The following is a 49,804-nucleotide window of genomic DNA, read 5'->3' on the forward strand; positions in this document are numbered from 1 at the left end:
ATAAAAAGATAAAACCAATTATCAGTTCACCTAAATTAAACTAAATGATAACATAAATACATAAAAAAACCCTGGTCAATAGGTATTGAAACAGGGTTATTAAAAATGCCGGGTTAATACTAAGTGTACGTTCCAGAGGTCCAATTCAGAGAACAATGCACTTGAATTTCAAACACTTTAATTTATTCAAATCTATGAATATATCTCTATTTTCAAATGGAGTAGTTCGTTATGTATTAATATTAATGAAATTTACCTCGCTCGCCTGCTTCGTTGTTTGTTTAATGTGCTTTACCGCAGTTGCAAACAATTCTTACGGCCAAAAATTTTTAGAGCAACAGGTAACGCTTAAGCTTAAAAACTTAAAGCTTACCGACGCGCTCGATAAAATTGCTGCCGATAAACAAGTAAAATTTGCCTATGCAGATAATTTGCTGAAGCCTTCATTCAAGGTAGATATAAACGTAACTAACAAGAGTATCAAAGCGGTGCTCGACGAGGTTTTAACTCCATATAACCTTGGTTACAAAATAATTGACGATGTTGTTGTTATAAGCGACAGGGTAGAAAATGCAACTACTATCACGGGCAATAATAAGGAAGCTGTAACAGCTGTAAAAATTACCGGTAAGGTATTAGATGATACCAACCAGCCGTTGCCGGGTGTAAGCGTAAAGCTTAAAGGTACCAACCTGGGCACCGTTACCGATGTTGGTGGTAACTTTGTTTTAGATGTACCCAATGCAGAGGGTACACTGGTATTCAGCTTTATTGGTTTTACTACCAAAGAAGTTCCGTTTAGCGGGCAAACTTCTATAGGGAACATACAGCTGGTAGCAGCACAAAGCTCGTTAAGCGAAGTTGTGGTAGTAGGTTACGGCACACAAAAACGTGTAAACGTAATTGGCGCGGTAGATCAGGTAACTTCAAAGGCTATTGAAGGCAAACCGGCGGTTAACCTTACACAAGCCCTACAGGGAACGTCTCCAAACTTAACCATACAGCAAAGAAGCAACGAGCCGGGCGCCATACAAACCATTAACATTCGTGGTGTTGGTACTTTTAACGATACCAATCCGCTGTTGGTTATTGATGGTATTACCAGCGATAACGTAGGCGATTTAAATTTGCTTAACCCAAATGATATAGAAAGCGTTTCGGTTTTAAAAGACGCCGGTAGCGCCGCTATATATGGTTCGCGTTCGGCAAATGGCGTGTTACTTGTTACCACTAAAAAGGGCAGCAAAAACTCTGCTGCTACTTTAAGTTATAACGGCCAGGCGGGCATCCAGGTGCCGCGTGTTGGTTATAAGCCTGTACACTCTTACGAGAATGCGATACTACGTAACGAGGCTGTTGTAAATGCTGGTTTAACACCTATTTATTCTCCGGCCCAGATCCGCCAGTTTCAAAATGAAGGAGACCACAAATGGTTTCTTGACGAGATCCTGCAAAATGCTGTTCAGCAAAACCATAACTTAAGCTTATCTGGTGGTAATGCTACTTCATCATATTTGGTATCGGCCGGTGTGCTCGATCAGCGTAATAACCTGGTTGGCCCTAATTATGGTTTACGCAGGTATAATTACCGTATGAACCTAAGCACCGAGTTTGGTAAAGTGAAATTAACCAGTTTGTTATCATACTCGCGCACCGAGATTAAGGAGCACTCTTTTAATACAGGTACGTTAATAGTTGATGCGGGCCGTACCCCAACTTATTATCCTATTAAAGATGATAAGGGCAACTATCTTACCAATGATGTGTTGGCGGAGTTTAACCCACTTGGTATACTTGAAAAAGGCGGTTACCGCAAACGCGATAACGACAACGTTTTTGGTAATTTAAATGCAGAGTTAAACATTACCAAGGATCTTAAACTGAAAGGTGTGTTTGGTGGTACTTTAACATCTAACCACATGTTTAACAGGGTTATGCAGGTTAATTTTATGCCTAAGGGTTCTTATGGATCTGACCGTAACACGTCTGACGAGAACGAAAAAACGCTGTTTACTAACGCTCAATTCCTGGCGCAATACACCAAAACCTTTGCAAAAAACCACAATGTTGATGTTTTGGTGGGTGTTGCAAATGAGTCTACCACGTTCCAGGGTAACTATTTAAGATTAAAATTTACCGACCCTGAATTGGGTACGCCTGTTACCGGTACCATAATAGAAACATCATCTAACGGTACAAACAGCAACACCAGGGAGAGAAGCTTAAACTCGGTATTTGGCCGCGCTTCTTATAACTTTAAAAACAAATATTATGGTGAGGCTAACTTCAGGATAGATGCTTCATCAAAATTCGCTAAAGTTAACCGCAATGCTTTCTTCCCGTCGTTAACCGCTGGTTATCGTTTAACCGAAGAGAGCTTTATGCAAAATTACCGCGATAGGTTTGGTGATGTAAAGCTGCGTGCATCTTATGGTATATTAGGTAACCAGAGCGTGCCTGATTACCAGTTCCTGGATAACTACCGTGTATCCGGCGATTACTATTCATTTAACGGGTTGCCGGTTAGTATCATTGATATTAAATTCGCTAACCCCGACATCAGGTGGGAGCGTGCTTCTACATTTAACGTAGGTGCCGAGCTTACCTTCCTGAAAAACAGCCTTAACGTAAGCCTGGATTACTTTAACAAAATAACCCGCGATATTTTACTGCCACCGGTAGTGCCTGGAGTTTGGGGAGCTGCCGCGAGTGATTACAACGCCGGCGAAGTACAAAACCGTGGTTGGGAACTTAACATTAACTACCGTTTAAAAACAGGCGCGTTTAACCACAGCTTTGCCTTTAACGTAGGTGATAACAAAAACAAGATCCTGAAGCTTGAGGGTGGTGATCAGCTAAGAAGCTACGATGAAATGCAGCTTTTAAATAAAGTTGGGTTGCCAATTGGTTCTTACGTAGCCTTAAAACGCGATGGCTATTTCCAAAACCTCGATGATGTAAATAACGGCCCGAAACCTGCCGGCCTAAATGTGCAGCCGGGCGATAACCGCTATGTAGATGTAAACAAAGACGGCGTAATTGACGATAACGATAAATTTGTTTATGGTAACGGTTTCCCTCGTTTAACGTTTGGTTTTACCTATAACTTAAATGTTAAGGGCTTTGATTTTAACTTGTTTTTACAAGGCGTAGGCAAACGTAATATGTTTGTAAGGGGCGAACAGGTAGAGCCTTTCCACGTAAACTACTCGCAGGTTATGTACCAGCATCAGTTAGATTACTGGACACCTCAAAACACCGACGCGCGTTACCCTCGCCTTGCGGCAAGTGGCAGCCAGTCTAACGAAAACAACTTCCGCAGAGGTTCTGATATGTACCTTTTTGATGGTAAATATCTTCGTGTTAAAAACGTACAGGTAGGTTATACCTTGCCGGTAGCGGTATCTAAAAAGGTAGGTATGAGGAAAGTAAGGGCATACCTTACCGGCCAAAACATACTCACTTTCTCACCAATGAAGTTTATCGATCCGGAATCTACCGAGTTAAATGGTAACGTAACCGCGGGCGGTGCAAACAGCGCGCGCTCTTATCCATTGCCGGTTTACTATGGTTTTGGTATTGATTTAACCCTTTAATCTGCAACTGAAATGAAAAAAAATATAATCTCCAAAATAGGTTTTGCAGTAATGCTGTTACTTTCGGTTTCGGCATGTAAAAAGTTGGATCTTTCTCCAACTGATGCATTTACCAATGAAACATACTGGACAACTACCGAGAAAGCGAACACGGTACTGAACAGGGCTTACCAGCAGATCTCAAACAGTGGCCTTTTCTTTTCACAAGAAGCACTTTCAGATAATGCTTACAACGGCCGTGGCGACAACAATGGCGCTGCATCAATAGCGGCAGGTACTTACGATCAGTCGTTAGGGCGCTTTAAATCAGAATGGTTTGACCATTACGCAGGTATTAAAACCTGTAACATTTTCTTAGAGAACGTTGATAAGGTTACCGCTATGGATGCCGGCCTTAAAGCGCGCATGAAAGCCGAAGCGAGGTTTTTACGCGCTTGGCACTACTTTTTGCTTGAAACATGGTGGGGCGATGTGCCTTTGGTACAAAAGGACCTGACCATAGATGAAGCCAAGGTGATAGCACGTACGCCAAAAGCCGAAGTGGTTACCTTTATTTTAAAGGAGCTGGATGAAGCGGCTGCCGATCTGCCAGTAAATACAAGCTTAGCCGCGGCCGACCGCGGACGTGTAACCAAAGGTACTGCCATTGCACTAAAGGCAAGGGTGTTGCTATACGATAGCCGTTGGGCCGAGGTGGTTACCGAGTGCGAGAAACTGATAGGTAATACCGCTAATGGTACCTATGCGTTGTTCAACTCATACGAGGGTTTATTTTTACCGCAAAATGAGTACAACAGCGAAGTTATGTTCGATCTGGAGTATTTGCCACCATCAGTGGGTAGCAGGTCATATTCAGATTTTAGGGATATGGCGCCAATATCTGTAGGCGGCAGGCTAAACGCCATTGCACCTACCCAGGAACTGGTAGACAGCTACTTAATGGCAAATGGTAAAAAAATAAGGGACAACGGCTCCGGCTATGACGAGAACAACCCTTACGTTGGCCGCGATCCGCGTTTAACCAACACCATTGTTTACCACTTGTACCAATGGAAAAACCGCGATAACAGCCTTAAAACCATTTATACAAAACCCGGTACCGATCCGGATCCATCTCATTTTGATGAATACTCGCCGGGCGCTACATCATCGCCAACCGGTTACTATACCCGCAAATACTTTGACCCAACATCAAACGTAGCCGATTTTGGCTCGGGCTTAAACCTGATACTGATCCGTTATGCCGATGTATTATTAATGTATGCTGAGGCTAAAAACGAATTGAACCAACTTGATGCCGCTACATGGGATAAAACCATCAGGGCCATTCGTGCGCGTGCAGGCTTTACCGCTGCCGATGCTTTAAACTTCCCGGCAACGGGCCAGGCATCGTTACGTACAACCATCCGCGATGAGCGCCGTGTTGAGTTAGCAATGGAGGGCTTGCGTGTGTTTGATATCCGCCGCTGGAAAATTGCCGAAACCGTATTAAATGGCTGGGCACATGGCGCCAAATTTGGCGCGCCGGGGGTTGATAACGGGTATATCCGTGCCAACCTGCGCACCTTTGATGCAAACAAAAATTACCTGTGGCCAATACCAAGAGACGAGAGGGCTATTAACCCTAACCTTACTCAAAACCCGGGCTGGTAATCAATAAATTTATTTATCGAAAAAATTATAATCAATTAAGATCATGAAAAATATTTTTTATAACCTGCTTGCAGGTATGGTAGCCCTGGTTGTTATAACCGGCTGCAAAAAGGATAAAACAATTGGCAACACAAATGTATCGGCAGTAAGTAACTTGTTTTTACCTGAAGATGGCAAGTATGTTAAAATTGCATCGGGTGCATCAGGTTCGGTAGCATTTGAGTGGGAGCAAGCCCGTGCAGAAGATAATGGTTTGGTTTTATATGAGGTTGCATTTGATAAAGAGGGCGGAGATTTTTCGAAGCCCCTTTATTCGGTGCCTTCTGATGGTAACGGTTTGTACAACAAGCTAACCGTAACCTTTAGCGACCTGAATAAGATTGCTACCCTTGCGGGCGTTAAACCACAGGAGTCTGGCAAAGTTATCTGGACAGTTATGTCGTCAAAAGGTATCAATGTAAAGCAATCTGGCCTTAAACGGGTTATTGAGATAGAGCGCCCTGCAGGTTTTACTGATATCCCAACCGAGTTGTTCCTTACAGGTACTGCTACCGAGGGTGGCGACGATCTGAGCAAAGCGCCAAAATTCAAACAAACCGCGCCGGGTAAATTTGAGATCTTTACTAAATTAAAAGCAGGTAGCTTCCATTTTGCCGACCGTGCAACAGGTACACCTGCAACTTATTCATACGATGGCACCAAATTAACTGAAGCCGGCAATACTGAATTTGCAGGTGCAGATAAAGTGGTAAGAATTGAAGTAGACTTTAACGTTGCTTCTTACAAAACAACCGAAGTTACCAATGTAGGTCTGTGGTTCTCTGCCGATAACAAGATTTGGTTCGACCTGAACTACACCAGCAACGGTACCTGGGAATCTGGCGTAAAACCAATTGTGTTCCACCAGGAATCATGGGGACGTGATGAGCGTTACAAGTTTAGGTTTACCTTTAAAAATGCTGATGGTACATCTACTACACAATGGTACGGCAGCACAAACTCTGATAACAGCGCGGCTAATTCGTCTACCCAGCCTCCGTATTTTTACGTAGTTCCGGTAAACAACTCTCAGTATGATTATACCTTTAAGTTTAATCACGATTTTGATAACAAATCGGCTAATATCAGATTGATGTTTAACGCTACAGTACCTGCTTACACACATACTGTAACAGCTAACTAATACTTATTTAATTGGATAGCGAAGCCAGCCACGGCGGCTTCGCTATCCTTAAATCATCAAACTTTAGTTTATGAACAGCATAACACAAAATATAAAAAGAGTGGCGCTGGCGGGGCTTATCCCTGTTATGCTTACATCTTGCTTAAAGGATAAACCTTTTCCGCTGTATGGCAATAAAGCTTCAGAAGTGATCAACTACACTTTCGCGGCAACTGCCGATACCCTGCAGGATAAAACCTACAGTACCTTCCTGTCATCAAACGGAAACTATTTTATCCAGAATAATGGCGGCAATACCAATTACAACTATTGGCCGCAGGCGCATACTATGGATGTATTTATTGACGCCTTTTTGCGTACTAAAAACGATATATACAAGCAACGTATTAAATCGTTACTAAACGGTACCAAAATAAGCAACGGCAATAAATTGCAGAACGAGTATTACGATGACATGGAGTGGCTGGCACTATCAACCCTGCGGGCTTACGAAGCTACAAACGATGCCGATTACCTTGCAGCGGCAACCACGCTTTGGACCGATATTAAAACCGGCGTTAACAGCAACCAGGGTGGTGGTATAGCCTGGCGGAAATCGCAGCTGGATTATAAGAACACCCCGGCAAATGCCCCGGCAATTATTTTTGCCGCGCGCCTTTACCGTTTACAAAAAAACGCTGCGGATCTTGACCTTGCCAAACAACTGTATACCTGGTTAAAAGGCACCCTGGTTGACCCGGCCACCGGCATTGTTTGGGACGGCATCAACGGCGACCACGACGGCCAGATCAGCAAAAATAAATTCACTTACAACCAGGGCACGTTTATTGGCGCAGCATTAGAGCTTTACAACGTAACCGGGGACGGTAATTATTTAAGTGATGCTGTACGCACTGCTAATGCTACTATCAAAGACCTTGATGTATCGCCTGCAGGCTTGCTTAGAAACGAAGGCCAGGGCGATGGTGGCTTGTTTAAAGGTATCCTGGTTAGGTATTTAACCTTGTTAACGCTTAAAGAAGATGTATCATCAACCGACCGCGATGCTTACGCTAAATTTTTAAAATACAATGCCGAAACCTTATTTGCAAAAGGTATCAGCAGGCCCGATTTTATGGTTAGTCCGGATTGGAAGACCAAACCCTCGGGTACAACAGACTTAACCACGCAAATAAGCGGGGTTACGACGATGGAGGCCGCAGCCACGTTAAAAGCAGCCGGCAAATTTTAAGCACTGAGAATTGGGTCTTCCGGGTTATATTTGGCCCGGAAGATTTTTTTATTTAGCTATTTTAAAACATGAAGAGAAGGCAATTTATTGGCAGCACCGGTGTATTAGGTGCAGGGGTATTAATGAGTAAATTTTCGTTTGCAGACGTTAAACCTGCATTCCCTGTTGTAAGGGTACCGGTATCGGCGCGTAAGTTTAAAAACGCATCGATAGAAAAGGCGATAACCGAATTTAAATCAAAAGTTAAAAATCCTGAACTGGGATGGCTTTTCGAAAACTGTTTCCCAAATACGCTGGATACCACAGTTACTTATAAAGTAGTTAATAACAAACCCGATACCTATGTAATTACAGGTGATATTGATGCCATGTGGCTGCGTGATAGCAGTGCGCAGGTTTGGCCCTATATTGCCTTCATAAATAAAGATGCTGAACTTAAAAAGCTGGTTGCAGGCGTTATAAACAGGCAGGTAACCTGTATTTTGCGCGACCCTTATGCAAATGCTTTTTACGATGATGCCAACAAGGTAGGAGAGTGGAAGGATGATGTTACCGATATGAAGCCTGGTTTACACGAACGCAAATGGGAAATAGATTCGCTTTGTTACCCTGTGCGTTTGGCTTATAAATACTGGAAACTTACCGGCGATACCTCACCCTTTGACGCCCAATGGAAAACAGCCATTCAAAGCATCCTTAAAACGTTTAAAGAACAGCAACGTAAGGATAATGACGGGCCTTACTCGTTTCAGCGTAAAACCGCGTGGGCTACAGATGGTGTGGCCATGAATGGTTACGGCTATCCGGTTAAACCAGTTGGTTTAATTTGCTCTGCCTTCCGCCCAAGCGATGATGCTACAATTTACTCTTACCTCGTACCATCAAACTTTTTCGCGGTTACCAGTTTAAAGCAGGCGTCGGAAATGGTAAAGGCTATTTCTAAAGACGACGCTTTATCTGCCGAATTACTTGCCCTGGCAAATGAAGTTGACGCTGCGCTGCAAAAACACGCCGTAATTGATCACCCGGATTATGGTAAGATCTACGCTTACGAAGTCAACGGTTTTGGTAGCTATAATTTAATGGATGATGCCAATGTGCCAAGCCTGCTGGGCATGCCATACCTGGATGCCGTTAAAAATACCGACCCGGTTTACATAAACACACGTAAAATGCTGTTATCGCTAAACAACCCGTTCTTTTTTAAAGGTACGGCAGGCGAGGGCATTGGCGGCCCGCATATTGGTAAAGATATGATATGGCCTATCAGTATTACAATAAGGGCGCTAACAAGCAACGATGATAACGAGATAAGGGAGTGTATTGAAATGCTGCGCAAAACACATGGAGGTACAGGTTTTATGCACGAATCGTTCCATAAAAACGACCCTACCAAGTTTACACGTAAGTGGTTTGCATGGGCAAATACCTTATTTGGTGAGTTGCTTTGGGAAACATATACACAAAAGCCACAACTATTAAGCTAATTTGTTAAATTGCGGTTCAATTTTAAACTGTCAAATTAACATCTAAACTACCATGAGAAAAACTTTGAGAAGTACTTTTGTGCTGGCGGCTATGTTTGCAAGCGGTTATGCCCATGCGCAGGCTACAAAAGCCCCCGCGTATCCGCTTGTAACGCATAACACCTATTTCAGCATATGGTCTAACACCGACAATCTTAACGAGAGTACCACCCATCACTGGACAGGTAAGAACCAGTCGTTACTGGGTTTAATAAAGGTTGATGGCCAAACCTACAGGTTTATGGGCCAGCAGCCGGTTTCGTACCGTACTGTCTTGGCCGATGGCGACACAAAGCCTTATACCGTTAAATACACCGAAGTGATCCCTGCCGATGGTTGGGAAAAGCCTGGTTTTGACGATAAAGCATGGAAAACCGGTACTGCTCCGTTTAGCGACGATCCATCGCAGGCCAAAACGCTTTGGAAAAGCCGCGATATTTTTGTGCGCCGTACTTTTAACTATACCAAGTCGGCACCTATAAATAAGCTGAAACTGCTGCTTCATCATGATGATGATGCCGAGGTGTTTTTGAATGGCGAACGAATAAATATCAGCCATGGCGCTAACGGCGATCTGTTGCCGGTAGAAATTAACGAAAGTGTTGCAGGCAAACTAAAAGAAGGTGAGAACGTACTGGCCATGCATTGCACAAATACAGGCGGCGGCGCCTGGCTTGATGCCGGCTTTGCAGACGAAGTTAAACCTGTCGACATTAAAAGCGTTAAAACCGCGCGCCAAACAGGTGTACTTATTAATGCCACCCAAACCATCTATTCATTTACCTGCGGCGATGCCGATTTGAAAGTAACTTTCACCTCGCCGCTGTTGATGGATAACCTTAACCTGCTTTCTCGCCCGGTAAGCTATGTAACTTATAGCGTAAAGGCAAATGATGGTAAAAGCCACAATGTAGAGGTGTATCTGGGCGCATCGGCAAATTTAGCCCGTTATAAGTCAAACCAACCGGTTATCGCTCAAAAACTTACATCAGGTAATTTGGCATTGCTAAAAGTTGGCACCAAAGAGCAACCCATCCTGCAAAAGAAGGGTGACGACATGCGGATAGATTGGGGATACTTATATGTAGCCGCGCCTTTAGCATCTAATGCCTCGCAGTACATCACAACTGATGCTGAGGCTATAGCTTCATTCGTTAACAGCAAGAAGATCTCTACCACCACTGGCGGTACATCTGTGTTCTTAAACACAATTATACCTTTTGGTAAGGTTAGCAGCGCTGCGGTAGAGAAATTTGTAGAGCTTGGATATGATGATATTTATTCGGTACAGTACTTTGGTAAAAACTTAAGGCCATGGTGGAACCGTGATGGAAAGAAAACCATCACCGGCGAACTTAAACAGGCTGCTATGGATTATAAAACCATTATGGCAAAGTGTAAAGCGTTTGATAATGCCATAAATGTAAAAACATCCGCTGCGGGTGGGTTAGAGTACGCTAAACTTTGCGCTATTGCCTACCGCCAGGCTATTGCGGCGCATATCCTTGCACGAAGCCCTAAAAACGAAGTGCTTTGGTTATCTAAAGAGAATTTTAGCGGTGGCTTTATTAATACCGTTGATGTTACTTATCCATCGGTGCCATTATTCTTGATCTACAACCCTAAGCTGGCCGAGGGCATGCTGAATGGTATATTTGAGTTTAGCGAAACAGGCAAATTCAAGCATCCGTTTGCCGCACACGACTTGGGTACTTATCCGTTTGCCAACGGCCAAACCTACGGCGAGGGTATGCCGGTAGAGGAGTCGGGCAATATGCTGTTGCTAACCGCCGCCATAGCCAAGGCAGAAGGTAACGCCTTATTTGCTAAAAAGCATTGGGCAACCCTCACCACCTGGACAAACTACCTGATCAAGGAAGGCCTCGACCCGGCAAACCAACTTTGTACAGATGACTTTGCAGGCCACCTGGCGCGCAATGCCAACTTGTCGTTAAAAGCCATTAATGGTATTGCTGCTTACGCCATGCTCGCCGACATGCTTGGCTACAAAGCTACCGCTGTAAAATACCATGCAACAGCAAAAGATTTTGTTGCCAAGTGGATGAAAATGGCGGACGCGGGCGACCACTACTCGTTGGTGTTTGAAAAGCCCGACACCTGGAGCCAGAAGTATAATTTGGTGTGGGATAAATTGCTTGGCTTAAATATTTTCCCGAAAGAGGTTTATACTAAAGAAATTAAATACTACCTCACCAAGCAAAACGAATATGGTTTACCGCTGGATAGCCGTAAAACGTACACAAAATCCGACTGGATCATCTGGACAGCAACCCTGGCCGATAACCCTGCCGATTTTAAAGCTTTAACCGACCCTATTTACAAGTATGCTATAGAAACGCCTTCACGTGTACCTATCAGCGACTGGCACGAAACTACTAATGGCAAGCAGGTGGGTTTCCAGGCGCGTAGCGTTGTAGGTGGTTACTTTATGAAAGCGCTGGAGCAGCAGTGGCTTAAGAAAAAGTAATAAGATCAAAAATCAATAATTAAACCCGGCGCAATAACATGCGGCCGGGCTTTTCAATTCATAAAAACAAAACCAATTTATAAGCCGCGGTGTTAAACCAATAATTAATTATTGGCGCCTATTGATAAGTTCAAAGAACGGAGGGGCATTAACCACGCATGCATGCCGAAATACAACTACCTGCTTAAAATAATTTTCTTCCTGTTTATAGCTTTAACGGCGGGCAAGGCGCAAGCCCAGTTTACCGATAGCACCCATTATCATACGGCGTTCCTTTCGTCAGGCTCCATCAATAAAACAAATGATGGCACTGCCTACCTGCTTAATAACGCGTTAAAGTTTAATGTGAAAAAGAAAGATGTTTCGCTCAACTTTACTAATAACTGGATCTACGGTAAGCAAAATGGGAATGTAAGTAACAACGACTTCTCTACAGCGTTGGATTTTAACCTCTACAAAACATTTCCGCACTTTTTTTACTGGGGCCTGGCAAATTATAATACCAGCTATTCCCTCAAAATAAATAACCAGTTGCTGGCAGGGGCGGGGATAGCCTATAACTTTTTTGATAGCCCCAATACTTATCTGAATATCAGCAATGGCATCTTGTTTGATAAAAGCGACCTGATGCTGGCCAATAACGTGCGCAACCAATATGAAACCTACCGTAACTCCTTAAGGCTGCAGTTCAGGTTCAATATTCGCGACCGGGTGGTTATCGAGGGCTCCAATTTTCTGCAGAACTCTTTGCAAAGCCAAAGCGATTATATTATCAGGTCTACAACCAACCTGTCGTTTAAGCTGCAAAAATGGCTAAGCCTCACCACCTCGCTTAACTACAACAGGGTTAACCGCACCAACAGCGAGAACCTGCTGTTTACTTATGGCCTTACAGTAGAAAAGTGGTTTTAGCATGAATAGATAAAAGAGCATAAAAAAAACCGTTAAGTTATTCAGTTAACAGCTTTAGAACTACACTTAATGGAATTTCCATAGAGTCGAGCTTAACAATGCTGAAAATTGTTGGTGACGTTTCAATTTTAAAGGGTTTGCTTTAGGGTTGACAGTTATACGTTTTATAGTTCGAGATAACAGAAAGTACCTTGTAAAACTATAGATTTGTTTGTGACTTTCAGAAAGACCGTATCAAGCGAAATTTTAAACAATGATATTTACCCTTCGTTGGATGGCTTGCGAGCTTTAGCGATCATTATAGTGGTTATCCGGCACCTTGACATTTTTTTCTATAACGTATTCAATGGTGGTTTAGGTGTTGATATATTTTTTGTACTAAGTGGTTTTCTGATTACGTCGCTTTGCCTCAAGGAAAAATCTAAAACCGGGTCGCTTTCTCTTAAACGTTTTTACTTGAGAAGAATTTTAAGGATATTCCCTATAGCTTACCTCTACTTGATTTTAGTTATAATATTAAACTTTATCTTCCATCTTGATATAGCCTGGTTTCAACTTGCCGGAGCTGCCCTATTTATAACAAATTTCAGTTATTTTAGGGCAAACTCATTTACCCCTTATACCGGACATTTTTGGTCATTGTCTGTTGAAGAACAGTTTTATTTATTATTCCCTTTTTTGTTAAAAAAACGCACAAATTGGTATTTTGCATTTATACTTTTCATCGTTTTTGTACTTCCTGTCATTTGTTTTCTTCAATCAATCATTCCCAATATTAATACAGGCATTTTATATGCCTTTACGCATTATCTTATAAAATTTCAGGGAATTGGGGTAGGTTGCTTTGTTTCTATTTTAGCGTTCAAGGGAATACTTGATACTACAGCTCTATTCAGGTATAAGTGGGCAGGTAATTTAATTGCTATATTTTTAATTTTTTACATCGGCTATGATGATTTCTATTCAGTTAAAGCTATCTATTTTAACCTAATTATATCCCTTTTAATTGGCTACATAATTATAACCAATTTGACTAAATCTAATGATGTTGTATACTGGTCCTTAAATTGCAAGCCAATGAAATTTATTGGTAAATTGTCTTATAGCATCTATATGTGGCAACAACTCTTTGTTTCCGAATATGCTAGAATGCCAAAGTTTATTACAGCCTATCCCTATAACATTATAGGTATTATATTAATACCTATCGCTTCATATTATCTTTATGAGCGATATTTCCTTAAATTAAAGAATCGCTTCAAAGTCCTATCAAAAAATGCATAATTGTACAAAACATACTTTTTAACATCACTGTAAAAAATAATACCCTTAGGGAAAAACAACCATTTAAAGGGGCACAAAAAAAGCCGCTAACTTATTCAGTTAACGGCTTTAAACTTAGTGCGGAAGAAGGGACTCGAACCCCCACGCCTCGCGGCGCCAGATCCTAAGTCTGGTGCGGCTACCAATTACGCCACTTCCGCGTTTGGTTTTTTAGAGAGTGCAAAGATAGTGTAAAATGCCAAACTTTAAAATTCAATTTCACTTTTTTACTTATCTGCCTCATTACATTGCTGTTAATTTTTCAATAAGCTTTGTAAAGTACTTTGGCGAATACAATAGGCGGCTACCGTACCACGAAAACAGCTCGCCATCTGCCAAAATCACCTGGGCATCGGGCAGCATAGTTTTAAATTCATCAATGTGTTTTTGGGCGAATGGGTAAGGTTCTGATGATAATAAAATAGCATCCGGGTTGGCTGCTATCAGTTCATGCGCGCTTACTTCAGGGTAGCGGTTGGCTGTTAGCACATTCTTAAACCCGCACAAGGTAAGCATAGCGTTTATGAATGTATCCTGCCCGGCTGCCATGTAGGGTTTGCGCCAAATAAAGTAGGCAACGCGCGTTGCCTGGGTTATAGGCTTTAAGCTTGCGAATTGTTTAGCAATGCTATCGGCTAAAGCAACCGCTTCAGGTTGTTTGCCGGTTACTTCGCCAAGCATGGTGATCATGTTAAGCGCGCTATGCAGATCGTTTATATCGCTAACCCAAACAGGGTAGTGGTGCATCAGTTTTTCTACCTGGCTTTGTTCGTTCTCTTCCTTGTTGGCTATGATCAGGTCGGGCTGCAGCTGGTGTATGGCCTCCAGGTTTAATTGCTTGGTGCCGCCTATCTTCATTACGTGCTTTACCTTATCTGCCGGGTGGATGCAAAATTTGGTGATGCCCGCTATCTGCTCATCCAGCTCAAGGTTAAACAAAAGTTCGGTTTGCGATGGCACTATAGAAATAATTCGCCGTGGTGTAGCAGGCAAGCTAACGGCATTATTCATCTGGTCGTAAAATACCGGCATCTGGTAATTCGGCTTTGTTATTGTGCTAAGGTAAAGTAAATTTCAGCCATCAAAAATTAGTAGTTTTGTACCGATGAATTATTTTGAATTTTATAACATCCCGGAATCCTTTAAACCGGACGCCGCACAGATAAAAAAGCAGTTTTATGCTTTAAGCAAACAGTTTCATCCCGATTTTCATGCCAACGCCGACGATGAGAAACAACAGGAAATTTTAGAACTATCTACCCTCAATAACAAGGCTTACCAAACCCTAAGCGATCCCAACAAGGTGCTTGAATACGTTTTAAAGCTGCACGACCTGGTCAGCGAAGGCGCGAAACCATCCTTACCGGCAGATTTTTTAATGGAAATGATGGACATTAACGAACGCCTGATGGAAATTGAGAATGCCGAGCAGTTTGGCGAGATAGGCGCGGAAGTTGCTGCAATTGAGGGCGATATGGCCGAAGAGCTGAACCAGCTAACGCGCGATTACGAAACCCTTAACGATACCGCTAAAGAAGACAGGCTAAATAGCATCGCAAATATTTATTATAGACAAAAATATCTGTTGCGAATTAAAGAGAGTTTAGATACATTTGCAGCCCGCTTCTAAGCAAAAGACTTGCTAAGAAACATGCCCAGCTGGCGGAATTGGTAGACGCGCTGGTCTCAAACACCTGTGGGAAACCGTGCCGGTTCGACTCCGGCGCTGGGTACAAAGCCTGATACGAAAGTGTCAGGCTTTGTTGTTTATAACTATTTAAAGGATGATAGAGATACATTGTGCAATACGTTTACAGCCTAATAGTAATAAACTTTAAGTGGGCAGAAGATTACTATTTGCAATTAAACCTAAATGATTTTTTGCTGTCAAATCATTGTATTTGCCGATCCTATATAGCATACTTAAGTAAGCCCCGCACCGCGGGGCTTTTTTGTATATCAGTCCTTCAAACCTCACTTATCATGAAGGATTTTTCAATAACAGATATGATACAGGCGGCAGCTGCCGTAGGCGCCCTAATTGTGGGCATCGTAACATTACGTTTGGTTTTAGTTACTCTCAAAGCACAATTGGATCTTAACCGCGCTCAATACGATCTATTAAAAATAGAATCAAATAGAGCTGCCCGAGAAATCAGGCCGGTTTTTGTTGCTAAACGTATTAATTCTTCAAAGTCAAGCGCATCTTATGCTATACTCTGCGAGAAAAATATCGCAAGGGACATTACAATATATAGTGAAAATGTGAATTTAATTCATGGTGCAGAATTTAATTCAACATTCAAAAGCCATAGTGAAAAACATTTAAATCCTGGAAACCTATTGAGAGAATATTATATCCATAAAAATGGGGCCGAAACCACAGAGGTCTATCTAATAGTATCATACGAAGACGAGGATGGCCGTGCTTATGCTCAAAGAATCACATTAAAATTTGCTGAAGCTTCTTATGATACTTTAGACCTTGTTCCTTCCAAGATAATTCTGACCGGTTACGATGACTAATACAACCCAACAATGTGCTACCAGTTGGAGGTTCAACACTTTAGCCGCAACGAGCATCTACTAATTTCTTATCTTCAAATTTAATCCAAACCTATCATGAAATATATAACAGTTCTTTTTCAAGCAGCGCCAACCGTCACCAGTTCGGATTCATTTAAAATACTTATACCCACTTTGCTTGGCATTGCATCGAACCTCATTTTTTATTTAATGATAAAAAACGGCGTTGACTCTAAATTAGAAAAGCTCAAAATATCATACTCAGGTATCTTTCAGCAACGCATTGAAATTTACAAAGAGATACTTCGGTACATTATAGATATTCAAAAAAACTTGGAGGTCTTTGAGATGACTTGGAAAGAATCATTTATAACCGAAATTATGCAAGATATTAATGGATTTATAAGATATATAGAAATAAATAAACCATTCATTTCGGAAGAACTGCTTAAAAAAATAGAACTGGTTAAAATTGCACATAAAAAGGCTTTTGATAGCCAGTACTTACTGGTAAAAACGCGGCAATACGTTTCATCTGAACAAATGGCAATCAACTTTAGTAATGCTAAACAAGCCTTTAACAAAATATTTGCTGAGGACTTCAATGAACTTAAAGCAGAAATAGTAAATGAAATGCGGGCCTATCTTGTCTCCAACGAAAAATAAAAAACCCACCAACGTGCTACCGAGTGGCGGGTCCAATTATCAGCCGCATAGCGGCACTACGAATGCTGTTTGTCAATAAAGAACGTACCGCTGATTAAGTGTTGGAACCGCTCAAGTTTTTTCACCCCAACTTCTCCCTCAACCACTTCCTTACCGGTTCGTCATACCATTTCAGGGCGGCGTAGGCTAAGGCTATAGCGCCAATCAAAATAAGTAAGGCATAAGGCCATACATCGGCAAGTGTTACGCCTTTATGGTTGCTTATCCAGGCTACGTAAAAGTACACCAGCGGATAGTGCACCATGTAAAGCGGGTAGGAGATCTCGCCTAAGAACTTGCAAATTTTGTTCCCGGTTTGGGTGTGTATGGCGCCGCCGGCACCCAGGTAGACTATCAGCGGGAAAACGATGATGATGCAAATGGTTTCATATACCCCGTTCATCCATAAATGCTCCGCGCCGCCTATGCGCGGCATATAAAGTATTATTGCCAATAAAAGGCTGCACCATAAAAATGCGTTTTTAATTGGAATGGGTTTTATCACGCGTGACAGTAACAACCCCGCGAAGAAGGGAAATATGGTACGGGTAAAGCCGATGCGCATCTGTGGCACGTTCAGTGTCCAGCCGCCGCTAATGTCGCCATTGGTGATGGCCAGGTGGGCGAGTGCGATAGCGGCGATGCCTACCAGGATGCTTAAGGCCATTTTAGAGAACTTACGGATCCATACGGCGTAAAGTATATTGGCAATATATTCAAAAAACAACGACCAGCCCACGCTATTCAGCGGGTGCATTTCTTCCCAGCCGCGTATATCGAGTGATAGCGGTACGGGCAAAATAGTGTAACCCACCAGCATCACCAGCAGCATCTTCCATACAGGAGTGGTGTGGATGAGCGGCCATATGGCAGAATCGGTAAAGTAAAAACCTATGGCGCCGAGGGTCATCCCCAAAACCACCATGGGCTGCAAGCGTATGATACGGCGTTTGAAGAAATTGCCAGCCGTCATTTTAGGCCAGCGGTCGTCATACGCGAAGCCCATCACAAAGCCGGACAGTAAAAAGAAGAAATCGACAGCGAGGTAACCATGATTTACCAGCTTATCCAAGTTACTGGTTGATAATGGCTCGGCCAGGTGAAACGTAACAACTATTATGGCTGCCACACCACGCAGGCCGTCTAATATAGAGTAGTGCGGCTTAGTGGCCAGCTGGTTGTTGTTCATTTAAAGGTTATTGATTAATCCAGCGTAAAATATAAAAAAGAACGTAGCCGTTTAAATTTAAAAGATTTTTGATAAGATAAATTGACTTACTGGCCTCTAAGCATAATAATTAATTTGATCATGTTGGTGGCAGCATTTTGTCAGTAAAAAAATCTGGAGATATTGATTATAAACAGATTGCAAAAAATAGGCTGGTTGTGCAAACGTGAACGTGAACACCGGGCCACTTTTTTTAGTGCGTATTAAGAGTTAATACGCGGGTTCAATAAACACTTTTAACAGTGCTTTCAGAGTCGTAAGTTTGTTCTGCACCTTAACTACCATCTATGCCCTTTTTAACCCGCATATCATTACCTCCACTTAAGGATGGCAGTTACCTGCAGCACATTCCCAGCCTCAACAACGGCTTACAGCTTAAGCTGGAAAGTAACGTTACGTTTTTTGTGGGCGAGAACGGATCGGGGAAATCCACTTTATTGGAGGCTATTGCTGAGCAATGCGGCTTTAGCCTGAGGGGCGGCAACCGTAACCATAATTTTAATGTGGGTTATAGGTTCCAGGGTTATGAATCGGCACTGGCAGCCCATTTGCAACTGACGTGGAACCCGCGCCGGGTAAGCGAAGGCTTTTTTATGCGGGCCGAAAGCTTTTTCAATTTCGCATCTTACATTGATGAATTAGCCGAGGACGACAGCCGGATCCTTAGCGCCTACGGCGGACGCTCGTTACATGAGCAATCTCACGGCGAATCGTTCCTGGCATTGTTCAACAACCAGTTCGAATCAGGTATCTATATTTTGGATGAGCCCGAGGCAGCGCTTTCGCCGGCACGCATCCTGGCATTTATCTCGGTGATCAACCAATTGGATAGGAGTGGCCGCGCGCAATTCATTATTGCTACACATTCGCCTATTTTAATTTGTTATCCGGGCGCTACCATCTACCAGTTTGATGAAGATGGCGTACGCGAAACTACTTACCGGGATACCGAGCATTTCACGCTTACCAAATCATTCCTCGATAATCCTGAAGCGTATTTAAGGCACCTGATGGAAGATTAGCCTATTTGGCAAACTCTCCAAAGTGCCATAATACGCCGCTTGGGTCGTGCACAAAGCATTCTTTGCCCCATGATTCCGTTCTGATAGGGGTTACACGTGCGCCTTCATATTTATCAGGCAGGTTCAGGCCGATAAGCTCTTTATAAAACCTTTCTACATCGTCAACCTCCATAAAAAGCATGGTGTTATCTATCCAGTCTTTCAAATAATATTTTTGCAGGTAGAACGCGAGCGAGCCACTTTTAAAAACCGACATATCTGCCGATAATACAATTTCTTCAAACCCCAGGTCGCGGTAAAAGCTGCGCGATACTTCATAATCTTTTGCGCCAATAAACGGGCGCAGGGAAATACCTTTGTGTTCCATATAATTTAAACTATCGTGATATAATCATCTTCTATTAAAGCTTCGCCGCGGTAACGGCGGATAAGCTGTGCCGTGGCCACCACATCTTTTTGGCAATAAGTGCAAATACGCGGCAGGTCATCTTCTACCCAGTAGACATGGCCAACCTGGCTGCCATCAATATCGTCTTTAGAGGTAGGGATATTAAAGATGGCGGTGAGCAGGCTTAAGGATGTGTAATTTTTATAATCACCAAATTTCCACAGTTCCATGGTGTCTAGGTGCGGTATCTCCCAGGGCTTTTTACTCTGTATCTGCAAGTGCGGCGGGAACTGTACACCGTTAATGAGCATGCGCCGGCAAATATACGGCAGGTCAAACTCCTTGCCGTTATGCGCGCAAAGGATCAGGCTTAGGGGCTGGCCGCTCAGCATCCTGCTAAAATCCTGCAGCAGTTGCTTTTCATCATGATCGGCAAACGACTTTATCCGCAAACCGGGGTGGTTGCCGCCGCTATTGGTGAATATGCCTACCGAGATACAAACTATCTTACCAAACTCGGCCCAGATACCCGCTCGTTCATAAAATTCTTTTGGGGTTTCGTCCTTACGCTGGTATTGGGATTTATGCGCCCACAGCTCCTGTAGGTTATCGGGCACTTCGTCGTAATTACGGTATTGGGGTACGGTTTCAATATCCAGCACCATCATGTTGCTCAGGTCGTATTGTTCAAGCATGGTACTAAGTTAAATTAATTTGAATTAATTTTTATCGGCTCCCTCTCCTTTGGAGAGGGCCGGGGGGAGGCTCTTATCCAGCACCTCAAAATTTATTTGAAGGGTATTGCCGTTGGCATCTACCAAAGTAAGCCTGTGCTTACCCGGAGCAGGGTTTAAAGCCATTTGGTGATAGGCGCCGCTTTCGCCAACGTATTTATCGTCGAGGTGCCAAAATATCTTCACGCCGCTTTGGCGGTGCGCCGCATTGCAGATCAACCTACCGCGTTTGCCATCGGCCTCAAGCGGTACATAAATTTTAGCGCCATCCTTTGGGTAGATCAGTTCCATTGGGTTTGCCCCGCCCTGTTCGCATCCGGGTGCGAAGGGCGGCAGGGTATGGTACTGGTAATTTTTGGTTTTATAATAATACTCCATCGATGGGGGCAGCACAAACCAGCTTCGATTAATAATATTATCCGGTGAGGTACAATTGCCCGTTACCTGAAATTGCTGATCGGCAGAGAGGTGCACTATTTTATGCCAAGGGCAAACCGGGGCTTTTAACCCGCTTTTGGGCACCAATTGTTCTACCGGGTGCTCGCAATATTGCCCTGCGCGGTAGCCGCTTTCTTTACATACGTTTATTTTTACCATTTCGCCGGTGGGTACGTTAAACCACTCGCGAGCGGCCGGTAGCAGTCGAAAGATATCGAACAACACCGGCGCGGCGGTATGGATGCCTGTTAAGCCTGGGCGGCCTTCGCCATCGGTGTTGCCTACCCATACGCCTACCACATATTTGGGGGTGATGCCAATAGCCCAGCCATCCCTAAAGCCAAAGCTGGTACCTGTTTTCCAGGCTATGCGCTGCGTTGAGCTAAATTGCTGCCAAAGCATTTCCTCGCCGGGGCGCATTACTTCTTCCATAGCCTGCAGGGTGTAATATATAGAGCCGGCGTCTAACAAGCCATTCTTTTCTAACTTAGGTTTTTGTTTAGGCAAAGTCGCATAAACAGGCGCATGGTAATCATCAGGGCTGTAAATGGATGTTTTATTATAATGGTTTAGCACCCTGGCCATATCCGCGTAAGCGCCGCTTAGTTCCCAAAGGGTATTTTCGCCGCCACCCAATATTAAGGACAGGCCATAATGGTCGGCAGGTTGTTTTAAAGTGGTGATGCCGATCTTTTTTAGCTTATCGTAAAAACGTTCGTACTTGTACTGCTGCAGCATTTTAACTGCAGGTATGTTTAACGAACGTGATAGGGCGTTTGACGCGGGCACAGCACCATCATATCCGAGGTCGAAGTTTTCGGGATGGTAACCGGCGATTTGTGTGGGTACATCTGCAATAAGGCTGTTGGGCAGTATCAGGCCATCGTGCAGCATACTGGCGTAAAGCAAGGGCTTTAATGTGCTGCCGGGGCTGCGTGGGGCGTTCACTACATCCACATCGCTTTCCATTTCGGGGTCTTCGCGGTGCGCGATGTTACCGGCGTAGGCGAGGGTTGCCCCGGTCTCAACATCCAAAACAACGGCGGCAATATTGTTAATATCATTAGCCTTTAAAACCTGATGGTGTTTTTCTAATATATCGGTAACCTGTTCTTGTAAATTGCTTTTTATGGTGGTTTGGAGGCGGGTTAAGGCCTGTTTATTGCTTTTAAAATCCGTTTTAAAGCGCTGCAATAAGTGAGGGGCCATTTGCGGCAGGGGCATAGGCTTATCGGGCACGGGCTCAAACTTGGCGAGAGACGCGGTAGTACTGTCTATAATACCTTGTTTAAATAATCTATCAAGCAATAAATTTCGTTTTTTTAGCAGTATCTGCCTGTTTTTGCCCGGGTGTACTAATGATGGCGAGTTTGGTAAAACAGCCAGCGCAGCCATTTCTCCCCAAGAAAGTTTATTGGGTTCGCGGCCAAAATAGCGCCAAGCCGCGGCATCAAGTCCAATCACGTTACTGCCAAACGGGGCGTTACTGGCATACAGGGCCATTATTTCTTTCTTGCTGTAAGTTAGCTCCAGCCGCATAGCCATAAATATCTCGCCAAGTTTATTCCATATAGTGCGATTGTGGCGGGTGCTGAGGCGTATAACCTGCATGGTTAATGTACTACCGCCGCTGGTTACCCGTTTAGCTTTTAAATTCTGCTTAATGGCACGGCCAAAGGCAAGTGGATCTAAGCCCCAGTGGCTGTAAAAGCGCTTATCTTCAAATGCGATGATGCATTTGCTGAACTTTTCGGGCACGGTGGCGTTGTAGGGGAAGCGCCATTGTCCGTCGGTTGCAATAGATGCACCTAAAAGCTGTCCGGCGTCATCATCTATCACAAAAGAAGTGGGGCTACTGAACAATGGTTTTGGCAGGCATAGCGCAAACCATAATATTAAAGCAAATAAAATAGCCATTAATATCATTACTTTTGGCTTTTTGAGGCTTTGCTTTGTTCGCGGTAACATTAAACTGGCATTTTATAATCCACAATGAAAATAGGTAAATTATCAATAATTATCCCGGCTTATAATGAGGGTGGTACCATCCACCTCATTCTGAATAAGATAAAAGACGTGGAACTGATTGATGATATCCAAAAAGAGATCATTATTGTAGATGATTGCTCTAGCGATAATACGGAACAGGCCGTTGCCGATTATAAGGCCCAAAACCCGGTCATCAATATCAGGTACTTTAAACACCTGCAAAATAAGGGCAAGGGCGCTGCCCTTCATACGGGTATAGCGAAGGCTACAGGCGAATATACCATTATACAGGATGCCGATTTAGAGTATGACCCTGCCGAATATAACGACCTGTTAAAACCCATTTGCAATGGATTTGCCGATGTGGTTTACGGCTCACGGTTTATGGGCAGCAACCCCCATCGTATCTTATTCTTTTGGCATACTATAGGTAACCGCTGGTTAACGTTCCTTTCAAATATGATGAGTAACCTTAACCTTACAGATATGGAAACCTGCTATAAGTTATTTGATACCAGGTTGCTGCAATCTATAAAGCTTTGTGAGCAACGCTTTGGTTTTGAGCCCGAGGTAACGCAAAAAGTGGCCCGCATCCCTAAGATCCGCATTTATGAGGTCGGGATCTCGTACTATGGCCGTACTTACGATGATGGAAAAAAAATAGGGTGGAAGGATGGTGTACGCGCTATTTACTGCATTCTTAAATACGGGCTTTTCAATACAAAGTAATGGGTGCACACATATTTAAATTCAAGCAATTTGAGGTTGACCAATCCGGCTGCGCCATGAAGATAAATACCGATGGCGTTTTGCTTGGTGCACTAGCCACTGCAAATAACCCGCAAAGTATTGTTGATGTAGGTACAGGCACCGGTGTAATTGCCCTGATGCTGGCCCAGCGGTTTGCCGTTGCCCACATTGGTGGTGTTGATATTGACCAGGATTCGGCAGAGGCTGCCGACAGAAATTTTAAAGCATCGCCCTTTTTATACCGAGTGTACTCATCTTTTAACACTTTTGAGGGGTATTTTAAAAACTATTATTGGAAAAAACACGACCTCATTGTATCTAATCCGCCATTTCATTTAGATTCTCTTGCTTCGCCGGATGAGCAAAAGCGGTTGGCCAAGCATACCGACGGCTCATTTTTTAAGCAATTATTACGCTGCGCGGATGAATACCTTACAGACACCGGCACCTGCCAACTTATATTGCCTTTGCCAACCGCGGCCCTTGTAAAAGACCTGTTGCCAAAGTATCAGCTGCAATTGCAAAGGGAGATATTTATTAAGTCGTTTGCAGATAGCGCCCCGCACCGTGAAATACTAACGTTTGGCAAAGAGCAAAAAGGTATTGTTGAAGAAGAGTTTGTGATATATGACGCGCCTAAAGTTTACTCGCTGGAATACCAGATAGCGCTGGGCGATTTTTTAACGATATTTTAGCAAATCTAAAATCTAAAATCAAATGACCCGGATAGGCCTCATATCAGATACCCACGGTTTTTTGGACGACTCGGTGTTTAAGCATTTTGAAAATTGCGATGAGATCTGGCATGCCGGAGATTTTGGGAATATCGAACTGGCAGATAAGCTCGCGGCCTTTAAACCACTAAAGGGGGTGTACGGTAATATTGATGGCAAAGACATCCGGCAGGTATATCCCGAGCACCTCCGTTTTATGTGTGAGGGTGTTGATGTTTGGATGACGCATATTGGTGGCTATCCAGACAGGTACAGCACTAATGTAAAGCCCGAAATCTACACCAATCCACCTAAGTTATTTATAACCGGGCATTCGCACATCTTAAAGGTGGTATTTGATAAAAAGATAAGTTGCCTCCATTTAAACCCCGGCGCAGCGGGAAAACAGGGGTGGCACAAGGTGCGTACCCTCATGCGCTTTAACATCAATAGCGATAAAATACAGGATCTGGAAGTAATTGAATTACACGGAAGATAGGTAATTGAAGTGAATGATAAAGGTAGCTGCTATGAACCATCATCTATAAGCTACTAAGCACCGGCCTTAGCGGCCTCCATTTCAAAAACAGAATCTATGAGCAAGTCTTTTTGCTTGCCGGCGGCTACCGCAAGCTGATCGCAACGCTCATTTTCGGGGTGGCCGTTGTGCCCGCGTACCCATACAAACTTAACGTTGTGCAGTTTGGCTATGTTGAGGTAGCGCATCCAAAGGTCTTTATTTTTTTTACCGGCAAAGCCTTTGGCAACCCAGCCGTTTACCCATCGCTTTTCAATAGCGTCGATAACGTATTTAGAATCCGAGAAAACAGTTACTGATTGATTGGGCGATTTGATAGCCTCGAGCCCTGTAATAACGGCAAGCAGTTCCATACGGTTGTTGGTGGTTTTGCGGAACCCGGCACTCAGCTCTTTATAATGCTGCCCCGATCTTAGAATTACCCCATAACCACCCGGCCCCGGGTTACCACTTGATGCACCGTCTGTGTAAATTTCTATCATTTGTAGTTCATGGTTGATGGTTCATAGTTGATAGCAAGAACCATTCTCTATGCCCCAAAAGTATAAAACTTTATTTAACGACCATTAACCATGATGTATGAACCATTATCTATTAACCCTTTTCACCTTCAACCTTAAAGAATTACCTATTACAATAACATCTGAGAATGCCATTGCCAAAGCCCCTACCATGGGGTTTAAAAAGCCGAGCGCGGCGACAGGAATCGCTATAATATTGTAGGCAAAAGCCCAAAATAGGTTTTGTTTAATGGTTAGCAGGGTATGCCTGCTTATCTGCAAAAACTTCACAACCGATTGCAGATCGGTATTCAGCAAAATTACCTTTGCGGATTGTATTGCTATCTGGCTGGCATCGTTCATAGATACCCCAACATCTGCCTGGGTTAGGGCAGGAGCATCGTTAATACCATCGCCTATCATAATGGTTTTGCCTTTTTTGCGGTACATATCAACCACCTTTAGCTTATCATCGGGCAGCATTTCGGGGTGTACTTCGTCAATGCCCAACGCTGTGGCTACGGTGGCGCAGCGTGTTTTTTTATCGCCACTCACCAGTACCGGGATAATGCCGTCCTTTTTTAATTGAGCTATCAATCCCGAGGCATCGGGTTTAATGGTATCATCAACCGCTATTTGCGCCATGCGCACCTGGTTACGGTATAAAGTTAAATTAAAATTATCAAGCGATTTATGTTTTGCAGTACCCAAGAAATAGTTGTTGCCATCTACATCTTCGGCACGCATACCCAGGCCTTTTTCTTCTTTAACCGTACGCAGTATAACTTTTTGCTGAGTTAACGATTGCAGTTCGGCTACCATCGATCTGGCTATGGGGTGGTTAGACCGTTCTTCGATAGCCACAATAACCCCGCGGATTTGCTCCATGGTAAAACCCTCCTCAGGTTTAATGTCATGAATGCTGAATTTGCCTGTGGTAAGCGTTCCTGTTTTATCAAATAATACGTATTTGGTATTGGCTACTGCTTCAATAGTATCGCCGCCTTTTATTAAGATGCCATTTTTAGCAGCACGGCCAAGGCCCACCATTACAGCAGTAGGTGTTGCCAGGCCCATTGCGCAAGGGCAGGAGATAACAAGTACCGCAATAGCATGCATCATAGAACGCTGTAAGCCGGCATCGGTAGCCAAATAAGTGATGGCAAACGTTGCCAGGGCTATCAGTATCACCACCGGCACAAATATCGAAGCTACCTTATCGCCAAGTTTTTGAACCGGCGGTTTGGCGGCCTGCGCTTTTTTCATCAGATCAATAATTTGCGATAGCGTACTGTTGGAGCCAACTTTGGTAGCCATAATGCGGATGTTGCCCTGCTGCAGGATAGTGCCGCCGATTACTTTATCATATTTTGTTTTAGCTACGGGTATGCTCTCTCCGGTTATCATGGCTTCGTTTATTAACGCATCGCCTGATAATATTTCGCCATCTACGGGTACCAGGTCGCCCTCGTTAACCAATAGGGTATCGCCGGATACTACTTCCTTAGCGCTTATGACCTCAACGCTACCATTTATTACGCGATTAGCATTTACCTGCTGAAACTTCATCAGATCTTTTACAGCCGAGGTAGTTTGGTTAACCGAGCGTTTCTCAAATACATTACCCAATAAAACTAAGGTGATTATGGTAGCGCAGGTCTCATAAAATAAGTAATTCCCGCCAAGGTGTTCAATGGTGCCAACCAGGCTGTATATAAAGGCCGAGGCCGACCCCACAAAGATCAATACATCCATATTGGGTGTACCATTCTTTAACGAACTGTAAGCGCTTTTACCAAAGTGCAGGCAGCCAACCGCAAAAACTGGCAAGCAAAGTATAAGCTGCACTATTGGATTATGCAAAAAATGCCAAGGAAAAACCATGTGCAGCAGGAGCGGGGCCGTAAACATAGCGCAGAAGATGAATTTATTCTCCACCTTTTCGTAAAAAGGTGTTGGCTGGATGTTTTCTTCATCAACAACTTTAAAGCCGAGGCCCTCTATATCTTTTATAATTTGCGGCAGTATAGATTGATCGTCTGTGCTGAATTTCACCTCCTCAGACGCGAAACTAACCAACACATCATGCAAGCCTTTCTTCTCCAGTAGCTTATGGATGCTCATTGCGCAATTATTGCAATGCATCCCGGTAACGTTCAACTCCACTAATTGCTCTGCCATAGTTACAAAAATAAATTAAGGTGCTGTTAAACAGGTAAGCAGAGTGTAATTTTAAAAAATGCTTTGTAAATTAGGTTTAGATTTCTATTTTTGCAGCCTCCAACACGGTAGATGTAGCTCAGTTGGTTAGAGCATCGGTTTGTGGTACCGAGGGTCGTGGGTTCGAGCCCCATCATTTACCCTTTATGGGGCGAAGTCTTTAAAACAGATTTTTGCCCCATTTTTTTGCCCGTAACTCCTTGTTTTTCATATATATTCGAACGCAGCCACGTTCATGTTTGTGGTTAATATCCCCACTTAGAATAGGCTTCTTCAAGCATTTAAAATGCGACAGTGGGCAGATCATACAGTCGTTAAGCGTATTAAAAGTTCATGACAGACTTATAGTTTTTGTGCTCGCAGCATCTCAGGGTCAATTCCTTGTAGGTACTGTTGAATAGTTGGCTGGATAGCAATATCCGGCAGCACGCCGCGCCCAAAAGGGTTACCGTGTTTTGGCGTATTTACTACAAACTTGAGAATGGGGATGGCTACTTCCAGGCCGGTATTTGGCAGTTGTAACGTTATTCGGTAGCCACTTGTATTTCCATAGTAACCGCCGGCTGTTTCTTCACCGATAAAGGTTGCATTGGTATGATTGCGCATCAGCGACGCGAATTCCGAACCGCCTGAGTACGTCAGCCCACTGGTCAATACGATGATGGCACCCGTATAAGGATCGGCCTGTGGCTTTTCGTGTTCTTCAACCCCAGGCTTGCGTAATATGCGACCGCCCCTGGACTTGTAATGTTCCGCTCTTAATGCGCTGTCAAGTCCCATCCAGTCAGATCTATAATCCGAAAACGGATAAAATGAGTAGTGAAAAGCGGAGGCTTGCACATAGCTATATTTCAGGTAATCATTGCGGATCATAAACGATAACAGGTAATCTTCGTAACCTTCTGTGCCGCCGCCATTTTTGCGGATATCGATAATAAGTTTGCTGACCCGCTGTTTTTTAATGCAGTAGAAAGCGTCTTTAACAAATGTATGAAAATCCATATTGGCTGCCGTATAGCGCCTTTTTTGAAAAGAATTGATAGTAAGAACAGCAGTAGCTGATGTGCTGTCGATGGCTAACTTCGCTGGTAGCGTAAATACGCTATTGGGGATAGAATTCAAAGCGGCCGTGTATTGCTTTCGCAAGGAGTCCAGTGGCAAACCCGGTAGCTTTGATAAGGTCAGTATCTTACCGCCAGCGTCTTTAAAACTAATTGTGAAAGCTTTGGTCGCCGGAAAGCAGCGCGCATAATAAAGATTGAACTTGGCGTTTTCTTCGATCCACCGGTATTTACCGGTTACGTTGTAGCCATCGGATGGTTCGAACGTCATAAATCGTTGAAGCAGCGTTCCCGCTTTTACCCCGTTAACCGACAGCAGTTCGCTACCCCTTGACCGAGCCATCGGCAAATCATTCAGAAGATAAATTTTCCCATTCAGAATCTTAATGAATACTGGCAGGTAACACACCCGCTGTTGCAAATATTGCTGCAAAACTTTACTTAGCCGAATATTGGTATGCCCTTCTTTGGTGTACGCGATGATGGGTGCAAGAAGCTGGTAAAATTCTAACCCGTTCATTCCATCATGTAGTTGGCCGCGCTTTTTTCGGACGTAACGATCGAATGCATCCTGGCTATTATACCAGTACAAGCCAGTATGCGCTTCTTTAAGCGAACGAATGGTCAGATCAAAATCCTGCTTTAGCAGCGGTAAAGAATAATGTTTCAGTTCCAAGCTGTCAGGCGCGTGCGCTTTAAGGATAAAAGGAATCAGTAACCATAGGGGGAAAAAAATGCGTTTTATCATCGGGCTCCGGGTCATCATCAATTACAAGGACGCTTGGTAAACCAAAACGTTACTGGTGAAGTTATAAAGTTATCGAAATATTCTATTATGCAACGCCATGTCACTGCCTTTTAGTCATCTTCACTTCTTTCATAACCAGTTCCACAAGTTCTTTTTCCAGATCGTTACGGTCGGCCAGGCTTGAATAATTCATTTTCCATTAATCAGCAATCATAAGTTCAACCTGATAGGTAGTATTGATATTTTAAAATCAGTACTATCTAAATATACCATTGTGAAATAATGCATGCTTTTATTAGATGTCAAATCAATCAATTCTTGCCTTTTTCCATCACATCATATTCTTTCAAGAAAATCGGCCAACCACTTCAAATCAGCGATAAACTTCGACGTAATTTGTACTGATAAGCACCCGCTACGCCTCTCATGAAAATGAGGGGCGTTTTTGTTTATAAGTATTTCAATCGGATGTTGAATTAGTACTTGGATGGTTCAATAAGTTTTAAATGTGACAATATACCCCTTGCTGGAGAATGCTTTCGAGGAACATAATTTTTAAAAGATGATGTTGTATAGTTGTCAAGATTGATATAAGCGTTGTAAATATCTTTGATATCAAACGACCAATCACTTGATGGATCGGCATCTAAACGAATAAAGTGAATTATATCATTATCAATTCTTGTGACTTTATATTTTTTTTGCTTAGGCACACTTTCAAATTCTTTTGATTGAAGTATAAGTTTTTTAAAATCCTTGAAGGGAATAATTGGTTGAGACTTTTTAAAATTCATAATTCTAATACATTTAAAAGCTACACAATCTCATTTAAAAAGATTTTTACTTGTTACTCCCCTGTCTTAATATCTTCTCCATCTTCCTGCCTTTAGCCAGTTCATCTACCAGCTTATCCAGGTACCTAACCTGCTGCGTTAATGGGTTATCTATTTCCTCGATACGATAACCGCAGATCATTCCGGTGATGAGTGAAGCGTTAGGGTTAACAGATGCTTGCTGAAAGAATTGTTCAAACGTTACTTTTTGTGCGATGAGATCATTCAGTTTCTCCTCATCGTAACCTGTTAGCCAGGTTATAACCTGGTTTAGTTCTTGTATGCTGCGGCCCTTAGCTTCTATCTTTTTAATGTACATAGGGTACACGGATGCAAAGGTCATCTTTGCTATCTTTTCATTATGCTTATCTGTGGTGATCATTTGCAGTGTTTTACTTCACAAAATAACAAGAAAATATCAGCCGCCGAAATGCTGTGGCAATTACCTGATGGGGTTGCTTCCACGCAGGCGCTGGTCGTCCGCTACTATACGTTCTATCATCTGGCTGTGCGAAGGGCTGTCGTCAGACGCGTTCAGGTCTATAGCGCCGTAATTGTTAAGCGTATCTGCCGCTTCCTGCGCTTCGCGGGGCGACTGCGCATGAACGGTTACAATTGACCCGTTGCGAGCCAATGTGGCATAATGCTCGGCTTTATTCTCATCATCTACCAACTGGCTAAAAAAGTTGCCTATGTGGTCGTGTCCGCTCGGCTGTGTGCCATGTGTGTGCACATCTACATTTTCGCTTATTAAACCGTTTGCCAGTAAATAAGAACTTGCTTCTTCGGCAAGCTCAGCATTTTCAAAAATTCCTACTACAGTTATCATAGTTGTTAAATAAATATCGGGTAACAATTGTTTTAGGCCAACTGTATGTATTAATTAACCGTAAGTTTTTTAAAAATAACAAGAATACCTAATATTGCGTTGTATTTACTTATGACAAAGATCTTCATCGGCGGCTTTCCGCTTGATATTTCCGAACTTGAGCTGGTGCAGCTGGTGAGCTGGCACGGTGCTGTTAGCACTATTAAAATTGTGCGTGATAAAAAAACGCGCGTTTGCAAGGGCTATGCCTTTATAGAAATGGAAAACCGCGCCGGCGCCGAAAATGCCGTAATAGCTTTAGATGGTACCATGTTTCAGGGCAGGGAGCTTAAATTAAGCATAACCGAAGACCAGCCTGTAAAAAAAGCGCCAAGCCCGAGGCCGTTTACAAGGCCGGCCGCACCTGCCGGTACTGCAGAGAGGCCTAAGCGCCCCCGCAGGCTATCATCATAATAGTTGTACTAAACTGCATAGTACACGGTTATACTTTAATCTGGCAAAACATAAACTGTATTTCATCGTTCAGTATTAAGCCGTTATCGGCATGGTTTAATATTTAATATATTTCTGTTGAAAAAAGTACTTTTTTTAGGCCTTTGGTTTATTGCTTTTAATGCCGGTGCACAAACCGTACCTGCCGATACCGGTAAAAAGGTGAACATTGTAGATACACTGAAGAAAGATCTTTTCACCGCCCCGGATACTGTTAAACATCTGCGCAGCAAGACCGCAGCCTTAATACCCCCCGCAATTTTAGTAGGGTATGGTTTAAGCTCGCTCGCTTTGAAACCCCTGCAAAGGTTTGACAGGTATGTTTACCAGGAAGCAAACGAACATAACTTCTCTACCACAAAGCATTACGAAGATTATTTCCAATATGCGCCGGTGGTGATGGTATATGCCGTTAACCTTGTTGGCGTGCACGGTAAAAACACTTTTGTAGATCGTACCCTTATTTACGTAATGGCGCAGGGGATGATGAACGCGGCGGTTTTTGGATTAAAGAATATTACCCACAGGCTTAGGCCAAACGGCAGCGACCGGCATTCGTTCCCATCCGGGCATACATCAAACTCATTTTTAGGGGCTGAGTTTATGGCGCAGGAACTGAACGAGAAATCTGTCTATTACGGCATCATAGGTTACACCTTTGCAACTACTACGGGTTTATTTCGCATTTACCACCAAAACCATTGGTTTAGCGATGTAGTGGCCGGTGCCGGTTTTGGTATCCTTTCTACCAAGGCAGCTTATTTAATTTATCCGCATATCCGAAACAAGTTATTTAAAAGCGGGCGCGATAAAGAGCGGAACCGCGATGTACCTACCGAGTTAAAAAAAGAGAACAAGAGTAGTTCTATCTTACTGCCGTCATACCAGGGTGGAGTGGTCGGTTTTCAATTTGCTATGCAATTTTAGGCTTTTATTACACTTAATATTGTGGCCCGGCATTTTGGTTCCGAAAATACATTACCGCGGCAATTATCAAGGCAATTGCAAACAAGATGGCCAGCGCTATTTTAATATAGCTTAAAGGGCGCTGCCCAATTACCTCGCCCGTGCTGGCATTTACAGTAAACTGGTAAACCTTATTGTTGTAATTGTACGCGCTAACCCAAACCGGCAGCATAATGTATTTAATAGCCTTATTGTTGTACTGGGTGTCGGTATGATCTATCCGCTGTTCGTCGCCGCCAATGTCATCCCTGATGGTATCGTTTATTTGAGATACGGTTTGTTCAATAGCCTTTACTAATCCTTTCTCGGGATCTAACTGGTAAGTTTCGGACCGGAAACCGCTGGTATAGCGCTCATCAAACTTTACCAGGTTGCTAAACTTCCAGGGCTCGAGCTTTACAAGTGTTTCTTCGGGTAACGATCTGCTGGCCGGGACAATAAGGTCTTCGAATTTACAATGTACCGTACCCGACGCGTAAGACCAACGGGTATGCCTTACCTGCCTTGTGCGGGTTTCAGACTGGCCGTTGTTGTTTACTGTATAAGTTTCGGTAGTGTAATAATAATCGCCACGTTCGCCCGTATAACGGGTTATGGTGTTCATATCATACGTCCAATGGGGAAGGTAAACGCCATTTAATATTGATGAACTATTGCTTACTTTTTTGGCCAGGTCATTTGGTGCCCACCAAAGCCCTGCGAGCCATTTTTTAAAAAAATCTGCACCTTGTTCCTTGGTAACCTCAAAAGGTAGGATGTAATGTGGTGGTACATATTGCAAACCGCTGCCGAGGTTTAGCACCAACGGCGATGCGCAAAACGGACACTTATCTGACGTGACAAAATTATCGAGCACAGTACGCGACCCGCAGTTATGGCAATCTACAATTTGCTGGTTATTTAACTGTTTGCCGGTGTCAATATTCCCCACGTAATCCTCAAAATCAACGGCTGTAATTTCGGTTGCCGTGGCGCTTTGCTCAATAGGGTTATTTTCGCCGCAATAATCGCATTGTAAACTGTGGGTGCCCGGTACAAAGTGTAGCAGGGCACCGCAGCCTTTGCACTTTAACGCATTGCTGATTTGGGCCGGCTTGGTAAGGTCGTTCATCTGTGTAATTTCGATGGTGCGGTTATAATATTGGCGGCGGCTCGTTATCAAAAGCGTCCGTAAGGTCGGTAACGCTGCCCGCGGCAGCCCACTCGGCCATTCCTTTTTTCCAAACCATGGTATCTTTTGTAATGGCTTTATTAGCTATCATGGATCTTATGTCGGTTAAAGTATGCGGCCCGTCAGATTTTCCATCCTTAACAATATGGTATAGTGCCGATGGGATAGGAGGAGCAGCGTCTGTAGCGGCAGTATTGGGGTCAAACTGATTTTGTTTAAATACATTGCCTACCTGGCCCATCATGGCGGCGCCAACGCCAAGGCCCATACCGGCGGCACCTAAATTGCCGCCAATGGTATTCTCTGCCGATTTTTCTATCGCATTAGCCGCCTGGAACTGGGCATAAGCGCCCAGGTTACCAATAATGCCCATTTCGCTGCGCTTATCAAGCACTTGTTCTACCTCGGGAGGTAACGAAATGTTTTCTACCAGCAACTTGGTTAGGTTAAGCCCCATCTCAATAAAATCGGGCTGTATGCTGTCGGCTATTAGTTGCCCCATCTCATTGTAATTGGCGGCAAGGTTTAGTATCGATATGTTAGATTGCGCAACGGCATCCATCCCGCGCGCAACTATCAGGTTACGCAGTTGCTCGTTTATATCCTGTACAACGAATTGCGGGTTAGTAGCTGCTATTTCGGTTATAAATTGTTTAGCATCCTGAACTTTGAAATTAAAAGTACCAAAAGCACGCAGCCTCACCGGCCCAAACTCGGCATCGCGTATCATAACCGGGTTTTTTGTGCCCCATTTTTGGTTCACGAACTGGCGCGTACTTACAAAAAACACATCTGCTTTAAAAGGGCTGTTAAAGCCATACTTCCAGCTGTTTAAAGTGGTAAGGATGGGCATATTTTGTGTTTGCAGCTCATACATGCCCGGGGTAAATACATCGGCAATGCGGCCTTCGTTCATAAAGATAGCCACCTGCGATTCGCGCACTGTGAGTTTAGCGCCCATTTTTATGGCGTTATCATTCCGTGGGAACTTCCAAACAAGGGTGTCCTGTGTGTTGTCTACCCATTCAATTACGTCAATTAACTCGTTCAGTAGTCTGCTAAAAAGGCCCATATATATCTTAGTTTATTTAAATAATAAATATGATGAAAAAAAAGCTCACCCGCCAAGTTTAAGCACTCATTTAATTAAAAAAGGGCAATACTAACGCAATTACAGTTTAGATTAGCATTAAACCTAATTGTTACTATACATGTGTCGGGCAAAATATTTAAGACAGATGCTATTACGGGTTGTTAACAAGCCTTTATAATTTTAGCTTAGCGCAAGTTATTGTATGAAGAATTTTCTTAAAATATTAAAGATTGACGAGTACTCGCTAACGCCGTATTACAGGCAGTTATGCAATTGTATTTTGCAGGGGATAGACGAAAAATTTATTGAGGAGAACGATATACTGCCCTCTATAAACGACCTGAGCATTGCGCTTGATATCTCAAGAAATATTGTAACGAAAGCATATAATACGCTGAAAAAGAGTGGTGTTATAAGTTCGGTACATGGCAAGGGGTATTATGTTTCTAACGTTAACCTCGACAGGCCTGTTAAGGTGTTGCTGCTGTTTAACAAGCTAAGCAGCCATAAAAAAATAATGTACGATGCCTTTGCCGGGGCGCTTGGCAATCAGGCCTCAATTGATTTTTATATTTATAATAACAGCTTCAATTTTTTTAAAAAGATACTTTTAGAAAAACAGGATAATTACGACAAAGTAGTAGTTGTGCCTCATTTTATTGATAAGATAGATAACGCTCACGAGGTAATAAACCAGATCCCTAAAGATAAACTGATACTTATGGGGAAACTGGTAGAAGGTGTTGAAGGTGATTTTAGCGCGGTTTACGAAGATTTTGAAAACGATATTTACAACGCGCTCGAACATTTAACAGACAATATAAAGCGCTATAATTCCTGCACAATAGTTTTCCCTAAAGATAGTTACTACCCGGTAGACATCCTGATAGGTTTCTTGAACTTTTGTAAGCAGTATAATTGCGATTACGATATCGTATCTGACCTGAACAGCGAAAAGATAGTAAAAGATACCCTATACATCACCCTTACCGAGGATGACCTTGTGGCCTTGATAAACTTACTGTTACAACAAAACCTGAAATTGAAAGAAGATGTAGGTATTATATCCTACAACGAAACACCGCTTAAAAAGTTTATACTAAACGGTATAACCACCATATCTACCGATTTTGAATTTATGGGTAAACACGCCGCCCAATTGGTATTAGACAGTTCATTTAGCCACATTAAAGTACCGTTCAACACCATCATCAGGGAGTCGATATAAGTTTAATTAGTTACAAATGACCGGAACTTCAGCGTTCGGCCTGCTTCAGGCTTAAAGGTTTTGCCACCATTGCCACCATTGGTACTTAATGATGCGCCACCACCTGCATTGGGCGCAAAATCGCTGTAGGCGTACCCATAACAACCTTTAGTGGATGCCGATTTTAGGACAAATACGTATTGCTGCCCTTTTAAAACCCGCATATTTGGCTTGACCATAATATTCTTAGCCGACCAACCAATAGCATCGGCAGGTATGTGCTGAGTGCTTAAGGGCAAACCGGCAGGTTGTTTAAACTTATTAGCTTTGTAAATCTCTACCAACAGATCGGCATCCGGATAATTGTTCTTAAATACAGTTATCTCCAGTTTATTCAGTTTTCCCGAACGTTTAATGGTAAAATATTGCGCCCTTGCAGTATCCTGCTTTATATCACCCTTTAAACTAAAATCCGCTTGTCCGGATGTGGCATCTAACCCTTTGGGTGGTGTGGAAGGTAGCGCCCTGGGCATTTTGTATACTTCAAAACATTTAAGCGGATTGATGGAACCATCGGCAGCAAAAGTTAAAGGGGCCCAGTAAAAATTGGCAAGTGCTTCGTTTTTGGCGGCGTTGTTCCAAAGGTCGCTGCCATACAGATAAACAGTTTCCGAATTTATTTTGATGGTAGATACAAAAGATGGTTGCCCCCCGCAGGAGTTATCGCTAATTTTGGTAGGCTTAGACCACGGCCCAAGCGGCGATGGCGCGGTGCGATAAGATGTACCTGTACCCGAACAATAGCCGCAATTAGGGTCGGAGTACACTACGTAATAAATACCTTTGCGTTTAAACAGGCCTGGTGCCTCTGTTTCTCCTTCGGTAATGCCTTTTACAAATTCGCCTGTACCTGTGAGGTAATCGTCGCTTAATTTTTCTATTACTATAGTACCTTTTGTTCTCCAGTCGGTAAATGCCAGGTAGGCTGTGCCGTCGTCATCTATAAAAGTATCATGGTCGCCATTATTGAGGCCGGCAATGGGCATATCGCTGTTTACAGCCAAATGAGGTTCTGCAACTTCGTTAAATGGCCCAACAGGCGTTTTGCTGGTAAATACACGGTAACCAACACGGTTATCGTATACGTTTATCCAAAGCACATATAATTTGTTTTTTTGATTGTAAATAACATGCGGGCGAAAGCAGCCGTAGGTTTTACCATCGCACCGGGTTTGCCAAACAGCAGTAGTGGCATCAAAAAGGTAGCCGCGGTCCGTCCAGCTATTCATGTCTTTAGACGAATACACCTTAAATCCGCAAAATGGCGCCCCTTTGTTACCCCACTGAAAACCGCAATCGTAACTGGTGCCATACAGGTAATAAGTGCCGTCGAAATAGGCTATCTCCCCATCGTGCGCGTCCACAGCGTTGCCAATGGTGCTAAAGCGAGTTATTTGCCCACCATTCTTATTAAAGTTTTTTATCTGGGCTGATGCTGCTATAGTTGTAATCACTAACATTATCAGGGTTATTTTACGTATAATACTCATAATAACAAACATAATAAAAGCATTAGGAAATGATACGTTTATCTATGTACGCAACAAACCAAGCAGATCGGCTTTAGAAAGCGATTGCAGGAATGATGTATCGGTTTTAATAAGGTCCTTAACCAACTGTTGTTTTGATGCCTGCATCTCTATTATTTTTTCCTCAACCGTGTTGGGGCATATTAGCCTTATGGCCATTACATTATTGTTTTGCCCTATACGGTGCGACCGGTCAATTGCCTGGTTCTCTACCGCGGGGTTCCACCACGGGTCTACCAGGTACACGTAGTCGGCCTCGGTAAGGTTTAAGCCCACACCGCCTGCTTTAAGGCTGATGAGGAATACCCGTATGTCAGGATTGTTTTGAAAATTGTTTACCGTGGCTTCCCGGTTGCGGCTGCTGCCCGTTAACCAGCTAAATTGTATGCCACGTGCGGTCAACTCTTTTTTAATCAGTTCCAGCATGCTCACAAACTGCGAGAATATCAATATCTTATGCTGTGGCGATTTGCTTTCTATTTGTTCCATCAGCACATCTATCTTGGCCGACTCATCGCCAGGTGGCTTATCGCCCGTGAGCAGCAAAGGCGAGTTGCAGATCTGGCGCAGGCGGGTAAGACCTTTTAACACGTTCATGGGGCTGCGCTTCAGCACGTCATCTGTTGTGGCAGATATATACTCCCTAAACTCTTTTTCGTAAGCATCATATATGCCGCGCTGTTGGGGTTGCAACGGGCAATAGAGTACCATTTCGGTTTTTTCGGGCAGTTCTTGGGCCACCTGCTGTTTGGTGCGCCTTAGTATAAATGGTTTTATTTTGGCCTGAAGTTCGTTAGAACGTTTCATCACCTTAAATTTATCTATAGGCACCGCGTAAATATCTTTAAAGTACTGCTTGGTACCCAGCAAGCCCGGGCAGGCGAATGATAGCTGCCCATACAGGTCGAACGTATTATTTTCTATAGGCGTACCGGTAATGGCAATACGATTGCGTGCCTTTAGCAGGCGAACGGCCTTATATCGCTGTGAATCGGGGTTTTTTATAGCCTGCGATTCATCAAGGAATACGTAATTGAACCGGTAGCTTTTCAGGAAATTTACGTCGGTTAACAATGTACCATAGGAGGTAAGGATCACCTCGAAAGTATCAAACTCATCGGTGTTCTTAATACGGTCGGCACCATAAATGGTATGTACGCGAATAGATGGTGCAAACTTCTTTAGCTCCATTTGCCAGTTAAATATCAGCGAGGTTGGCACAACCAACAGATTGGTATTGCGCTTTACCTTTTCGCGTTGCGAGAGGATGAAAGCGATGATCTGAAGTGTTTTACCCAAGCCCATATCATCGGCCAATACGCCCCCAAAGTTCAGGTCATCTAAAAAGTTGAGCCAGTTTAAGCCCTGGTGCTGGTAAGGTCGTAGTGTGCCTTTAAAATCGGGAGATACGGCAACATCCTTTATCGCCTCAAAATCCATTACCTTTAATTGCAGGTTTTGGATGTCAATTTTAGCGTCATCCTCCAGCATAGCATCGTCAAAAAGTTCGCTAACGGTCTGGAAGTTTGTTTTAGGAATCTGTAGGGTGTCATCCACTATCTCGCCCGAGTTAAAATATTCGGCAAACTTCTCTATCCATTCAGCAGGGAGGATGCCCAAAGTGCCGTCATCAAGCTGCACATATTTGCTTTTGTTGCGTACAGCCTTGTTCACTTGTTTTAAAGCGGCGCGCTTTCGGCCAAAACGTACATTAACCTCCGTATTAAACCAATTGATGCCGCTTAAAACCCTAATGGTAATGTTTACCTTGTTGGGGTTAAGCTTATTGCCTTCCAGCTCGTTAAAGCCTAAAACGGTAATGCCATTTGCCTTCCATTCTTCAAATACGTTCAAGAACCATTCTTCCTGTAAAAAGTAGCGTTTATGCAGGTAAAAGTAGGGCAGGTCGTCATTTTCCAACTGTTCGGGGAACCAGGGGTGTTGTTTAATGAGTAATGCTATAAAAGCCAGTTCGGCCTCATCATTGCGTTGCACTAAAAACTCTTTGCCCTTTGCATCCCTGCCATATATCATCCGTTTGGTGCGCACCGGTATCTCGGCCTCACCGTAACGCATAACGGGTAGTAACATTACATGGCGGCCAAAGTCCGAAAGGTAAATGATCTGCTCTGTTTCCTTAGCGAAGCCCTGCTGCTTCAATTGTACAGGTGTAGCCGGCTTAATGTGCTTATAGGCAACTAATATATTGTCTTGCAGTTTAGATAGAAATTCGTTTTTAAAATCTTCAAACTTAGACTGGTGTATAAGTAAATTGTCCGGCCGTTTTTTGAGCAAATCTATTAATGCCAACACCTGCAAGTTATCTACAAGGTAAAGGGTATCATTCAGCAGTACAAAATAATTAAAGCGCAGGTCGAGGTCCTTAAGCGGATGGTTCGTTTTGCCAATTGTTACCGAGCCCGAGATCTCGAAAAATTGCCCTTTGCTTTCTACCGTTAGCTTAACATCATGCGGCATCACAGCCACTTTTACGGGTACTACAGAAGTAGCAGTTATGTTCTCTGATATGGCGCTATCATGGTAGTAAAAGGGATAACCGGGCGTATTTTTTACAATGGCACGCAGGGCTTTAATATCTGCCTCGGTGCGTTTAGCGTTAAGGTGATTTTGAAACTTGTTGATGCCCGTGTAAAACTTAAGCCGGTTGTTATCGTCTGTTTCCCAGATTAGGTCTAATGGGTTAACCGAAGCCATTGGATTTTTGATCTTGCCCTCTTTAGTGGTTTGTGCCGAGTACAATTCAATGAATAAATACTGGTAATATTTATGCTGTTTTATAACTACACAAATCGTTCGTTCATCGTCCTTAATTTCTTGAGGTACATTGTTTAATATTAAACTACTTAAACCGGATAAGCTTTCTTTTGTAACCGGCATAAGCGATGCGCTTACCGGGATTACGGTTACGGCCTTATGCTGATAATCAAGTTTAAAATAACGGTCGAGGTCGTGCTCGTTCTCCAGCCCGTAATCAAGGGCCGCGCGTTTTAGTTTTTGGTGCCGAAGGTTATGATTAAAAAAAATGCCCAGTTCGTCCCTGCGGGTTATGGCACCCAGCACAAGGGCCTCGTGCTCGCAAAGTTTGCCCGGAGGGTTGTTGCAACTACAGGTGAATAACAGGCCATCGGCGTTTTGTACAATACCAACAGGTGGGAAAGCTCCGTTACTTTGATCAATAAATACGCCCTCGTTAACGGCTATGTGTTTTGGGGCAATGTGCTTGTACTTATCGGCATCCGGGTAAGCACCCGAAGCGGAGTTTTTGGCAATAATAACATCGGTGATATTTTGGAAAGGGACGTCCCTCAAAATAAAAACATGATCGGTTATGTGGTTGTCATGTGTGTTGCTCACCTGGTTACTGCTATTGCCTGCGGCGCTAAATATCCTAAGAATAATGTGTAAACTTCAATTAAATTATAAACACTGGCAGAGATTAATCCATGTATTCCCAAGCGCTTTGATAGCCGCCGGTTTGCTCCGCATAGGCCATCATATCCGCGTAAAATAGGAGGCGGGTAATGGTAGCGCTATCGCCAATGATAACCAGCTTTTTGCGTGCCCTTGTCATAGCCACATTCATACGGCGGATATCTGACAGGAAGCCTATGGTGCCATCCGGGTTGCTGCGCGTCATGCTTATATATACCACATCCCGTTCCTGCCCCTGGAAACTATCTATGGTGTTGATTGTGATCTTATCGGCGTAAGGCAGCAGGGCAGAGGCTTCAAACAGTTCCTTTAAAACCCTTATCTGGCTTTTGTAGGGCGAGATAATAGCAACCGACGGGAAGGGCAGGTCTTTAGCTTCAATCGTATCAGCCAATTGCTGTAAGTGTTTTAGCAGGAATACAGCTTCTTCGGGGTTAACGCTGCTGGTGCCGTCAGGTTTTTCATCAAAGCCACAGCCCGCGGTATCAACAAAGCTCATTGGCACATCGCCATCAAAAAGCAACTGTTTGGCTACCGATGCATTCGCCTTTAAGCGGCTCGAATAGAATTCTTTTGAAGAAAAGCCCATAATGGCTTCATTCATGCGGTATTGCTCTTCCAGTAGGGTAACCGCGTTGGGGTGCAATACGGCGCACTTTTCTAATAGTGTGGTACGTAACCCTTCGTTAGCTGCCTTAACAGATTTAATAGTTGGCGGCAACTGGAAATGATCGCCCGCCATAACTAATTTCTGCGCTTTCAGTATCGGGATCCAGCAGGCAGGTTCAAGCGCCTGCCCGGCTTCGTCAATCACAACTGTCTCAAACTTTATATCGCGCACCGTGTAGTGGTTGCTACCCACCAAAGTAGCGGTTATTACCTGCGCCTTAGCTATCAGGTCGTCAATAATAAATTGCTCTATTTTACCCGCGTCTTTTATCATGCGATGGGCTTCGTCAAACAGGGCTTTGCGCTGGTCGCGTTCGGCTTTGCCAAAGCTGCGTTTATATTTGTGGGCCATATCTTTATATCCCGCCGCCTGTTTTTTTAGTTGCTTAATATCTTTGGTATAGGCATGTGCCGCCATCTTGCTATCCAGCGTAAGCGACATCAATTTTTCGGATACTTTAGACGGGTTGCCCACACGAAGAACATTCAGGCCTTCGTTGGCCAGTTTCTCGCTTAACAGGTCTACAGCAGTGTTACTCGGCGCAACAACCAATATCTGTTTGCCATCCTGTTTAATAAGGCGTTTAATAGCCTGTATAAGGGTGGTGGTTTTGCCTGTTCCCGGCGGGCCGTGTACAATGGTAAGGTCTTGCGCGGCCAATACTTTTTGCGCGGCGGTGTATTGTGATGCGTTTAAGCCATCTATAGGGGCTTCGTAAATCTCATCGAAAGAAGGTTCCGCCAGCCCGGTTAAAATACGGATAAGCTTACCTTCGGGCTTATCTGCTAATGCCGATGCCTGTTTAAGGGCGTTCTGCATTTCATCGTAACTGTTGTTATCAAAAAGCAATTCGATACCCAGTTTGCCATTGCGTGTCCAGTCGGGTAGTTCATCTGTAAAGAGAGTAATCGTCAAGCGGTCGCCGCCTGCATAGGCAATTGTGCCTTCAACACGATCGATGCCGGCATCATGGTTTGAAAATAATACCGCAGGCGCCCCAAATTTAAACTGGTGGCTTATATCTTTATTGGTGGTACGTTCGACCTCAACGGTTAAATAATCGCCGCGGCTTGGTTCCTGGCCGCGGATGGCGATAGGGTACCAGGTAATGCCTGCCGAGCGCCTATCTGTAACTGATGTTGTTTGCGTTAGTTTTAAGTACAATGCCCGGTCTTCGTCGCGTTCGGTTTTGAGCAGCGAGAGCAGGTTTTTAAAATAATCCATTGCTGCAAAGGTAAACCAAATGCCTTAAAATTATTGCTAAGGGCATTAGCAATCTATTCTAAGCAAATACTTTTTTCACAATCATTAGGAGTATCAGCTATAAAAACAGCTTAATGGCAATCCAACAACTTTAACATTCCAATAAAAAATATTTCTTAAAACTATAATCATTTAACAGGGTTGTTTTAGAAACTAAAGACAAAGACTAAAAAACAACACTTATGAAAGCAGCCGTTTTTCACAAACCCGGAGACATCAGATACGATACCGTTGAAGACCCGCGTATAGAAGACCCGAGAGATGTTATCCTTAAAGTTACCTCAACCGCAATCTGCGGATCAGACCTGCACATCCTGAGCGGTGGTGTGCCTCAAACAGAGCCGATGGTAATGGGACACGAGTTTATGGGCATTGTAGAAGAGGTTGGCTCGGCCATCACCAATCTAAAAAAAGGAGACCGTGTAGTGGTGCCGTTCCCAATTGCATGTGGCCATTGCTTCTTTTGTAACCATGGCGCATCGCCAAGCTGCGAAAACTCCAACTATAAACACTACGGCCCTAATGGCGATATGATGGACCAGAAAGGTGCCGCCTTATTTGGCTACACCGACCTTTACGGCGGTTACAGCGGCGGGCAGGCGCAATATGTGCGTGTGCCTTATGCCGATATAAGTCCGCGCATAGTGCCCGATAACATGACCGACGAGCAGGTATTGTTCCTTACAGACATTTTCCCTACAGGGTGGAGCGCTATTGACTGGGCTCAACTAAAGGGTGGCGAGGTTGTAGCCATTTTTGGCTCGGGCCCGGTTGGGTTAATGGCGCAAAAGGCTGCATGGTTAAACGGTGCAAGCCGCGTAATAGCTATCGACCCGCTTAACTACCGTTTAGAGAAAGCCCGCCAGGTTAATAAAGTAGATACACTTAACCCCGATGAGATTGACGTAGTAGAGGCTATTCGAGAAATGACTGGCGGCCGTGGTGCCGATGTATGCGTAGATGCCGTTGGCTTTGAGCCCGACCGTACCATACTTGATAAAGCCAAAGCCCTTGTAAATTTTGAGGTTGGCAGCATGAAGGTTTTAGATATGGCATTTAAAGCTGTTCGCCGCAGTGGTACGGTTACCATTATGGGAGTTTATGGTTCTACATATGATAACTTCCCCATGCACCGCATTTTTGATAAAGGCTTAACCATTAGGCAGGGCCAGGCGCCGGTGCTAAACTACATCGACCACCTGATCGATCTTGTTAAAGAAGAGAAGGTTGTACTTGATGATATTATTAGCCACAGGTTGGCGCTTAGCGAGGTTACCAAAGGCTACGAAATATTTGAGAAGAAAGAAGACGACTGTGTAAAAGTTGTTTTAAACCCCTGGGAATAAACAGAGATATACCGGCTATCGCTTTTGCGGTAGCCGTTTTAAATTTTATAATGATATGAGTACCGAACAGGAAACACCCGAAAAACAAGACCATCAACCCGGTGTAGAGGCCGAAATGGACCCAAGGCCGGAGTATATAAAACCCGATTATAAAGCAGCAAATAAACTTGCGGGCAAGGTTGCATTAATAACCGGTGGTGATAGCGGTATTGGCCGTGCTGTTGCAGTGCATTATGCCTACGAGGGTGCCGATGTTGCCATTGTATATTTAGAAGAAGATGGCGATGCCGAAGAAACACAGGGACTGGTAGCAGCCGCCGGGCAGCAATGCTTGCTCATTAAAGGAGATGTTAAAGACCGCGATTTTTGCCGCCGGGCTGTTGAGCAAACGGTTGAAACACTCGGCAAATTGAACATCCTGGTGAACAACGCCGGTATGCAGGTGCCGCAAAAAGAATTTAAAGACATTACCGAGCAACAGTTAGAAGATACCTTTAAGACCAATATCTTCGCTTACTTCCACTTTGCTACCGCCGCTTTAGATCATTTGCATGAAGGGGACGCCATTATCAACACCACTTCGGTAACAGCATACCGCTCATCGCCAAACCTGATAGACTATTCATCGACCAAAGGCGCTATAACCACTTTTACGCGTTCGCTGGCTACCAATTTGGTTGATAAGAAGATAAGAGTGAACGCCGTAGCCCCGGGACCGGTTTGGACGCCGCTCATCGTATCAACATTTGATGAGGAAAAAATAAAGGAGTTTGGCAGCGAAACCGCCATGAAGCGGGCCGGGCAACCATCAGAGTTAGGGCCGGCCTATGTTTTCCTCGCGTCTGATGATGCCTCATTCATTACCGGGCAGGTAATACACATTAATGGCGGCGAAGTTGTGAATGGCTAATAAATTAATACTCGGATGAAAAAGGAAACGGTTAAATTTTATTTCATGCTATTATTAATGGCATTGGTGTTTTTTGCCAGCGCAATACATCCCTGGCTGTAGCCAATTACACAACAATCGCGAATCTCTAACATCTAAATATCTAAAACTATGAGTGCTACTAAATATGCCTTAATAACCGGCGCAACAAGCGGTATTGGCTACGAACTGGCAAAATTATTTGCCAAAGACAATTATAACCTGATTATTGTGTCGCGCGATCAGCAGCAGCTGGACAAAACGGCGGCCGAACTACAGGAAAGCGGCGTAGATGTAATAACCTTTGCCAAAGACCTGTTTAACCGCGACGAGGTTTTTTCATTGTGTGATGATGTTAAACGTACAGGTATACAGGTTGATGTACTGGTTAACGATGCCGGCCAGGGGGCTTATGGCTTGTTTAAAGATAACGACATTGAACGCGAGCTAAAAATAATAGACCTTAACATTGGCGCTTTAACCATACTCACCAAACACTTTTTAAAAGAGATGGTGGCCCGCAACGAAGGTAAGATCCTTAACCTCGCGTCTATAGCCAGCGAAACACCGGGCCCATGGCAGGCAGTATATCACGGTACCAAAGCCTACGTACTATCGTTAACCGAGGCTATCCGCGAAGAGGTAAAGGATACCAACATCACCGTTACCGCGCTGCTGCCGGGTGCTACCGATACCGATTTCTTTAATAAAGCAGGTATGCAGGATGCTAAGATAGTGCAGGATAAAGAGTCGCTTTCTAATCCGGCAGATGTTGCCAAAGATGGTTATAATGCGCTTATGGCTGGTGATGACAAGATCATTTCGGGCTTTAAAAACAAAGTGATGGTAGGCATGAGCCACATTACGCCTGATACAATGGTTGCCCACAACATGGCCGAAATGCAAAAGCCTGTTGAGAAGGATAGCTAATATTTTTTCATGTTGTATTCATTGGCCGTTTCAAACTTATTTGAAACGGCCTTTTTTGCATTGGTTAACAGCATAGCATTTGTAAGATGTTTATTTATATTTGGTTACCAATAAAATCTACTATTATGAAAATTACGATCCCTGTTTCTAAAGCACTTCTTGTCGCTGCTTTAACTTTTATAGCCGGTGTTGCATCCGCGCAGCATACGGTTAGCAAGCTATGGCAAACCCCGGCTACATTGGCCACGCCCGAGTCGGTATTACCGGCAAACGGTATTTTATATGTATCACTGATAGATGGCGACGCCTGGGCAAAAGATGGCAAAGGCGGTATTGCCAAAGTTTCGTTAAGCGGAAAGATAATTGATACCAGTTGGGTAACCGGCTTAAACGCGCCAAAGGGTATGGCCATTAGGGGCAATTGGCTTTACATAGGCGATGTTGATGAAGTTGTGGTGGTAAATATAAAAACCGGTAAGGTTGATCATAAAGTACCGGTTAAAGGCGCAAAAGGCTTAAATGATGTTACGGTAGATAAGGCAGGCGCTGTTTACGTAAGCGATAGCATGACCGGCCTTGTACACAAAATAGTTGGTAACAAAGTAACTACCTTCCTGCAAAACCAAAAAGGCGTAAACGGTTTAAGGGCCGTAAATGATAAACTTTATGTACTAACCGGCGATGGCGCGTATATTGTGGGCACCGATAAAACCCCGATGAAACTTACAACGCTTGAACATGGCGGCGATGGTATTGAACCTGTAGGCAATGGCGATATGTTAGCTACGGCCTGGCAGGGTTACCTTTACTACATACAGGCTAATGGAAACAAAGACGTGCTTTTAGATACACACTCCACAAATGATAAAACAGCCGATATTGGTTACGACGCTAAAAGCCGCATAATTTATGTGCCTACATTCCTGGGTAAAAGCGTGGTAGCTTACAAGCTTAAATAAACCGGCAAAGCTAAACAACTCTCCCGCAAACAATTTCAGCGCGCTTTAATTATTATTTAACATACTGTTTATGTTATTTTAATAATAAGCCGATGGATATCATCATTAAAATATTTGGAGAGGGTAAAGACCTTACCGTATTGCAAATGAGTGCAAGGGCTGTATCAGTTTACTTTATTGCAATGGCATTAATTCGTATATCGGGCAAGCGCACGTTCGCTAAAAAAACGGGTTTTGATACCATCATGCAAATTATTTTTGGTGCGGTATTAAGCAGGGCCATTGTTGGCGCGTCGCCATTTATATCTACTATAGGCGCCTGCCTTGCCATGGTTTTGCTGCATCGTGGCCTGGCCTGGCTTATTATAAAAAGCAAGCGCATCGAACACTTTTTTAAAGGCGACCGCGAAGTGCTTTTTGAGAACGGCGAAATTAAGCATGATAAACTAAACAGCAGCCTCATGACACAAGACGACCTGATGAGCGATGTGCGCCTTAAAGCCAATGTTGACGATTACGATGAAGTGCAAACTATATATCGCGAAAATACCGGGGAGTTGAGTGTTGTGAAGAAAAAAGGTTGATGCTTTAGCATACATTCCTTTTCTTTGAGATGTAAACCACCAACTCAATTTGAAAGATATTTTTGGCCAAGCGTTATTCGGCTATTTTAAGGGCGACGGCAAACATAAACTATGGATAAATAATACCTATGGCGCTAAAGAAGAAATGCCGCTGGATGTATATTTCCGTACCGAAGATGAAATGCCCGACCTGGAGCTTATAGCTATAAACAAGTGCAGGGGTAAGGTATTAGATATTGGAGCGGGGGCAGGCAGCCACGCGTTGATCTTACAGGGCAAAGGCCTTGATGTTACAGCACTTGACATTTCTGACCTTGCCGTAACCATTATGCTGCAACGTGGTGTAAAACTGGCTGTAGCGGCCGATGTTTTTACCTATCAGCGGGATAAATACGATACCCTGTTGCTAATGATGAACGGTATAGGCCTATGCGGAACCATCCAACAATTACGGCTATTTTTACAACATGCTAAAACGCTCCTGAACAAAGGAGGCCAATTGATATTCGATTCTTCTGATATTGCATATTTGTATGACGGCGATGTGCCTGTTAGGGATGACTACTACGGCGAACTTTCATACCAGTATGTTTACAAAGGCCAAAAAAACAATTGGTTTAAGTGGCTTTATATTGATGCTGAAAAGCTAAAAACAATTGCTACCGAAGAGGGCTGGGTAGTTGAAGTTTTATATGAAGATGATATGGACCAGTATCTGGCAAGGCTAATACCGCTTAATTAAATAAGGATGAAAAACGTTTACAAATTCATTAGGATCGTTACCCTGCTTATACTGACAACGGCAGGCACAGTATCGGCACAAGGTCAGAAACTGCCCGGATGGGCTTTTGGTCCATTTATCAGGCCGGTAGGGGTAAACCCTTTGATCAGTCCGGATACTACCAGTAGGTTTTACGACCCGATGCGCAAAAGGCAGATGGATTGGGAGTCTAATGATACGTTTAACCCGGCGGCTACCATTAAGGATGGCAAGATCTATATTCTTTACCGTGCCGAGGATAAATCGGGTATAGGTATCGGCGGCCGTACATCCCGCCTGGGTTTGGCCGAAAGCAGCAACGGTACCACGGTAAAACGCTCGCCTGCGCCTGTGCTTTATCCTGATAACGATAGCCAGAAAGAATTTGAATGGACAGGGGGCTGCGAAGACCCGCGTGTTGCTATGACAGCCAACGGCACCTATGTTGTTTTTTACACCCAATGGAACCACGATATGCCCCGCCTTGGTGTAGCAACTTCAAGAGATCTTAAAAAGTGGACCAAACACGGCCCCATTTTTCGTAAAGCTTATAACGGCAGGTTTTTTAACATTGCCAGCAAATCAGCATCAATTATTACAAAACTGGTTAACGGTAAACAGGTAATTGCCAAAATAAATGGCAAGTACTGGATGTATTGGGGCGAATTGGGGGTGTTTGCAGCAACCTCAACCGATTTGGTGAATTGGACACCGCTTGTTAAAGAGGACGGTAGCCTGAGGCCATTGATATCACCTCGTAAAAACTATTTCGACAGCGACCTTACAGAGTGCGGCCCGCCCGCTGTTATGACGCCCAGGGGCATTTTACTATTATACAACGGCAAGAACAATAAAGACCATGGCGATAAAAATTATACAGCTAATTCGTATTGCGGCGGTCAGGTTATTTTTTCACCTACCGACCCAACAAAACCCCTGAACCGCTTAGATAAGCCCTTTTTTGTACCACAGGAAGCCTTTGAAAAAAGCGGCCAGTATCCGGCCGGTACCGTATTTATGGAAGGGCTGGTATACTTTAAAAAGAAATGGTTTTTATACTATGGCTGTGCCGATTCGAGGGTAGGGGTTGCTATATATACCCCGGGCAAGTAAAAGCCGAATATAACAGCTTTTGACTTGTCCTAAAATAAGTTTACACTTAAATAGTGTAAAAGATGAACAAGCTAAAAGAAGAAAAGATCATCAATGACCATCTTATCCAGGGGATAAGTTTTCGTAGCTTAGCGTTAAAGTATGGC

At 43.7% G+C, this 49,804-nt stretch carries 41 protein-coding genes and 3 tRNA genes; 27 read left to right on the forward strand and 17 right to left on the reverse strand.

Annotated elements, in window-relative coordinates:
• Positions 1–284 precede the first annotated feature (284 nt).
• The 8 genes from ACFQZI_RS20655 (at position 285) to ACFQZI_RS20690 (ending at position 13,873) form a co-directional block, all read left to right on the forward strand.
• Entirely contained in the window at positions 285–3,596 is a 3,312-nt protein-coding gene (locus ACFQZI_RS20655) for a TonB-dependent receptor (protein WP_377145905.1), read from the forward strand.
• Between the two features lie 12 nt (positions 3,597–3,608).
• The gene (locus ACFQZI_RS20660; RefSeq protein WP_377145907.1) at positions 3,609–5,249 is read left to right on the forward strand and encodes a RagB/SusD family nutrient uptake outer membrane protein; all 1,641 of its coding nucleotides are present in this window, start codon (positions 3,609–3,611) and stop codon (positions 5,247–5,249) included.
• 43 nt (positions 5,250–5,292) lie between these two features.
• On the forward strand, positions 5,293–6,432 hold the full coding sequence (locus ACFQZI_RS20665; RefSeq protein ID WP_377145909.1) for a SusE domain-containing protein: 1,140 nt from the start codon (positions 5,293–5,295) through the stop codon (positions 6,430–6,432).
• A 70-nt stretch (positions 6,433–6,502) separates the two neighbouring features.
• Positions 6,503–7,663: a glycoside hydrolase family 76 protein gene (locus ACFQZI_RS20670; protein ID WP_377145911.1), complete on the forward strand. Its 1,161-nt coding sequence runs from the start codon at positions 6,503–6,505 to the stop codon at positions 7,661–7,663.
• A gap of 68 nt (positions 7,664–7,731) precedes the next feature.
• On the forward strand, positions 7,732–9,150 hold the full coding sequence (locus ACFQZI_RS20675; RefSeq protein WP_377145912.1) for a glycoside hydrolase family 125 protein: 1,419 nt from the start codon (positions 7,732–7,734) through the stop codon (positions 9,148–9,150).
• Positions 9,151–9,202: 52 nt separating this feature from the next.
• The gene (locus ACFQZI_RS20680) at positions 9,203–11,677 is read left to right on the forward strand and encodes a glutaminase family protein (protein WP_377145914.1); all 2,475 of its coding nucleotides are present in this window, start codon (positions 9,203–9,205) and stop codon (positions 11,675–11,677) included.
• A gap of 162 nt (positions 11,678–11,839) precedes the next feature.
• Positions 11,840–12,589: a DUF481 domain-containing protein gene (locus ACFQZI_RS20685; RefSeq protein ID WP_377145916.1), complete on the forward strand. Its 750-nt coding sequence runs from the start codon at positions 11,840–11,842 to the stop codon at positions 12,587–12,589.
• Between the two features lie 213 nt (positions 12,590–12,802).
• Positions 12,803–13,873, forward strand: coding sequence for an acyltransferase family protein (locus ACFQZI_RS20690; protein ID WP_377145918.1), 1,071 nt, complete (start codon positions 12,803–12,805; stop codon positions 13,871–13,873).
• A 118-nt stretch (positions 13,874–13,991) separates the two neighbouring features.
• Here ACFQZI_RS20690 and ACFQZI_RS20695 read toward each other — a convergent pair.
• Positions 13,992–14,073: transfer RNA gene (locus tag ACFQZI_RS20695), tRNA-Leu, on the reverse strand.
• An 82-nt stretch (positions 14,074–14,155) separates the two neighbouring features.
• Positions 14,156–14,944: an ABC transporter substrate-binding protein gene (locus tag ACFQZI_RS20700; RefSeq protein ID WP_377145919.1), complete on the reverse strand. Its 789-nt coding sequence runs from the start codon at positions 14,942–14,944 to the stop codon at positions 14,156–14,158.
• A gap of 73 nt (positions 14,945–15,017) precedes the next feature.
• Between ACFQZI_RS20700 and hscB the strand changes: the two genes are divergently transcribed.
• The 4 genes from hscB (at position 15,018) to ACFQZI_RS20720 (ending at position 17,104) form a co-directional block, all read left to right on the forward strand.
• The gene (gene hscB, locus ACFQZI_RS20705) at positions 15,018–15,542 is read left to right on the forward strand and encodes a Fe-S protein assembly co-chaperone HscB (RefSeq protein WP_377145921.1); all 525 of its coding nucleotides are present in this window, start codon (positions 15,018–15,020) and stop codon (positions 15,540–15,542) included.
• 23 nt (positions 15,543–15,565) lie between these two features.
• Positions 15,566–15,645, forward strand: a tRNA-Leu gene (locus tag ACFQZI_RS20710).
• Positions 15,646–15,895: 250 nt separating this feature from the next.
• Positions 15,896–16,438, forward strand: a complete 543-nt coding sequence (locus tag ACFQZI_RS20715) for a hypothetical protein (protein WP_377145923.1) — start codon at positions 15,896–15,898, stop codon at positions 16,436–16,438.
• 96 nt (positions 16,439–16,534) lie between these two features.
• Positions 16,535–17,104 (forward strand): hypothetical protein, encoded by a 570-nt coding sequence (locus ACFQZI_RS20720; protein WP_377145925.1) that lies wholly within the window; start codon positions 16,535–16,537, stop codon positions 17,102–17,104.
• 121 nt (positions 17,105–17,225) lie between these two features.
• On the opposite strand, the gene ACFQZI_RS20725 is transcribed toward ACFQZI_RS20720, so the two are convergent.
• Positions 17,226–18,332 (reverse strand): acyltransferase family protein, encoded by a 1,107-nt coding sequence (locus ACFQZI_RS20725; RefSeq protein ID WP_377145927.1) that lies wholly within the window; start codon positions 18,330–18,332, stop codon positions 17,226–17,228.
• 326 nt (positions 18,333–18,658) lie between these two features.
• On the opposite strand from ACFQZI_RS20725, the gene ACFQZI_RS20730 reads away from it, so the two are divergent.
• Complete coding sequence (locus ACFQZI_RS20730) at positions 18,659–19,393, forward strand: AAA family ATPase (RefSeq protein WP_377145928.1); 735 nt, start codon at positions 18,659–18,661, stop codon at positions 19,391–19,393.
• A 1-nt stretch (position 19,394) separates the two neighbouring features.
• Here ACFQZI_RS20730 and ACFQZI_RS20735 read toward each other — a convergent pair whose 3' ends face one another.
• From ACFQZI_RS20735 to pbpC, 3 genes are read right to left on the reverse strand one after another with little or no spacing between them, the layout of a single operon-like run.
• Positions 19,395–19,760 carry a glyoxalase gene (locus ACFQZI_RS20735; RefSeq protein ID WP_377145930.1) on the reverse strand — a complete coding sequence of 122 codons (366 nt, stop codon included), beginning with the start codon at positions 19,758–19,760 and terminating at the stop codon, positions 19,395–19,397.
• A 5-nt stretch (positions 19,761–19,765) separates the two neighbouring features.
• Entirely contained in the window at positions 19,766–20,476 is a 711-nt protein-coding gene (locus ACFQZI_RS20740; RefSeq protein ID WP_377145932.1) for a 3'-5' exonuclease, read from the reverse strand.
• Positions 20,477–20,500: 24 nt separating this feature from the next.
• Positions 20,501–22,870, reverse strand: a complete 2,370-nt coding sequence (gene pbpC / locus ACFQZI_RS20745) for a penicillin-binding protein 1C (protein WP_377145933.1) — start codon at positions 22,868–22,870, stop codon at positions 20,501–20,503.
• Between the two features lie 75 nt (positions 22,871–22,945).
• Here pbpC and ACFQZI_RS20750 point away from each other — a divergent pair, with 75 nt between their 5' ends.
• Genes ACFQZI_RS20750 through ACFQZI_RS20760 form a run of 3 tightly spaced genes read left to right on the forward strand, consistent with a single transcriptional unit; the run spans position 22,946 to position 24,904 of the window.
• A complete protein-coding gene (locus ACFQZI_RS20750) occupies positions 22,946–23,671 on the forward strand; it encodes a glycosyltransferase family 2 protein (RefSeq protein ID WP_377145935.1) in 726 nt (241 codons plus the stop codon).
• Complete coding sequence (locus ACFQZI_RS20755) at positions 23,671–24,387, forward strand: tRNA1(Val) (adenine(37)-N6)-methyltransferase (protein ID WP_377145937.1); 717 nt, start codon at positions 23,671–23,673, stop codon at positions 24,385–24,387. The genes ACFQZI_RS20750 and ACFQZI_RS20755 overlap by 1 nt, the downstream gene beginning before the upstream one ends.
• A gap of 22 nt (positions 24,388–24,409) precedes the next feature.
• Positions 24,410–24,904, forward strand: a complete 495-nt coding sequence (locus ACFQZI_RS20760; RefSeq protein WP_377145939.1) for a metallophosphoesterase family protein — start codon at positions 24,410–24,412, stop codon at positions 24,902–24,904.
• 53 nt (positions 24,905–24,957) lie between these two features.
• On the opposite strand, the gene rnhA is transcribed toward ACFQZI_RS20760, so the two are convergent.
• Entirely contained in the window at positions 24,958–25,425 is a 468-nt protein-coding gene (gene rnhA, locus ACFQZI_RS20765; protein ID WP_377145941.1) for a ribonuclease HI, read from the reverse strand.
• Between the two features lie 105 nt (positions 25,426–25,530).
• Positions 25,531–27,624, reverse strand: a complete 2,094-nt coding sequence (locus ACFQZI_RS20770) for a heavy metal translocating P-type ATPase (RefSeq protein ID WP_377145943.1) — start codon at positions 27,622–27,624, stop codon at positions 25,531–25,533.
• Between the two features lie 107 nt (positions 27,625–27,731).
• On the opposite strand from ACFQZI_RS20770, the gene ACFQZI_RS20775 reads away from it, so the two are divergent.
• A tRNA-His gene (locus tag ACFQZI_RS20775) sits at positions 27,732–27,805 on the forward strand.
• 200 nt (positions 27,806–28,005) lie between these two features.
• Here the strand turns inward: ACFQZI_RS20775 and ACFQZI_RS20780 are convergent.
• The 4 genes from ACFQZI_RS20780 to ACFQZI_RS20795 form a co-directional block, all read right to left on the reverse strand.
• On the reverse strand, positions 28,006–29,472 hold the full coding sequence (locus ACFQZI_RS20780; RefSeq protein ID WP_377145945.1) for a S41 family peptidase: 1,467 nt from the start codon (positions 29,470–29,472) through the stop codon (positions 28,006–28,008).
• Between the two features lie 476 nt (positions 29,473–29,948).
• On the reverse strand, positions 29,949–30,266 hold the full coding sequence (locus ACFQZI_RS20785) for a hypothetical protein (RefSeq protein WP_377145946.1): 318 nt from the start codon (positions 30,264–30,266) through the stop codon (positions 29,949–29,951).
• A 46-nt stretch (positions 30,267–30,312) separates the two neighbouring features.
• Complete coding sequence (locus tag ACFQZI_RS20790) at positions 30,313–30,687, reverse strand: DUF2200 domain-containing protein (RefSeq protein WP_377145948.1); 375 nt, start codon at positions 30,685–30,687, stop codon at positions 30,313–30,315.
• 60 nt (positions 30,688–30,747) lie between these two features.
• Positions 30,748–31,134 carry a hypothetical protein gene (locus tag ACFQZI_RS20795; RefSeq protein ID WP_377145950.1) on the reverse strand — a complete coding sequence of 129 codons (387 nt, stop codon included), beginning with the start codon at positions 31,132–31,134 and terminating at the stop codon, positions 30,748–30,750.
• A gap of 111 nt (positions 31,135–31,245) precedes the next feature.
• Here ACFQZI_RS20795 and ACFQZI_RS20800 point away from each other — a divergent pair, with 111 nt between their 5' ends.
• Positions 31,246–31,587 carry an RNA recognition motif domain-containing protein gene (locus ACFQZI_RS20800; protein WP_377145952.1) on the forward strand — a complete coding sequence of 114 codons (342 nt, stop codon included), beginning with the start codon at positions 31,246–31,248 and terminating at the stop codon, positions 31,585–31,587.
• Positions 31,588–31,704: 117 nt separating this feature from the next.
• Complete coding sequence (locus ACFQZI_RS20805; RefSeq protein ID WP_377145955.1) at positions 31,705–32,553, forward strand: phosphatase PAP2 family protein; 849 nt, start codon at positions 31,705–31,707, stop codon at positions 32,551–32,553.
• A gap of 13 nt (positions 32,554–32,566) precedes the next feature.
• On the opposite strand, the gene ACFQZI_RS20810 is transcribed toward ACFQZI_RS20805, so the two are convergent.
• Both ACFQZI_RS20810 and ACFQZI_RS20815 read right to left on the reverse strand, forming a co-directional pair.
• Positions 32,567–33,754, reverse strand: a complete 1,188-nt coding sequence (locus ACFQZI_RS20810; protein WP_377145957.1) for a hypothetical protein — start codon at positions 33,752–33,754, stop codon at positions 32,567–32,569.
• Positions 33,726–34,835 carry an SPFH domain-containing protein gene (locus ACFQZI_RS20815; RefSeq protein ID WP_377145959.1) on the reverse strand — a complete coding sequence of 370 codons (1,110 nt, stop codon included), beginning with the start codon at positions 34,833–34,835 and terminating at the stop codon, positions 33,726–33,728. Before ACFQZI_RS20815 ends, ACFQZI_RS20810 begins: the two co-directional genes overlap by 29 nt.
• Before the next feature lie 223 nt (positions 34,836–35,058).
• On the opposite strand from ACFQZI_RS20815, the gene ACFQZI_RS20820 reads away from it, so the two are divergent.
• The gene (locus ACFQZI_RS20820; RefSeq protein WP_377145961.1) at positions 35,059–36,084 is read left to right on the forward strand and encodes a GntR family transcriptional regulator; all 1,026 of its coding nucleotides are present in this window, start codon (positions 35,059–35,061) and stop codon (positions 36,082–36,084) included.
• A 2-nt stretch (positions 36,085–36,086) separates the two neighbouring features.
• On the opposite strand, the gene ACFQZI_RS20825 is transcribed toward ACFQZI_RS20820, so the two are convergent.
• The 3 genes from ACFQZI_RS20825 to ACFQZI_RS20835 all read right to left on the reverse strand — a co-directional run bounded on the left by ACFQZI_RS20825 (position 36,087) and on the right by ACFQZI_RS20835 (position 42,999).
• On the reverse strand, positions 36,087–37,613 hold the full coding sequence (locus ACFQZI_RS20825; protein WP_377145963.1) for a family 43 glycosylhydrolase: 1,527 nt from the start codon (positions 37,611–37,613) through the stop codon (positions 36,087–36,089).
• Between the two features lie 42 nt (positions 37,614–37,655).
• Positions 37,656–41,027 (reverse strand): DEAD/DEAH box helicase, encoded by a 3,372-nt coding sequence (locus tag ACFQZI_RS20830; RefSeq protein WP_377145965.1) that lies wholly within the window; start codon positions 41,025–41,027, stop codon positions 37,656–37,658.
• Positions 41,028–41,109: 82 nt separating this feature from the next.
• Positions 41,110–42,999 (reverse strand): AAA domain-containing protein, encoded by a 1,890-nt coding sequence (locus tag ACFQZI_RS20835; RefSeq protein ID WP_377145967.1) that lies wholly within the window; start codon positions 42,997–42,999, stop codon positions 41,110–41,112.
• A gap of 221 nt (positions 43,000–43,220) precedes the next feature.
• On the opposite strand from ACFQZI_RS20835, the gene ACFQZI_RS20840 reads away from it, so the two are divergent.
• The 7 genes from ACFQZI_RS20840 (at position 43,221) to ACFQZI_RS20870 (ending at position 49,658) form a co-directional block, all read left to right on the forward strand.
• Positions 43,221–44,384: a zinc-dependent alcohol dehydrogenase gene (locus tag ACFQZI_RS20840; protein WP_377145969.1), complete on the forward strand. Its 1,164-nt coding sequence runs from the start codon at positions 43,221–43,223 to the stop codon at positions 44,382–44,384.
• Between the two features lie 55 nt (positions 44,385–44,439).
• Complete coding sequence (locus ACFQZI_RS20845; RefSeq protein ID WP_377145971.1) at positions 44,440–45,294, forward strand: SDR family oxidoreductase; 855 nt, start codon at positions 44,440–44,442, stop codon at positions 45,292–45,294.
• Between the two features lie 150 nt (positions 45,295–45,444).
• Positions 45,445–46,242 carry an SDR family NAD(P)-dependent oxidoreductase gene (locus tag ACFQZI_RS20850; RefSeq protein ID WP_377145973.1) on the forward strand — a complete coding sequence of 266 codons (798 nt, stop codon included), beginning with the start codon at positions 45,445–45,447 and terminating at the stop codon, positions 46,240–46,242.
• 125 nt (positions 46,243–46,367) lie between these two features.
• Positions 46,368–47,201 (forward strand): ATP-binding protein, encoded by an 834-nt coding sequence (locus ACFQZI_RS20855; protein WP_377145975.1) that lies wholly within the window; start codon positions 46,368–46,370, stop codon positions 47,199–47,201.
• Between the two features lie 92 nt (positions 47,202–47,293).
• The gene (locus tag ACFQZI_RS20860; protein ID WP_377145977.1) at positions 47,294–47,785 is read left to right on the forward strand and encodes a DUF421 domain-containing protein; all 492 of its coding nucleotides are present in this window, start codon (positions 47,294–47,296) and stop codon (positions 47,783–47,785) included.
• A gap of 49 nt (positions 47,786–47,834) precedes the next feature.
• Positions 47,835–48,527, forward strand: coding sequence for a class I SAM-dependent methyltransferase (locus tag ACFQZI_RS20865; RefSeq protein WP_377145979.1), 693 nt, complete (start codon positions 47,835–47,837; stop codon positions 48,525–48,527).
• A gap of 6 nt (positions 48,528–48,533) precedes the next feature.
• Positions 48,534–49,658: a glycoside hydrolase family 130 protein gene (locus ACFQZI_RS20870; protein ID WP_377145980.1), complete on the forward strand. Its 1,125-nt coding sequence runs from the start codon at positions 48,534–48,536 to the stop codon at positions 49,656–49,658.
• Positions 49,659–49,804: the final 146 nt, after the last annotated feature.

Source organism: Mucilaginibacter lutimaris, assembly GCF_042676625.1.
Taxonomy (GTDB): domain Bacteria; phylum Bacteroidota; class Bacteroidia; order Sphingobacteriales; family Sphingobacteriaceae; genus Mucilaginibacter; species Mucilaginibacter lutimaris.

Bases quoted from the DNA above. Each gene is read 5' to 3' on its own strand.
- ACFQZI_RS20800 (WP_377145952.1), top strand. From the start codon at position 31,246: ATGACAAAGATCTTCATCGGCGGCTTTCCGCTTGATATTTCCGAACTT.
- ACFQZI_RS20780 (WP_377145945.1), bottom strand. From the start codon at position 29,472: ATGATAAAACGCATTTTTTTCCCCCTATGGTTACTGATTCCTTTTATC.
- ACFQZI_RS20870 (WP_377145980.1), top strand. From the start codon at position 48,534: ATGAAAAACGTTTACAAATTCATTAGGATCGTTACCCTGCTTATACTG.
- ACFQZI_RS20820 (WP_377145961.1), top strand. From the start codon at position 35,059: ATGAAGAATTTTCTTAAAATATTAAAGATTGACGAGTACTCGCTAACG.
- ACFQZI_RS20815 (WP_377145959.1), bottom strand. From the start codon at position 34,835: ATGGGCCTTTTTAGCAGACTACTGAACGAGTTAATTGACGTAATTGAA.
- ACFQZI_RS20790 (WP_377145948.1), bottom strand. From the start codon at position 30,687: ATGATCACCACAGATAAGCATAATGAAAAGATAGCAAAGATGACCTTT.
- ACFQZI_RS20760 (WP_377145939.1), top strand. From the start codon at position 24,410: ATGACCCGGATAGGCCTCATATCAGATACCCACGGTTTTTTGGACGAC.
- ACFQZI_RS20840 (WP_377145969.1), top strand. From the start codon at position 43,221: ATGAAAGCAGCCGTTTTTCACAAACCCGGAGACATCAGATACGATACC.
- ACFQZI_RS20735 (WP_377145930.1), bottom strand. From the start codon at position 19,760: ATGGAACACAAAGGTATTTCCCTGCGCCCGTTTATTGGCGCAAAAGAT.
- ACFQZI_RS20730 (WP_377145928.1), top strand. From the start codon at position 18,659: ATGCCCTTTTTAACCCGCATATCATTACCTCCACTTAAGGATGGCAGT.
- ACFQZI_RS20750 (WP_377145935.1), top strand. From the start codon at position 22,946: ATGAAAATAGGTAAATTATCAATAATTATCCCGGCTTATAATGAGGGT.
- ACFQZI_RS20860 (WP_377145977.1), top strand. From the start codon at position 47,294: ATGGATATCATCATTAAAATATTTGGAGAGGGTAAAGACCTTACCGTA.
- ACFQZI_RS20660 (WP_377145907.1), top strand. From the start codon at position 3,609: ATGAAAAAAAATATAATCTCCAAAATAGGTTTTGCAGTAATGCTGTTA.
- ACFQZI_RS20740 (WP_377145932.1), bottom strand. From the start codon at position 20,476: ATGCTTGAACAATACGACCTGAGCAACATGATGGTGCTGGATATTGAA.
- pbpC (WP_377145933.1), bottom strand. From the start codon at position 22,870: ATGGCTATTTTATTTGCTTTAATATTATGGTTTGCGCTATGCCTGCCA.
- ACFQZI_RS20685 (WP_377145916.1), top strand. From the start codon at position 11,840: ATGCCGAAATACAACTACCTGCTTAAAATAATTTTCTTCCTGTTTATA.
- ACFQZI_RS20665 (WP_377145909.1), top strand. From the start codon at position 5,293: ATGAAAAATATTTTTTATAACCTGCTTGCAGGTATGGTAGCCCTGGTT.
- ACFQZI_RS20755 (WP_377145937.1), top strand. From the start codon at position 23,671: ATGGGTGCACACATATTTAAATTCAAGCAATTTGAGGTTGACCAATCC.
- ACFQZI_RS20670 (WP_377145911.1), top strand. From the start codon at position 6,503: ATGAACAGCATAACACAAAATATAAAAAGAGTGGCGCTGGCGGGGCTT.
- ACFQZI_RS20825 (WP_377145963.1), bottom strand. From the start codon at position 37,613: ATGAGTATTATACGTAAAATAACCCTGATAATGTTAGTGATTACAACT.
- ACFQZI_RS20720 (WP_377145925.1), top strand. From the start codon at position 16,535: ATGAAATATATAACAGTTCTTTTTCAAGCAGCGCCAACCGTCACCAGT.
- ACFQZI_RS20835 (WP_377145967.1), bottom strand. From the start codon at position 42,999: ATGGATTATTTTAAAAACCTGCTCTCGCTGCTCAAAACCGAACGCGAC.
- ACFQZI_RS20785 (WP_377145946.1), bottom strand. From the start codon at position 30,266: ATGAATTTTAAAAAGTCTCAACCAATTATTCCCTTCAAGGATTTTAAA.
- ACFQZI_RS20680 (WP_377145914.1), top strand. From the start codon at position 9,203: ATGAGAAAAACTTTGAGAAGTACTTTTGTGCTGGCGGCTATGTTTGCA.
- ACFQZI_RS20770 (WP_377145943.1), bottom strand. From the start codon at position 27,624: ATGGCAGAGCAATTAGTGGAGTTGAACGTTACCGGGATGCATTGCAAT.
- ACFQZI_RS20675 (WP_377145912.1), top strand. From the start codon at position 7,732: ATGAAGAGAAGGCAATTTATTGGCAGCACCGGTGTATTAGGTGCAGGG.
- ACFQZI_RS20700 (WP_377145919.1), bottom strand. From the start codon at position 14,944: ATGCCGGTATTTTACGACCAGATGAATAATGCCGTTAGCTTGCCTGCT.
- ACFQZI_RS20795 (WP_377145950.1), bottom strand. From the start codon at position 31,134: ATGATAACTGTAGTAGGAATTTTTGAAAATGCTGAGCTTGCCGAAGAA.
- ACFQZI_RS20855 (WP_377145975.1), top strand. From the start codon at position 46,368: ATGAAAATTACGATCCCTGTTTCTAAAGCACTTCTTGTCGCTGCTTTA.
- ACFQZI_RS20850 (WP_377145973.1), top strand. From the start codon at position 45,445: ATGAGTGCTACTAAATATGCCTTAATAACCGGCGCAACAAGCGGTATT.
- hscB (WP_377145921.1), top strand. From the start codon at position 15,018: ATGAATTATTTTGAATTTTATAACATCCCGGAATCCTTTAAACCGGAC.
- rnhA (WP_377145941.1), bottom strand. From the start codon at position 25,425: ATGATAGAAATTTACACAGACGGTGCATCAAGTGGTAACCCGGGGCCG.
- ACFQZI_RS20655 (WP_377145905.1), top strand. From the start codon at position 285: ATGTGCTTTACCGCAGTTGCAAACAATTCTTACGGCCAAAAATTTTTA.
- ACFQZI_RS20725 (WP_377145927.1), bottom strand. From the start codon at position 18,332: ATGAACAACAACCAGCTGGCCACTAAGCCGCACTACTCTATATTAGAC.
- ACFQZI_RS20715 (WP_377145923.1), top strand. From the start codon at position 15,896: ATGAAGGATTTTTCAATAACAGATATGATACAGGCGGCAGCTGCCGTA.
- ACFQZI_RS20845 (WP_377145971.1), top strand. From the start codon at position 44,440: ATGAGTACCGAACAGGAAACACCCGAAAAACAAGACCATCAACCCGGT.